The 45,743-nt window shown below is 45.0% G+C and carries 36 protein-coding genes, 2 tRNA genes and 2 pseudogenes; 25 read left to right on the top strand and 15 right to left on the bottom strand.

The window, feature by feature from the left end; all coding sequences use genetic code 11:
• The coding region (locus HKI82_RS05565) for an Ig-like domain-containing protein (RefSeq protein WP_171137412.1) at nucleotides 1-3,921 on the top strand (3,921 nt) is incomplete at its 5' end.
• Between the two features lie 63 nt (nucleotides 3,922-3,984).
• On the opposite strand, the gene HKI82_RS05560 is transcribed toward HKI82_RS05565, so the two are convergent.
• Together HKI82_RS05560 and HKI82_RS05555 are read right to left on the bottom strand one after the other, a co-directional pair.
• Nucleotides 3,985-4,542, bottom strand: a complete 558-nt coding sequence (locus HKI82_RS05560; protein WP_171137411.1) for a DUF1415 domain-containing protein — start codon at nucleotides 4,540-4,542, stop codon at nucleotides 3,985-3,987.
• A gap of 43 nt (nucleotides 4,543-4,585) precedes the next feature.
• A complete protein-coding gene (locus tag HKI82_RS05555; RefSeq protein ID WP_171137410.1) occupies nucleotides 4,586-5,803 on the bottom strand; it encodes an MFS transporter in 1,218 nt (405 codons plus the stop codon).
• A gap of 134 nt (nucleotides 5,804-5,937) precedes the next feature.
• On the opposite strand from HKI82_RS05555, the gene HKI82_RS05550 reads away from it, so the two are divergent.
• A complete protein-coding gene (locus HKI82_RS05550) occupies nucleotides 5,938-6,807 on the top strand; it encodes a LysR family transcriptional regulator (protein ID WP_102942350.1) in 870 nt (289 codons plus the stop codon).
• Nucleotides 6,808-6,827: 20 nt separating this feature from the next.
• On the opposite strand, the gene HKI82_RS05545 is transcribed toward HKI82_RS05550, so the two are convergent.
• Nucleotides 6,828-7,058 (bottom strand): glutaredoxin family protein, encoded by a 231-nt coding sequence (locus HKI82_RS05545; protein WP_102955196.1) that lies wholly within the window; start codon nucleotides 7,056-7,058, stop codon nucleotides 6,828-6,830.
• A 178-nt stretch (nucleotides 7,059-7,236) separates the two neighbouring features.
• Here HKI82_RS05545 and HKI82_RS05540 point away from each other — a divergent pair, with 178 nt between their 5' ends.
• Genes HKI82_RS05540 through HKI82_RS05530 form a run of 3 tightly spaced genes read left to right on the top strand, consistent with a single transcriptional unit; the run spans nucleotide 7,237 to nucleotide 9,172 of the window.
• Nucleotides 7,237-7,743 carry a M48 metallopeptidase family protein gene (locus HKI82_RS05540; protein WP_042488710.1) on the top strand — a complete coding sequence of 169 codons (507 nt, stop codon included), beginning with the start codon at nucleotides 7,237-7,239 and terminating at the stop codon, nucleotides 7,741-7,743.
• Nucleotides 7,740-8,909 carry a 23S rRNA (adenine(1618)-N(6))-methyltransferase RlmF gene (gene rlmF / locus HKI82_RS05535; RefSeq protein WP_171137409.1) on the top strand — a complete coding sequence of 390 codons (1,170 nt, stop codon included), beginning with the start codon at nucleotides 7,740-7,742 and terminating at the stop codon, nucleotides 8,907-8,909. Before HKI82_RS05540 ends, rlmF begins: the two co-directional genes overlap by 4 nt.
• 41 nt (nucleotides 8,910-8,950) lie before the next feature.
• Nucleotides 8,951-9,172 carry a hypothetical protein gene (locus tag HKI82_RS05530; protein WP_102942348.1) on the top strand — a complete coding sequence of 74 codons (222 nt, stop codon included), beginning with the start codon at nucleotides 8,951-8,953 and terminating at the stop codon, nucleotides 9,170-9,172.
• Between the two features lie 8 nt (nucleotides 9,173-9,180).
• On the opposite strand, the gene pilW is transcribed toward HKI82_RS05530, so the two are convergent.
• Together pilW and metA are read right to left on the bottom strand one after the other, a co-directional pair.
• Nucleotides 9,181-9,891: a type IV pilus biogenesis/stability protein PilW gene (pilW, locus tag HKI82_RS05525; protein WP_171137408.1), complete on the bottom strand. Its 711-nt coding sequence runs from the start codon at nucleotides 9,889-9,891 to the stop codon at nucleotides 9,181-9,183.
• Nucleotides 9,892-10,058: 167 nt separating this feature from the next.
• Nucleotides 10,059-11,000 (bottom strand): homoserine O-acetyltransferase MetA, encoded by a 942-nt coding sequence (metA, locus tag HKI82_RS05520; protein ID WP_102942346.1) that lies wholly within the window; start codon nucleotides 10,998-11,000, stop codon nucleotides 10,059-10,061.
• 161 nt (nucleotides 11,001-11,161) lie between these two features.
• Between metA and HKI82_RS05515 the strand changes: the two genes are divergently transcribed.
• The gene (locus HKI82_RS05515; RefSeq protein ID WP_171137407.1) at nucleotides 11,162-11,533 is read left to right on the top strand and encodes an ATP-binding protein; all 372 of its coding nucleotides are present in this window, start codon (nucleotides 11,162-11,164) and stop codon (nucleotides 11,531-11,533) included.
• 29 nt (nucleotides 11,534-11,562) lie between these two features.
• Here the strand turns inward: HKI82_RS05515 and HKI82_RS05510 are convergent, their stop codons facing one another.
• From HKI82_RS05510 to HKI82_RS05490, 5 genes are all read right to left on the bottom strand, one after another.
• The gene (locus HKI82_RS05510) at nucleotides 11,563-12,708 is read right to left on the bottom strand and encodes an ABC transporter permease (RefSeq protein WP_171137406.1); all 1,146 of its coding nucleotides are present in this window, start codon (nucleotides 12,706-12,708) and stop codon (nucleotides 11,563-11,565) included.
• Nucleotides 12,695-13,873 (bottom strand): ABC transporter permease, encoded by a 1,179-nt coding sequence (locus HKI82_RS05505; RefSeq protein WP_171137405.1) that lies wholly within the window; start codon nucleotides 13,871-13,873, stop codon nucleotides 12,695-12,697. The genes HKI82_RS05510 and HKI82_RS05505 overlap by 14 nt, the downstream gene beginning before the upstream one ends.
• Nucleotides 13,874-14,848 (bottom strand): HlyD family secretion protein, encoded by a 975-nt coding sequence (locus HKI82_RS05500; protein ID WP_171137404.1) that lies wholly within the window; start codon nucleotides 14,846-14,848, stop codon nucleotides 13,874-13,876. It lies immediately after the preceding gene.
• A complete protein-coding gene (locus HKI82_RS05495) occupies nucleotides 14,845-16,266 on the bottom strand; it encodes a TolC family protein (protein ID WP_171137403.1) in 1,422 nt (473 codons plus the stop codon). The genes HKI82_RS05500 and HKI82_RS05495 overlap by 4 nt, the downstream gene beginning before the upstream one ends.
• 180 nt (nucleotides 16,267-16,446) lie before the next feature.
• Nucleotides 16,447-16,680, bottom strand: coding sequence for a hypothetical protein (locus HKI82_RS05490; RefSeq protein WP_171137402.1), 234 nt, complete (start codon nucleotides 16,678-16,680; stop codon nucleotides 16,447-16,449).
• Between the two features lie 362 nt (nucleotides 16,681-17,042).
• Here HKI82_RS05490 and HKI82_RS05485 point away from each other — a divergent pair, with 362 nt between their 5' ends.
• The 4 genes from HKI82_RS05485 to HKI82_RS05470 all read left to right on the top strand — a co-directional run bounded on the left by HKI82_RS05485 (nucleotide 17,043) and on the right by HKI82_RS05470 (nucleotide 21,042).
• Nucleotides 17,043-18,662, top strand: a complete 1,620-nt coding sequence (locus HKI82_RS05485; protein ID WP_171137401.1) for an ATP-binding protein — start codon at nucleotides 17,043-17,045, stop codon at nucleotides 18,660-18,662.
• Nucleotides 18,659-19,339 carry a response regulator gene (locus tag HKI82_RS05480; RefSeq protein ID WP_171137400.1) on the top strand — a complete coding sequence of 227 codons (681 nt, stop codon included), beginning with the start codon at nucleotides 18,659-18,661 and terminating at the stop codon, nucleotides 19,337-19,339. The genes HKI82_RS05485 and HKI82_RS05480 overlap by 4 nt, the downstream gene beginning before the upstream one ends.
• Nucleotides 19,340-19,421: 82 nt before the next feature.
• Entirely contained in the window at nucleotides 19,422-20,189 is a 768-nt protein-coding gene (locus HKI82_RS05475) for a substrate-binding periplasmic protein (protein WP_171137399.1), read from the top strand.
• A 160-nt stretch (nucleotides 20,190-20,349) separates the two neighbouring features.
• Nucleotides 20,350-21,042 (top strand): DUF2726 domain-containing protein, encoded by a 693-nt coding sequence (locus tag HKI82_RS05470; protein ID WP_171137398.1) that lies wholly within the window; start codon nucleotides 20,350-20,352, stop codon nucleotides 21,040-21,042.
• Nucleotides 21,043-21,051: 9 nt separating this feature from the next.
• Here the strand turns inward: HKI82_RS05470 and HKI82_RS05465 are convergent, their stop codons facing one another.
• Nucleotides 21,052-22,104, bottom strand: a complete 1,053-nt coding sequence (locus HKI82_RS05465; RefSeq protein ID WP_171137397.1) for a GGDEF domain-containing protein — start codon at nucleotides 22,102-22,104, stop codon at nucleotides 21,052-21,054.
• A gap of 290 nt (nucleotides 22,105-22,394) precedes the next feature.
• Between HKI82_RS05465 and HKI82_RS05460 the strand changes: the two genes are divergently transcribed.
• From HKI82_RS05460 to HKI82_RS05450, 3 genes and pseudogenes are all read left to right on the top strand, one after another.
• Nucleotides 22,395-22,471: transfer RNA gene (locus tag HKI82_RS05460), tRNA-Val, on the top strand.
• Between the two features lie 36 nt (nucleotides 22,472-22,507).
• Nucleotides 22,508-22,584, top strand: a tRNA-Val gene (locus HKI82_RS05455).
• A gap of 389 nt (nucleotides 22,585-22,973) precedes the next feature.
• Nucleotides 22,974-24,085, top strand: a pseudogene (locus tag HKI82_RS05450) (IS3 family transposase).
• Nucleotides 24,086-24,137: 52 nt separating this feature from the next.
• Here the strand turns inward: HKI82_RS05450 and HKI82_RS05445 are convergent.
• Entirely contained in the window at nucleotides 24,138-24,896 is a 759-nt protein-coding gene (locus HKI82_RS05445; RefSeq protein ID WP_102942288.1) for a hypothetical protein, read from the bottom strand.
• A 303-nt stretch (nucleotides 24,897-25,199) separates the two neighbouring features.
• On the opposite strand from HKI82_RS05445, the gene HKI82_RS05440 reads away from it, so the two are divergent.
• The 6 genes from HKI82_RS05440 (at nucleotide 25,200) to HKI82_RS05415 (ending at nucleotide 34,340) form a co-directional block, all read left to right on the top strand.
• A complete protein-coding gene (locus HKI82_RS05440; RefSeq protein WP_102942287.1) occupies nucleotides 25,200-26,840 on the top strand; it encodes an ABC transporter substrate-binding protein in 1,641 nt (546 codons plus the stop codon).
• 65 nt (nucleotides 26,841-26,905) lie between these two features.
• A complete protein-coding gene (locus tag HKI82_RS05435; protein ID WP_102942286.1) occupies nucleotides 26,906-27,880 on the top strand; it encodes an ABC transporter permease in 975 nt (324 codons plus the stop codon).
• An 8-nt stretch (nucleotides 27,881-27,888) separates the two neighbouring features.
• Nucleotides 27,889-28,881, top strand: coding sequence for an ABC transporter permease (locus tag HKI82_RS05430; protein ID WP_102942285.1), 993 nt, complete (start codon nucleotides 27,889-27,891; stop codon nucleotides 28,879-28,881).
• Complete coding sequence (locus tag HKI82_RS05425; RefSeq protein ID WP_171137396.1) at nucleotides 28,878-29,831, top strand: ABC transporter ATP-binding protein; 954 nt, start codon at nucleotides 28,878-28,880, stop codon at nucleotides 29,829-29,831. The genes HKI82_RS05430 and HKI82_RS05425 overlap by 4 nt, the downstream gene beginning before the upstream one ends.
• An 11-nt stretch (nucleotides 29,832-29,842) precedes the next feature.
• Nucleotides 29,843-30,829 (top strand): ABC transporter ATP-binding protein, encoded by a 987-nt coding sequence (locus HKI82_RS05420; RefSeq protein WP_020480152.1) that lies wholly within the window; start codon nucleotides 29,843-29,845, stop codon nucleotides 30,827-30,829.
• Nucleotides 30,830-30,890: 61 nt separating this feature from the next.
• The gene (locus HKI82_RS05415; RefSeq protein ID WP_171137395.1) at nucleotides 30,891-34,340 is read left to right on the top strand and encodes a hypothetical protein; all 3,450 of its coding nucleotides are present in this window, start codon (nucleotides 30,891-30,893) and stop codon (nucleotides 34,338-34,340) included.
• Between the two features lie 235 nt (nucleotides 34,341-34,575).
• Here HKI82_RS05415 and HKI82_RS05410 read toward each other — a convergent pair whose 3' ends face one another.
• Nucleotides 34,576-35,586, bottom strand: coding sequence for a LacI family DNA-binding transcriptional regulator (locus HKI82_RS05410; RefSeq protein WP_102942281.1), 1,011 nt, complete (start codon nucleotides 35,584-35,586; stop codon nucleotides 34,576-34,578).
• 579 nt (nucleotides 35,587-36,165) lie between these two features.
• On the opposite strand from HKI82_RS05410, the gene HKI82_RS20470 reads away from it, so the two are divergent.
• The 4 genes from HKI82_RS20470 (at nucleotide 36,166) to HKI82_RS05395 (ending at nucleotide 40,159) form a co-directional block, all read left to right on the top strand.
• A complete protein-coding gene (locus tag HKI82_RS20470; RefSeq protein ID WP_240956652.1) occupies nucleotides 36,166-36,492 on the top strand; it encodes a hypothetical protein in 327 nt (108 codons plus the stop codon).
• Nucleotides 36,483-36,815, top strand: a complete 333-nt coding sequence (locus HKI82_RS20465; RefSeq protein WP_240956651.1) for a hypothetical protein — start codon at nucleotides 36,483-36,485, stop codon at nucleotides 36,813-36,815. Before HKI82_RS20470 ends, HKI82_RS20465 begins: the two co-directional genes overlap by 10 nt.
• Before the next feature lie 94 nt (nucleotides 36,816-36,909).
• On the top strand, nucleotides 36,910-38,511 hold the full coding sequence (locus tag HKI82_RS05400) for a glycoside hydrolase family 16 protein (protein WP_171137394.1): 1,602 nt from the start codon (nucleotides 36,910-36,912) through the stop codon (nucleotides 38,509-38,511).
• 364 nt (nucleotides 38,512-38,875) lie between these two features.
• On the top strand, nucleotides 38,876-40,159 hold the full coding sequence (locus HKI82_RS05395; RefSeq protein WP_042488640.1) for a carbohydrate porin: 1,284 nt from the start codon (nucleotides 38,876-38,878) through the stop codon (nucleotides 40,157-40,159).
• Between the two features lie 143 nt (nucleotides 40,160-40,302).
• Here the strand turns inward: HKI82_RS05395 and HKI82_RS05390 are convergent, their stop codons facing one another.
• Nucleotides 40,303-41,172 (bottom strand): helix-turn-helix domain-containing protein, encoded by an 870-nt coding sequence (locus HKI82_RS05390; protein WP_102942278.1) that lies wholly within the window; start codon nucleotides 41,170-41,172, stop codon nucleotides 40,303-40,305.
• A 111-nt stretch (nucleotides 41,173-41,283) separates the two neighbouring features.
• Here HKI82_RS05390 and HKI82_RS05385 point away from each other — a divergent pair, with 111 nt between their 5' ends.
• Nucleotides 41,284-44,100 (top strand): glycoside hydrolase family 3 protein, encoded by a 2,817-nt coding sequence (locus tag HKI82_RS05385; protein WP_102942277.1) that lies wholly within the window; start codon nucleotides 41,284-41,286, stop codon nucleotides 44,098-44,100.
• Between the two features lie 205 nt (nucleotides 44,101-44,305).
• Nucleotides 44,306-45,184, top strand: a complete 879-nt coding sequence (locus HKI82_RS05380; RefSeq protein ID WP_102942276.1) for a MalM family protein — start codon at nucleotides 44,306-44,308, stop codon at nucleotides 45,182-45,184.
• Nucleotides 45,185-45,432: 248 nt separating this feature from the next.
• Here the strand turns inward: HKI82_RS05380 and HKI82_RS05375 are convergent.
• Nucleotides 45,433-45,743 (bottom strand): annotated as a pseudogene (locus tag HKI82_RS05375) (IS5/IS1182 family transposase); the annotation flags it as partial.

Genomic DNA, 45,743 nt, shown 5'->3' with positions numbered 1-45,743 from the left:
ACGGTGACTGACGAGCACGAAGCGAGCGCGCAAACCACGTTAACGATCGTCGTGACGGGGACCAATGATGCTCCGATCGCTGTAGCCGACTCTGAAACGGTAAATGAAGGATCTACAATCGTAGTAACAAAAAGTGTACTAACAAACGATACAGATGCTGAAAGTGACTCACTTTCTGTTGTTGGTTTGGCGAACGGTTCAAAAGGTGAAGGCTCTGTTACGGCTAATGCTGACGGTAGTTTTACGATTGTTACTGCTCTTGGCGGTACGGTCGTTATGCAAGCAAATGGTACTTACACCTACACCGCAAATGTTCTAAACCACAGTTCGTCTGACACTATTCAAGATAGCTTTACTTATTTAGCGGGTGATGGAACTGATAGTTCAGCATGGACAACAGTTACGATTGATGTGATTGATACAGGAATTACAGCCAAAGATGATTTTGCTGAAATAGCTAAAGATTCTAACTCTGTTAGTGGCAACGTGATTACCAATGATCTTCAAGATGATACGGACCTAGCTGTAACAGTTACGTCTGTTGCATATGGTGGGGAAACTTATCTGATGCCTGTTTCGGGTGTGCTTACCATCAATGCGGCTACGGGGATCTTGGAGATAGATAGCGAGGGTCGCTATACATTCACCGCTGTTGAAAGCTTGCCAGCCACAGTTGTCACTGATGTAACTACAAATACCAACATTTCTGTATATGCTTCTACTAATGAATCAATTATCCGTAGTGGAGCTGTTGAAAATAACGGAAGTTCGGGACTTGGCGTTTCGAGTTTTCATGACAAGGGCAATCAAATTGATGGTAATGAGTCATTAGTTATCAAATTAGACAACGCAGCCAGTGTTGTAAGTGCAACACTAAATAGCAATGGAAATGGTAATGATGATGAAGTAGAGATTGCTGTCTATGACACTTCTGGCATGAACATATCTGAACAAGCCTCGATTTCGATTGTAAACCACGTAGTTACAGTGACGTCTACAAACGGCGACATTGGCTATGTTGTGTTTGGATTATCATCAGCAGCAAATAGTAATGATAAATACTATGTTGATGAAAAAATATCGGTTACTTACAGCAATACTAATACCCCTTCGTCCGAAGTATTCACTTATAACGTTAAAGATAGTGACGGTGACACATCAAGTGCGACCCTAACAATTAATGGTATTGATACGGTTAATGAAGCTCCAGAAATTACGTTCTCTTCAGGGGCGGATAATCTAGTTGTTTCTGAAGAGGGATTGGTGGAACTTAATGCTAACCCAGATTCTGAAGGCATTCCTGACACAACTAATGATGCTATTGCTCAAGGTACATTTTCTGTAAGTGATGTTGACACAGATAGTGACGATCTGTCGGTCTCTCTCACTGCTCCAGATGTGGCTTTATACTCCAACAATGTCGCCATTGAATGGTCAACTGAAAATGGAAATCTAGTCGGTAAAGCTGGTAATGAAACCATACTGGTAATCAGCCTATCTCAGGATTCTTCGAACCTTAGTTCATACAGCTACACTGTCACTTTGTTGGGTTCATTAGATCACGCAGATAAAACAGCAGAAGATACGTTGTCTTTTGATGTTGGTGTAGAAGTCTCTGATGGCACAAATACTGTCAAAGATTCTATTACAGTGACTGTAGAAGACGATTCTCCAGAGGTTCCAATAAATATCGTCGTCGATGCTGTTGAACATAACGAAACAACAACGATTTCGTTGGGAGACTTCAACTTTACTCAACGACCAAATGATTCCGGCTGTCACAACAATAATGCGTACACCTTTATTGATACAAACTCAGGGAACTCAGTCTTTGTATATGCAGTCGGCTTGCTTGGAACTCATCATGAAGAGTTAACCTTCTCCAATAATAGTGGTATGGGCGTCAAATCGTCATCATTCTTTGGACCGGTTAACGACAGAACTGATGGTGAAATCGATTATCAGTATGGTAATTCGGAAAAGATAGTCATGGAGTTAGGTGATAAAGTCGCCTATGGAATGCAAGTGAGTTTGGCTGAGTTCTACTCCAATGAGGGTGAGAAAGGTAAGATCATCTTCTTGTTAGATGGCAAAGTTGTACAGGAAGAAGACCTGATTGCCACTCATAGTAATGGCAATTATTCGGCTAGCTTTAATGTTGCATCTGGTTTCGATGAAGTACGATTTGAAGCGGTAACAAACGGTAATGGTTGGTGTTCAGACAACAGTGATTACTCAATTAAATCTGTGTCGTTTGAAAGTGTAATTGTCGATCCTGTAATTGCGACCGATGAAGGAACTATTACCGCTGATTTTGGTGCCGATGGCGCAGGTGTAATTACGTTAACAGGTGTAGCCGATACAAATATTAAAACGGCGGATGGTTTACCTGTAACCCTAGGGTCTACTGATGTTGTGGATGGGGTAAAAACTCAAGTCTGGGTAGATATCCATGGCGATAAGGTTTTTGAAATAGAACTTAATTCGAGCACAGGTGAGTGGTCTTATAGACAGTTTGCTGAACTGGCAAAGGGTGATTCCGTTGAGATAACCTATGATGTCGTTGATGCAGATGGAGATATCGTATCGTCTACTTCACCAAATACCGGAACAGACAACGATTTCACATCTGGATTAAAAGGTGAGTTCTATAACGTAGGTTATCAACTTGGCACTATTGCTCAAGCTGTCTACGTAACCGAACATCAGAACGCTAACGCTACGTTTACTTCTTCTGAAATCAGTTACATTGGGCAGGACTGGGATGATCTTGGCGATTACGATTGGAGAAACGAGTCCACGAATCTAGAATCATGGTTGGGTGATGATGCTCAATCAGTGGAGTTTAAGAACAAGACAGATTCAAATGATGCTGTGGTTCGCCTTATTGGTGGTGTCGCGCTAGATGCGGGAACATATTCAATAAAAGTAAATGCAGATGACGGCTATCGAATCATTATTGATGGGCGTACTGTTGCCTCTTTTGATTCGAACACGTCTGTGAGGTCTGAAGAATTTACTTTTAGTGTCGATGAAAATGGTATTCACCAAATTGAAGTTATCTATTGGGACCAAGGCGGCGCGTATGTCCTGGAGGTTTCCCTAAATGATGGTTCTGGTTATGAACTACTCGGTAGTGAGGCGTATCCAACTTATTCAAGCCACAACGTAGAAGTTACCGATTACGTTAACTTAGTAGGTACAAGCAACAACAATCATCTAGTGGGTACCGCAGCTAATGATCATATTCAAGGTTTAGGTGCTCAAGACCATTTGTCTGGTGGTGATGGTGATGATTGGCTGGAAGGCGGAGAAGGTGATGATCACTTGATCGGAGGCAGTGGCAAGGACATCTTAGATGGCGGCTCAGGTCAGGATTCACTGTCAGGCGGATCTGGTGATGACAAGCTATATGGTCAGCAAGGTGATGATTTATTGTCGGGAGAGTCAGGTCGTGATTATCTAGATGGTGGGCAAGGCCAAGATTACCTCTATGGTGGTTTGGGCAAAGACATTCTTGTTGGTGGTGACGGTGATGACAAGCTCTTTGGTGATGAGGGTGCTGATGTTCTCATTGGCGGCAGCGGGCATGACCAACTAACAGGTGGATCTGGTAGCGATGTATTTGTTATAGAAGGTTCAAATAGCTCAGATACGATTATGGACTTTAACGTCCAAGAAGATATTGTTGATATTTCAGAACTTCTTAATATTGATAGCTCTAGTGATCATGATGCAATCCAAGCCTATCTAGACTCAGAAAGTTCTTCATTATCCATTACCGCTAATGGAGATGGTTCCGCGACCATCAGTGTTGCTGACCACTCAGCAGGCAGTTTCGGTGCGGACTCACACATTGTGTCGGGTGATATCGTATCTGTTCTGTTTAACAATCAAGAGTATACTCTCAAAGTGGATTAGTCCTTTAGTTAAACAAAAAGACCGGAGTTATCTCCGGTCTTTTCACATCTATCAATTAAATAATCAAAACAAATAAGGAAACAGCTTCTTTCTTTCTTCGGGGCTGAGGTTACTTACTCGCTCAATATTGATATCCGGAATATCTTCTGGATTTGGGTAGTGCTTGAGAACCTTTTCCATGCTTTCTTCACGAATAAGGTGAAAGATTGGGTATGGCGAACGGTTAGTCAGGTTCTCAGCGTCTTCAGGATCGGTTCCTGCGAAATAGTAATCAGGATGGAAAGTGGCAACTTGGAAAACACCTTCCCAATCTTGCTGCTTGATCAGTGCTTCAACCCAATCAATGAAAAAATTGTAATCAACAAAGTCACTTAGCATATTCGGAACCACAACGAGAGTGGTTTCAAGCTTGCTGGGCTCTTTGGTATCTAATTCTAGTAACTGGTCTAGGATATCTTGCAGCAAGTTCTCTTCGCTAGCCGCTTCACTGACGAAAATTTTAATTTGCTTGTTGCGTTGTGGTTTGGCGGCAAAAGGGCAGAGGTTTAGCCCTATTACCACGTCATTCAACCATTGGTTAACTTGTTGAGTGATGGCTTGATTATCAGTTGCTGAGCTCATATTTCTGTGTCGGTGCTATTATTTGCCGCAAGCATAACACAGTTTAGTGGGTTGAATTGAGCACCACTGATTGCCCCGTTATTGGGGTGCGTACTGTCTGGCTTAGTTTCCAACATAAGGCAAACATCAAAGCATAGATAACCAAGCCTGCTGCGGCAACCATAGTCCATCCACCGTGTTGCCAAAAATAGAGTAAGTAGAAGCCACCCAAACTACCACCGATATAATAATGAGAAAGATATAAAGCGGTTGCTGTCGCTTTTGCTTCGGTCGCTTTTTGACTTACCCAAGCATAAGCCAGTGTATGAGTGAAGAACGCCCCAAAGCTAATCAACATCAAGCCAATAAGCATCATAGGAATTGAATCGATAATCGCCACGATCATGCCGCTAAGACTGATAAAACCGCCAGCGACCATACCTGAAATCGGAGAGAAGCGTCTGCTCCAGTTGGACGTTAATTTCGAGCTCAAGGTACCAGCCAAGTAACAAACGAAGATCAGTGATGCTAAACCAATAGGTAGGTTATAAGGTTCACTCACCAGTCTGAAACCCATAACCGAATAAAGATTGACGAACAAAGCGAAGTTAGCACCACCAATGAGCATCGCAAACCAAAGTATTTTGTTTGAGAGGTGTTTTACCAACGCTCGATTGTGGTGGAAGAAAAGGCCGCGCTGTGGTTTGAAATTCTGCTGAACAGGCAACAGAATTAAAACCAAAACCGCTCCCAGCAAAGTAAAGATAGCTGCAATAATAAGGGCTTGTTGCCAGCCCAAAGCATCGGTCAGCAAACCACCGAATATACGTCCGCTGATCCCACCTAATGAATTCGCCGCAATATACCCTCCAATAGCTTTGCTAAATGCTTGAGGTGAAAGTTCTTCCACCATATAGGCAACTGCGACAGAGGCAAAGGCCGCCAATGCGACGCCAAGCAGTGCTCTCGCTGCAACCATCACCCAAAATTCGCCGCTGATTAACATCACTAGGCTGATAAGAGGCATTGCGAATAAACCGAGCAGCATGACTCTTCGACGTCCTATCGCTTCTGAGGTAATAGCCCAAGGCACTAAACAGACGGAAAGTGCGAACGTGGAAGCAGCAAACAGCCAGTTGATCTGCGTTTCAGATACCGCAAAGTGCTTAGCCATATAAGGAAGCATGGGTTGAAACAGATAGAGATTGCAGAATACGAGGAATGAGCCAAATGCGAGAGCAAAAGTAACTTTCTTGTACTGCGGACTTTGTAATTCGATCATAGTGCTCTCAACAAACCATTAGGTGAGTAAAACTGGAAGACGATCACAAATTATCAGTGAAAAAGAAATTAATAAAATATATTAAAACTATAATCGCGATATAAATAATTTATAGATAACTACTCACTGATATTATGGAAACTCGTCACCTTAAATATTTCGTCGAAGTCGCACAGCATCAAAGCTTCACGCATGCTGCAAGTGCTTTGCACATTGCTCAACCGGCCTTAAGTATTGCGATTAAGAAGTTTGAACAACAATTGGGCGTCACTTTATTTAGGCGTGATGAAAGAAAGGTCAGCCTTACTCATGAAGGTGAAGTGCTGCTTGAACACGCGTTACGGATATTACGACAATTGGAAGACGCGCAACTGGCGGTAGATGAGCTAAAAGGTTTAGTGAAAGGTGAAGTTCGGCTTGGCACACCCAGTATGATGGGCTCGTACTTCTTTCCTGAAATCATCATGGCGTTTAAGAGTTACTTTCCCAACTTAAAGATGACTATGGTGGAAGCGGGTACTCAGTCGATTCGCAAAATGCTGCTCAATGGTGAACTCGACATTGGCGTTATCCTCAATCACGATCTTCCGCCAGATCTTGAAGTTGACCCTCTTTTGTCTTCTCAAATGGTTGCTGTGGTGGGTAAAGAACACGAGCTTGCCGAGAAGAAAGAAATTGAATTTAAAGAATTTTTTGACCATGAACTGGTGATGTTTAAGCCGGGCTATTTCCACCGTGACTTCATCGACAACACATGTAAAGAACACAAGTTAACAGCCAATATATCGTTTGAAACCAACTTATTGCCCATGATTCTTAGCATTGTGAAACATGAGTACGCGATTACCGCATTACTAGAGTTGGTGACTGACCACGAATCAGAAATTCGGGCGATACCTTTTAATCCGCCCGTCTATTTAGATTTGGCACTGGCTTGGAGAAAAGAAGGTTACTTGTCGAATGCGGACAGAACCTTTATAGAGTTCGTGAAAAAATACGTTTAGGCCATTAGGTGTGGTAGTTGTTAGCCTTTTCCATACATGCGGTCGAAATTACTCGGGTTCCAGCCAATCATTACCCGATCGCCAATTTTCAGCACAGGCACACTACGAGCTCCCATAGCGTCGAGTTCTTTGCGCCCACGTTCCATTTTTGCGTTACATAAGCGGTATTTTATCCCTTTAGAATCAAGGTATCGTTGTGCGTCTTTGCAATGTGGGCACTTGTCTTTAACGTATAAAACAACTCGCTTCATGGTATTCGCTCTGCTCGTAATGTGGCTAAGTTAAGGTGGCGTAGAAAAGCGGCAAAGTTTACCGATACACAGATAATGATGCAAACCTATCTCTGCATTTGCCAAAGCCTAATACGTGAATCATTATCGACTTTCCGCTACACTGTGCGGCTTCATTTTAAGGCTTTCAAAAATACGTATGAATTCAGTACTCAGATACATTCAAGGCTATCCTGCTCATATTGTCGAGTCAGTCCAAAAGTTGGTTGATAACGATAAACTCATTCCTTGGTTCGAGCAGCGTTACCCTGAACGTCATTCTATTCAAAGTGAGAAAGCACTGTTTGAATATACGATGGCGATTAAGAACCAGTATATGAAGAAAACTGCGCCGCTGAGCAAGGTGGTTTACGACAGCAAAATACACCTAATCAATAATGCTCTGGGCCTTCACACATACGTATCAAAAGTCCATGGCAATAAGATCAAATCAAAAAATGAAATACGTATTGCCAGTATGTTTAAAAACGCGCCTGAACCTTTATTAAGAATGCTGGTTGTTCACGAGCTTGCGCATCTGAGAGAAAAAGATCACAACAAATCCTTCTATCAACTTTGTTGTCATATGGAACCGAATTATCACCAATATGAACTGGATGCACGCATTTACATGATGGTTTTAGAATTAAGCCGAGGTAACGGATGAACAGTCGAGCTCCTGCGGGCAAGACCCGCGGAAAAACACGCAGTAAAAATACAGTGAAAGAGAAAGCTGCTAACGAAAAAAAGGTGAGCAGTAAGAAACCGTATTCTGCATCTAAGGCTTCAAAGTCCAAACCACTAGCACAACCGAAATCTAGTGGAGCGGCAAAACCAGCAGTTAAATCAAACCCAGCGACTAAGGGTAAAGAGGGGTTACACAGCAGAAATCGCCACAAAGGCAATTATGATTTTATGGCGTTGTGCAAAGTGTTACCGGAATTAAAACCCCACCTGATTAAAAACCCTAAAGGGGATTGGAGTATTTCCTTTTCAGACCCAACAGCCGTTAAGTTACTCAACAAAGCGTTGCTTGCATTACATTACGGTGTCACGTTCTGGGATATTCCGCAGGGTTACTTGTGTCCGCCAATTCCGGGACGTGCAGACTATATCCACCGCGTTGCTGATTTGCTGCAATCAGAGAATTCGTCGCTAAAACAAAGTGGCGTTCGTGCACTTGATATAGGAGTCGGTGCAAACTGCATTTATCCGATCATTGGTGTCACAGAATACGGTTGGAGCTATGTAGGTAGTGATGTTGACCCTGTGTCAGTGAAGCAAGCTAATAACATTGCTCAGTACAACGATAACCTGAAAGGTCGAATAGAGTGTCGTTTACAGACTGACAGTAAATCGATATTTGCTGGCATTATTCAGCCAAATGAAAAATACCATGTGACGACCTGTAATCCGCCGTTTCATGCATCTCTTGCCGAAGCAGAACAGGGGACTCAGCGAAAGCTGAAAAACCTTCAGGCGAACAAAAAGAAGAAAGGTTTAACAAGTCAGCCGCTGCTTGCAAAGCAAGATGAAAAGCCGACTCTCAACTTTGGTGGACAGAAAGCAGAGCTTTGGTGCCCCGGAGGCGAAGCTGAATTTATCAAGAACATGGCGTTTGAAAGCCAGCAGTTCGGTCAGCAGGTCTTGTGGTTCACAACCTTGATTTCAAAAAGTGATAATGTTCGTTGGATGAAAAAACAACTTCAGAAAGTTGGCGCCGAGTCGATAAAAGTAGTAGAGATGCAACAAGGGCAAAAGATAAGTCGTTTTATTGCATGGACTTTTCAAAATGCTGAACAGCGCAAGCTGTGGATTAAAGGTAGTTGCTAATATAACAGTAGTGGAATAACTCTATAGAGAAGGAGGTAAGTATGGACTTTGTGTTCTTTCAACCTTGCCAACCGGATTGGTTATGTAAGCCTTTCTTGAGTGTATTTTCACTATTGTTACTTGTTGGATTGGTTTTATTTATCCGCATTCTTTATCGCGAATATCAAAAAATCCAGAGAGCGAAAAAAGTACGCCGTATGCGCCGAGTGCATTATCGCGATAGAAAAGGCGGCAATAATGGCCGCCCGAAAAACGCTAAATGACAATGAGTCTACAGTTGTTTGAGCAACGATAAATACTTCTGTTCCAACCTCTTGTTTCCGGCTCGCCGTTCCAAATTTGCCAACAAGTGCAGTGATGCTTTTTGATAACCATGGTTTTGATGAAACTGCATAAGCCTCACTCGCGCTTGAGAAAACTCTCCTGAATCTATTTCTAACTTTGAAAGTTGTAAGATTGAGCGAAATCGTTGCGGGTCATGATCTATGGCGCGGCTAAAGTACTTTTTTGCTTTGCTCAAGTTGCCATATTTCGTTGCACACAAACCGGCATTCTCATAGCTTTCCGCCACTAAGTAATAGTTGGGTTGTTTTACGGCTTGATTGAAATAGTAATCAGCTTGTCGGTAATCGCCAATTTTGCACAGGAAAGCGCCATAGTTGTTGAGTACTTGGCCGTTGTCGTCATGCTCGCTCAGCGCATCATCGTAGGCTTCAAGTGCTTTATCTTTTTCGCCGACGACATCGTAATAATGGGCAATCGCAAGCATGGCTCTGTAGTATTTCGGCGCGTGTTCTAACGCCTTTTCAAGGTTTTCTCGTGCTTTGGGCATGTTGCCATTTTCCAGATATCCCAAACCTAATGTGATTCTAGATTCTGCTTTTTCAATCGGGTCACTGTGGTGCTGGAGGCTGTCTTGTTGTTCGACCATCATGCAGCCCCATAGGACAAATGGCAGTAGAATGCTGAGTATTGATTTCATTGACTTACTCCTTAAATGTTGCAGGTATGATAATGAAATCAATGAATTATCGAAGTTGTGGTGAAAAGTTATGCGACAGGTTCTGCATATTCAATGGAGTGAATAAAAAAGCCCGCTAGTGATAGCGGGCTTAGAAGTGGGTGTCGAAATACAGCTTTGCTCTTCGACTAGTCGTCTTTTGTGAACTTGTCTTCGCTAAAGTGTTCCAGATCAAACGGTGTTTGTTGGTAAACACAATAGTTAAGCCAATTCGCGAACAGCAGGTGTCCATGACTTCGCCAACTTGCTCTCGGCTGATTATCCGGATTGTCATTCGGGTAGTAGTTCACAGGAATCATTGGCTCCATACCTTCACCCAAATCGCGAATATACTCATTGTGCAGTGTATTGGCATCATACTCAGGGTGACCGGTAACGAACACGTTACGCTTGTCTTTCGTTGATGCTAAGTACACGCCCGCAACGTCAGAAGTCGCGAGAATATCTAAGTCGGTATGTTGATCTAAAAAGTCGGCTTCAAAATCTGCATAACGAGAATGAGGAGCCAAAAAGGTATCATCAAAACCACGCAAGATTGGGTGGAATGGCTGATGAATGTCGTGATGGTAAACTCCAGAGAGTTTTTCCTTACGTGTTCTCTTTGGCAAGTTATACAGCAGCTTCAAGCCAGCTTGAGCAGCCCAACATACATAAAGTGTTGAAGTAACATGGCTTTTTGCCCAAGTCATAATGGTCTGTAAATGATCCCAGTAAGCCACGTCTTCAAACTGAACTAAGCCCAGTGGGGCTCCGGTGATGATCAGGCCATCAAAGTTACGATCCTTAATTTTGTCAAACTGACGATAGAAAGCATTAAGGTGTTCTTCCGGTGTGTTTTTGCTTGGGCGATCATCAATGCGTAACAGTTCAATATCCAATTGCAAAGGTGAATTGGAGAGTAGACGTAAAAATTGAGTCTCGGTCTCAATCTTTTTCGGCATCAGATTCAAGATCAAAATTTTAAGTGGGCGTATTTCCTGCGTTGACGCACGAGATTCTGGCATTACGAAGATGTTCTCTTTACGTAATACATCACTTGCAGGCAGTTGATCGGGGATCCTAATTGGCACAGCTTTCTCCCTTAGCTAACATTTTGGACGTCTAAACATCTAGACTTATAGCCTAACTATTTACAGATGTCGATAGCAAAATGCAGACAACCTTAAATTAAGTTAATATTCACGCCCAACGCGGTTATTTCATAATTTTATATCTTATTAACGGGTTCAACATGCTGACTCTCACTCTTATCCGAGGTTTACCTGGTTCTGGTAAATCAACGCTGGCAAAAACAATACCAGCCGTTCATTTAGAAGCGGATATGTACTTTGTGAACGAGCAGGGAGAGTATCAATATCGTGCTGAAGAAATAGGGGATGCCCATCAATGGTGTCAACAACAGACAGACTACTGGCTTCAACAGGGCAAAAGCGTGGTGGTATCAAACACCTTTGTTAAGCAGTGGGAGATGTCCGTGTATAAAAAGTTAGCCAGAAAACATAAAGCTAAGCTGAATATCATTGTGTGCCGAGAGCGCTACGGCAATATCCACGGTGTTGATGATGAAGTCATCGAGCGGATGCGAAAAGACTGGCAAGAATAACTTGTTTGCCAGCCGTTTTTTCTACTTTTCTATTTTGGAGCAGATGCGTGGCGTTGAGCTTTGTTAAGTTGCCACCAAGCCAGTAAGAACCAAGCAACTGCTTGTCCCCACAGTAAGGTCCATTGAGATGCTATTTGACGCCATTCAGCACTCATCTGATTGAGAGCTAAGAAGCCTTGTATAGCCGGAGTGCTTGGAAACAGTTTCGATGCCCATACTATTGGTTGTGGAATCGCCTCGACAGGCCATATAAAACCTGCTGAAAAAATCAATGGCATTGAGCTAAGCAAAACCACCAAAGTTACCAGTTCCCGTCTTGGCGTAATAGAACCCAGCCAGATGCCGATAAAACACGAAGACAGCAAAAATGGCAGCAACAGTGTCAGCAGCTCGGATGCGTGTGCCAGTGTGTTGACACCGTGCAGACTAAAACTTGCGCCGAAATAATACATACTCAGCAGGTAGTAAATCGGGATGAGCACAACACTTCTTAAAGCGATGAGCTTGAAACTGGATATGTGGCTCCAATAACCAATACCGTGTTTCTGTGTGCCGACCATCATGCCTGAAGCAATCAGCATTGTTTGCTGCAAAATAAGAACAAACACGGCTGGTACTACGTAGTCTACATATCCCATACGTGCATTAAACGTGGGTTTCAGGTTTTGTCCGGTCGGCGAGTAGTGTTTAGCGGCAAGTGTAAGTGGCTCTCCGTCTACGACAAGACGAGCGACTTTGGTTTTCGCTGCTAATGTTCCGCCTGCCTGAGCCAGACCTTCAACCAATGTGCCGTAAACCAAAAAGTAAGAAGCATCACCTGCATAAGCAAGAGTGGTGCTTTTCCCTAGCATTAAGTCTTTGTAGAAATGTTCCGGAATGACCAAAATTCCGCTCACATGTTTATCAAGAAACGCCTGCTTTGCTTCTTCAATGGTCGCATTTCGTTGAACGACTTTGACCTGTGGCGTGGCATCAACCATGCGTTCGAGCTGATAGCTGGCTTGGCTCTTATCTAAATTTACAACGGTAAGTGTTTGTTCTCTTGGTGTTTGCTGACTGTAGGGAAGCGGGTAAAGAAACGAATAGAAAAAAACGCCACCAAACACGGTCAATACCACCACTGGGTTGGTAAACAGTGCTTTAATTTCCGCTTTCAGTAAGTTAAACCAGCTCATGGCCACTCCTCACTTTTTTTTCAGCTCGCAGGTGTTTTTTAATCAACAGAAGGGTTAATCCAAGTGGTAGAAGGTAGCCAAGCATAGGCCACAAAGATGCAAGAGCAGAATAAGCATCGAGTCCATAGCTGACTTGGCTTACCTGTACATCAATATAATGACTGACAGGTAGCAAGCTGCGCCATATCTGAGCCAAAGCACCCATATCCGTTGTCGGGAATGTTATTCCCATAAAAGCGAAGCTTGGTGCGGTATATGCAGCGGCGAAGCTCATCGCTCGTGCTGGGTCTAATGTAATAAAGAAAAAGAACGAGCCCATAACCATACAGGCCACAATCGTAAAGCACTGAGCAATGACCATGGTCGAGATAGAACCGTGCATAGGCCAATCCAGCCCGTGATAAAACCAGCTAAGAAAGCCGGCACCTTGCAAGACGAAGACAAGTGAATAGGGGGCAAGTGTTGCTATTAAACGAGAGAGCGTATTGGGTTGCGCCCAAATGCTTAAACCGTACGTTCGGTGATTGGCGGCCAGTATCATAATGGTGGTCACCACTATGGCAATTTGCCAAATGGCAGGAACAACCGCCGAAACCAAAAATTGCGCGTAGTTTGTGTTTTTATTAAATAGTGGTGTGATTTGAGTACGTATCGGTAACACGTGACTCATTGCACCCAGCGTGGTTTGCTGACCCTTGGCGAGCGTTTTTACCACTTCAACCTGCGCATTAAATGTGGATTGCGCTTGCACGACGGCAGAATTGATTAGCCTCCCAACCAGAATCATTTGGCTGTTATAGAAGGTGGTAACCTGTGGTTGCTCTCCACGATAAATAGCCTTATCGAACTGGTTCGGAATGACCACATAAGCGTAAATGTCAGTGCTCTTTAGAGCCTCTGTCGCTTCTACCACATTGGCGTAACTACGAATAACCGAAAGGGTAGAGGTTGCATCCAGTTCGCGGCTAAGCTGTCGTGAAAGGCGACTATTGGATAGATCTACGACGCCAATAGGTAAGTCGCGGACAATGGCTTGTGAGAATATCCACCAGATTATGACAACCAATACGATCGGAACCCATGTCAGACAGGAGAGCAACCAACGATCTCTCCTTAATATCTGCCATTGTGTCGCTAAAAAAGGTGAAGCCACAGCGTGATCCATTTAAAGTTCAACCACCACGCTCATGCCCATGCGCAAACCTTCAACCGGTTCAACGGGGCGAGCTTCAACTTCAAAAGTGCGCAAGTCGAAACCTTGTGTTGCATCGGTAGAGCGCCATGTTGCGAAGTCGCCCATTACTGCGATGTGAGTGACTTTAAACGCTAACGTTTTATCCAATGCGGGAACAAAAGCATTGAATTGTGAATCCTTAGCAAAATGGCTGAGTAGGTCTTCTCGAACATTGAGAACAGCCCAAGAATCTTGCGTATCGACTACCGTCACAACAGGGAACCCTTGAGGGGCGAGCTCGCCACTTTGCAATAATACTTGTGCGACTTCTCCGTCAAACCAGCTCGAAATTTCAGTGTCTGCGGCGTACGCTTCCACTTCAGCAACCGCACCTTCAGCCATGCGAACTTTTTCCGCAGCGGCCTGTTTGGTTTCTTCACGAGCCCCTTCTTGAGCCATGTTGTACATCTGTAGCGCTGAGCTTTCCGTGTACTTCGCTGCTTGCCATTGCGTTAAAGCTTCATCTTTTTTCTGCTCAGCAACGACACCATCTTTATATAGATTATTGACGCGCAGATAAGTCTTCTCAGCTAACTGAGAAGCGGCGCGGGCTTTTAACCATTGATCTTTTGCGGCTTGAATCTGTTGCTCACGAGCACCGTTTTCCGCTTCCTGAGCCAAGGCTCCAGCGGCTTTTTTCCCAGCAATCGCTTGTTCAAGCTTGGCTTCAATTTCTGGGCTGTGAATAGTGAAGATCAGCTGTCCTTTTTCGACCATATCACCTTTGCGAACATACACTTGGTCTATACGCCCCGGTACTTTTGAGGAGATGCTGTATTGCTGTGATTCTATCTGACCTTGCAAATGAATAGGCTTTGGCTGATAAGCTTGATAAAAGCCATAACCGATCCATGAAACCAAAGCTAGGGTGGATACAGCAACTAGTGTCGTTTTTACAGCCTTCATGATGGATCCTTTTCATTCACAAGTGTTTGAGTTTCAGCGCTTGTCAGAGGAATTGCTGACTTTTTGTAGTTATCAAATGTGTCCATTTCACTGGTCAGTGCGAGCAATTTATTAAGTGAAATTAGGTAATTAAAGCTGGCAACGTATTGCTGAGTTTTAACGCTCGCTAAATACAGTTCGGCATCTACCACATCAAGAGAGGTAGATAAGCCTTGGGTGAATGCTTTCTGACGCAGTTTAAGGTTTTCTTGAGCAAGATTGAGGCTGGAGTTTAGCCCTGTCACTTCTTCAAGTGCTTGCTCTGCCTCGAGATAGGTTTTCTTCACTAAGACTTGCAGATCTTGCCTTGCTTGTGCCTTCAAGTATTTGACTTGTGAGACTGCACTATGCGCTGCCTTAATCTGATCACTACGCCCTGTATTTTCAAGCAAAGGGACGTTGACACCAATACCAACCAGCCAATCAGGCTTCATCTGACTCGCTAATGAATCATCTTCATAGAGACTGTAGTCGCCGTATAGGTAAACCTCTGGGTAATATTTGCCTTTCTCCGCATTGATTAAGCTGCTGGCTTGTTTTTCTTTGGCGTCGAGCAGATCCAAACCCGGATAAGTATTGAGTGTCTGTTCGACAAAGGCACTCATTGAAGGAAGACTTTGGTTTACAAACAACTCACCATCAGGTTCTACGAGGGTGGTTTGTCCTAGAATTTCCGTTAAGGCATTTTGAGCAATATCGAGGTCTTTTTGTGCTTTCTTACGTTCAACCGCCGCTTTATCTAATGAAGCTTCCGCCTGAAGTCTCTCAACGTGGGCAATTTGCCCTTGTTGCTCCAGTTTTAGAGCGTTATCTCTGTGTTTAGTTAATCCTGCCTCAACAGAAGAGCGAGTTTCTAAAACTTGCTGAGCCAAAACTACACTGTAATAGTACTTTGCTAAGTCTTCGTAGCGAGCTTGAGTTTCCATCGCAAGCTGGCTTTGCGCTTCTTCTTTCTTTCCTATCGCGGCATCTTGGGCTGCTGAAATTCGGCCGCCAGTAAAAATAGGCCAGACAGCGCGAATTGAAGAGCTGAAGATATCTCTTTCAGTGACTGTTGAAGTAATTGAACCAATGGAACTTAGTAGCGCAGCAGGGAGAGGGACGGTTTGACCTGTGCTCTCCATAATTTGTTGGCCGGAGAGCGTCACGTCGTTATCTAAGCGAGTGAAGTTCGCTCCCACGCTAATGGAAGGTAAGTTGAGGTTACCTTTAGAATTTTTAAGATGTTCGTAACGCTCTACATTGGCACGTTCTGCAGCGAGGGAATTATTGTTCTGTTTCAGCAGTTCCCAAGCTTGTTGAAACGAAATTGGCGCAGAATAAGCAGTTTGAATACCAAGCAGAGAGCATACAAAAAGAGCGATAGTTTTTGTCTTCATGTTCAGCTCAGCAATAAAAAATAATTAGAGCATATGCTCTAATTATTTATGTGTTAAGTCAACGAGTTTTAAAAAAGCATACACTTTTAAAAAGAATAGTGCTTGTAAAAAGCACAGTGTAGTAAAAAGTATCGTTGCTTATGAGCAAATTGCTGTCTGTGACAATACAAACCGTGTTTGTTAGAAGTGATGATCCGCAGGGCAAAAATAATCTGCTCGCCAAACCAATTTTTTGCTGCTTTGCATTGTGCTCAGCAGTTCTCTTCCAGACATCTGAGGAAAAGAGAGAAGTACTAACATTTCGTCTGAGCAGCTATCTTTCGGATCATATGCTCTTACGTGGGTGAATGTAGAGCATAGTTGTCTCGATAACATGTCTTTGGAAAGACAAATCCCTAAGTCATCCCGTTTCATATAACTACTCCCTCATATAGTTGAGTTTTACTTCCTAAAAAACTCATTTCCGACAAACGATTCTCATTGAATCTCGCTAGCTGTAATGCTTCTGTTTGCTCATTAATTATACTGCTCAATTTTTAACTCTGTCGAAGTAAAGCACCACCGCACTCTGTGATTCCTGCCAAATTTAGGGGATGTAATAAAACTTTGTTACTAGCTCTTTAGAAGTAGTTGTCATTCGTATTTTCAGGTACAAAATTTTTGTCATTCTCGGGTGCATTTTTCAGAGCGTTTTATTGCGATAAGTTGTTCACACTATTCGATACCTATTTAGCGCTAATGTTAATTAAGTGTTACTTTCAGCGCGGAGGTAACACATGACTTGGAACAGCATCAGCTTTCGTAAACGCCTGCTCATTATTATGACCTTATCAGGCTTGATCGAACTGTTACTTTTGGTGGCAGCGGGTTTCGCTTATGTGAAACATAGCCAAGAGGAAGAGGTTGGGCTGAAAGCACTAGGGGTCGCTTCTTTTTTAGCGCAGTCACCGAGTGTGATTAATATGCTGCAACGAGGTGAGGCCACCGCTGAGCAACAAGAGCAGTTTCGAGATCTGACCCAATTGATTGGCGCCGCGTTTATCTCTATTGGTGATAAACAGGGTATCCGGCTGGTTCATCCGCTGGATGAGCGTATTGGTAAACCTATGGTTGGTGGCGACAACTATCGAGCTCTGATTTCCGGTGAGTCTTACGTTTCCTATGCCAAAGGTTCTCTTGGTAAATCGGTTCGAGGAAAGTCTGCAATACGCGATGCCAATGACCAAATTATCGGTGTGGTCTCTGTCGGTTATCTGATTGAGCGTTTACAAAATCGAATTGAACCGTTTCTTATCTATCTGACTGGCATGGCACTGCTTGTCGTTGCCGCGAACGTAGTCGTTTCCAGTTATGCCTCTCGTCGATTCCAAAGAGCAATTCTGGGCTTTGAGCCAGAAGAAATCGGGCGTCTTTATGTCGAACTTGATGTGACCATGAGTACCATAAAAGAAGGTATTTTGAGCATCGATTCAAAAGGTTATCTAAGGTCAATCAACAAAAGTGCCTGTGAAATTTTAGGTTTAGACAAAAAGAAAGCACTGAATCGATTATTAACCGATTCTCTGCCTGATAGTGACTTGTATACCGTACTGGAAACTGGCGAAACAGATAAAGATATTGAGCTGTTTTTGAATAACCAAAGGCTGATTGCAAACCGCAGCGCAATCATCGTCGACGGTGAAGTGGTCGGCGCCGTATCGAGTTTCCGTCTGAGGGATGAAATTAACGATCTTACTGAGCAGTTGTCGCAAACCAAAGAGTACGCAGAGATGCTCAGATCCCAGACTCATGAACACCGAAATAAACTCAATACGATAAGCGGATTGGTTCAGATGGGTGAACTTGAAGCGGTACAACAGATGATAGGCCAGGAAACGGCTCTATATCAAAACTTGATCGAGTTTCTTCGCGAGACAGTGAAAGACCCATTGATTGCCGGATTGCTTTTAGGCAAAACCGAAAGAGCTCGTGAGCTTGGACTTGAACTGTTTGTTGAACAAGGTTCGAAGCTAGAAAACTTGCCCGAGAAAATCAAAGCAGAAGACATTGTCACCATTCTGGGTAATTTGATTGATAACGCTTTTGATGCCTGTCTTTCATCTATCCGAACAGGGGCATACATCTCGCCAGAGCGTCGTACCATTCAAGTGTCCATTAGTGATTATGGGCATGAAGTGATTTTGGAAGTGGAAGACCAAGGCTGTGGTCTGCCAAAAGGGCTAAGCCAAGAACAATTGCTACAGAAAGGTGTTTCAAGCAAAGCTAAGCATAACAGGGGCGTTGGATTGTATTTAGTTAAGCAGCTTACCGATCGTTATTTAGGACATTTGGAAATGGTAGCGAATACCCCATTCGGTACCCGTATAACGGTTTATCTACCAAAGGAACAACAATGAATACTCGGGTTTTGATCGTAGAAGACGATGTAGCCATTGCTCAGCTTCATAATAAGTACTTAGATAAAATCGAAGGCTTTGAAGTGGTGGGAATCGCCACTAGCCAATCGGAAGCAGAGATGCAGCTTGATGTCCTTAAGCCGAATCTGGTTATTTTGGATGTCTACTTACCGGATGGCACAGGATTAGACCTTATTCAGCGTATGAGAGGGAAGAACGACAGTTGCGACGTTATCTTGATTACTGCGGCGAGAGAAGTCGAAACACTGCAACAAGCGATGAGGGGAGGTGTGGTGGATTATCTGTTGAAGCCAGTGATCTTCCCGCGTTTAGAAGCCGCTTTGAATAAATACCGTTTGAGACAGGCAGAGCTAGGACGCATGGCTGACTTAGACCAGAATCTTGTCGATAAAATGATGACGGCTAATCTGGGTGACGAACCTAAACTCTACCGGCTTCCTAAAGGGATAGATTCGGTCACTTTGGATAAAATTCGTTACTTATTTCAAACACCAGTCAGCTTAACGGCAGATGAAGCCGGAGAGAAAATTGGTGCAAGCCGAACGACCGCCCGAAGATATCTTGAGTACTTGATTAGCACAGGTGAATTACTGGCAGATCTTAAGTACGGAACGGTCGGAAGACCAGAACGTAGTTATAAAAAGCTAGTGCGATAATCAGCAAATGCGCTGCATTCTCGTCATAACCATCTAAAGTATAAGAAACCATTAGGCGAAATTTGCTTTGAGGGAGAGTCAAATGTTTCGAAACTTTTTGATGTCTTTGTGTCTAATGTTGGCAGCGAATGTCGCGGTAGTCGAAGCCCATCCTCTTGAGTCTTTGGTTTATTACACTGAAGACTATCCTCCTTTTAATTTTCGTGAAAATGGGGTAATCAAAGGTATTTCGGTCGATTTACTGCACGAAATGACTTCAGCTTCAGGAGTCGAGATCCCCGAAAACCACATCATATTGCTGCCATGGTCACGTTCATATCGATCTGCCCTGATTCAAAAAAATAGCGGGCTGTTTTCCACGACGAAAACAGAGCACAGAGAAGATCTCTTTCAATGGGTTGGGCCAATTGATGTTGCCAAGGTCACTGTCATGGCACGTAAAGGAAGCAACATAGTTATTAACTCTCCGATAGATATGGCGAAGTATCGTATAGGAGTGATGAGGGACGATGTTGGTGAGCAGATGTTGTTTTCATTGGGTGTTCCGAGAGAATCCATGCAAGAGGCCACGCATATTAGCCGCTTGATCGAACAACTTTATAAGAATCGAATAGACTTGATGGTGTACGATGAACGCTCGGCAGGGTGGCTGATTGAAAAAGCAGGTTATGGAGTGGACAGCTTCGAGAGCGTATACACGCTTGAACAAAGTGAAATCTATTACGCCTTCAACAAAGGCGTGGATAAAGCGGTGATTAAAGAGCTACAAAAGAATCTCGATAACATCAAAAATACGGTGGATTCTGAGGGCATTACTCGTTATCAGTCCATCGTCAAAAAATATCAGTAGCCTTTATTTTGCAAGTTCAAACCTCAAACGATAAACAACGGGTGTAACATAGCGGTATCAACATCTCTCAAAAGTAACCATCAGTGCTGGTTTTTCCACATAACTTCGGTTATGAATTAACGTGTTAGCGTCGTTTTAGCTTAGGAGTCGCCTTTTTATCATGACCAACATATTCATTGTTGTTGCCATTTTGGTTTTGTTTTTTTATGTCATTCAGAAAACCGTTACTCGTCGTGACGAAACAAAAGATTTTGCATATAAGTCAAAGGGTGCAGCCCTGAATATGACAGAAAGCGCGTTCTATAACGCGCTGAAGACGGCGGTAGGTGATCATGGTGTAGTGCTGGCAAAAGTGAATATGGCTAATCTTGTTGCTCCTACCAAAACCAACAATAAGAAAGAGTGGTTTATCGCTTACAACCGAATTGCGAAAAGTTATTTTGACTTTGTTGTTTGTGATGCTCGTACATTAGAGCCAAGAGTAATCATTGAGCTTGATGACGGTAAGGAACTGAAAAAAGGAAAAGTTGAACGTGAAAAGTTACTCATTCACGTATGTAAGTCCGCCAACATTCCGCTGATTGGCTCCAATGTGAAACTGAGTTACCAGGTAAGCAAACTGAGACGCCTGCTTGCAGCACATATCGACCTTATTGAATCAGATAAAGAAGTAAGATTCTGCAAACGCTGTGGCAGCCCTATGGTGATAAAAACCGCTAGCCAAGGTGATTTTAAAGGGCGTCGATTCTTTACTTGCAGCCGTCAGCCCCACTGTACATACACGGAAAATTACAACGTAGTGTTTGAGCTGGACAACTTCGATGAAGACCCGAGTATAGATCGTTTGAACTAAGTTAAACGGTTAACAGGTACTGATATCTTCTGTAAGATCTTTTGAAGTGCGACTTAAACGGACTTGGTTACGTCCGTTTTCTTTTGCTTTATAAAGCTGAAGATCTGCGAGCTTCAATAGATCACTGAGTTTGTCCCCATCACTATATTCGCAGATGCCGACACTGAGCGTAATGTGTATTCTTTTATCACCAAAAGCGAACAAGTGCTGGCTCATCATTGAGCGCACTCGTTCTCCAACTTGTTCTGCTTGTTCAATAGGGTGATCAAAAAGGGTAACGCAGAACTCTTCTCCGCCAATGCGATAAAGATTATCGTCACCGACCACTTGGCTAAGCAGGCGAGTGGTTTCCATCAATACTTTGTCGCCAGCATCATGACCATATTGGTCATTCACTTTCTTGAAATAATCTAAATCAATAAAAAGCAGACAAAGTGTCGTTTCATCGTCTTTATGAGTTTCAAAGTGCTTAAACGTCGAAGTTAGAGATAAGCGGTTGTGTGCGCCGGTTAATGAGTCACGAGATGCTAAATAGGTGAGTGAATTTTCTATGTTTCTGCGGTTGAACTCGTAGATGTGAGCTATGATCCAAATGCACACATAGCAAGCAACAAGGTTGATAAAAGTCGGTAGCGATTCAAAAGCATCGTTTGCGTCTACTTTGTGGTAAATGCTGGCAAGGTGGACAAGAAGTACTGCGAAGCAGTAAGTGCGACCTTGTTTTATTCCTAAAAGAGAATAAAAGAAAATAGGGAACAGCATTGTCCAGACATAAGTACCATGCTCAATCGGTTGGATATAAATAGAGGTAGATGCGGCGAGTGTAAACAAGTAGACGAATATTTGAATATGATGCTTTTTATGCTTGTTTTTCTTAGCTAATTGATAGGAATAGAAAGAGTATCCACTCAAAATAAGATCTAATACAGCGTTAAAATATTTACCAGCCACATGGAAGTGAAAAACCGCAAAACAAAGTGCAATAACTGACATGAAAAGGCTGACTCCCGTTAAGACGGAAGCTCGTAGAGTGTGTGAGTTATCGAAAATATGAACGTCCATTCACTACTTTGATATCGGTTGTTGTGGGTTAATTTTAGGTAAATTCAATATTACGGTTTTAGAGTAATCAATCAATCAATATTTTGGCTCAGCGTCACAAAACTAAAGAGAAGTGGTTTACGGGCGTCTTATTAATAAGAAGGTATTTAAAGAGTATTAAGAACGGTTTTATTAGCTCGGATAAAAAAACACCAAACTGTCTATAGAAGAGCCAATTAGTTCAAAAACATAGAAATTGCACTTGCATGCCTCAGGTTCAGTCGCTAATATCGCTTTCGTTCTAAAGCAGTGCGTCCGTAGCTCAGTTGGTTAGAGTATCGCCTTGACATGGCGGGGGTCGGTGGTTCGAGTCCACTCGGACGCACCATTCTTAAATCATTAAGAAAAATAGAACACAGAATTTGGGTCTATAGCTCAGTTGGTTAGAGTACTACCTTGACATGGTAGGGGTCGGCAGTTCGAGTCTGCCTAGACCCACCAAATTTTCGATGAAGCCCGCATCTCTGCGGGCTTTGTTGTATCTAGGGTATATCTAGCTTCTCACAAGTTTCCTCATTTTAATTTTTCATATTTATGCGTTCAAATTTCATTGAACTATACCTGATTGGTCACCAGATGGTCACAATGGTGACCATGCGATGTGCGGTTCTATATATTTTCTAGTTATATTTGGCGCCATCTACTTAGCCAATAGATTTTCATTTTCTTTTTAAAATCAGGTCGATTATTAAACCATCCTCTGTCCTAAATAATTTATTAAATAAGTTGTATTTGTAAATGATTTAGGGAGTGGAGGAACTGACCTGCTCACCATAATCTAGTCCAGTCTACACATTAGTAATGTTCATCCAACCAAGGAGATGATGAACATGAAAAAGCAATTCAATGAACAGCAAATCATTACTATTTTAAGGGAAGTGGATGCGGGTATTCCCGCCCGAGAGCTTTGCCGCAAATATGGGATCTCAGATACAACGTTCTACACATGGCGCAAAAAAAAACGTAGGGGTGGATGTCTCTGAAGTCCGTCGGCTAAAAGCGCTGGAAGACGAAAATGCTCGATTCAAAACGTTGTTGGCTGAAACGCTACTGGATGCATCAGCCCAGAAAATTGCTCTCAGCCAAAGCTAATGACCGTCTAGGACAAGCGCAAGGCTATTAAAGTGATTCAGGAAGGCACACAGTTTTCAGAACGGAGAGCCTGTTTACTCGTTGATGTTCAACGCGCATCGATTCGATATCAACCTCTGATTAACCGTGAAGATAATAAGCTTCAGCCTCGGATAAAGGAGTTGGCACTGGAGCGGCGTCGATTTTGTTATCGTCGTATTCATCGTCTTTTGAGACGAGAAGGATTTGATGTTAACCATAAGCGAGTTTATCGCTTGTACTGTGAGTTGGGCTTAATGGTCAGCAAGCAGAGACGCAGAAAATCACGGTGGGCGGAGCGCGAACCTCTCTTGCTTGCTTCCTTTCGTACCGAATCACAAGTGGTCTATGGACTTTGTGATAGATGCTCTGAATAACGACCGACGGATTAAATGCCTGACGATTGTGGATGATTACACAAAAGAGTGCCTGGATATTACTGTTGTTACGGGGATCTAGGGTGATGAAGTCGTGATCTCGCTAGAGTCTATCGCTGAGTTTCGAGGTTATCCTTCTGCGATACGAATGGATCAACGGCCAGAATTTACAGGAAAAACCCTAGACCAATGGGTTTATCAGCAAGGTGTGATTTAAAATTAATCCAAGCAGGGAGACCGAAGCCGAATGTTTGTATCGACATTTTTAACGGAAAATTCCGCGATGAATGCTTAAACGAACATTGGTTTAGCGAGCTAAATCATGCCCGTGACTTATCAGTGGCTGGCGAATGGATTGCAATGAAAACCGCTCCCACTCAGCATTGGGTTGCTTGACCCCACTTGAGTTTGCAGAAACCACAATAACAGTAACCAATACTTCATTAGTAATTTAATCAGAATTACTAATGAAGTATTGGATTAGTTACTGGGAGCAAGTCAAGTGAGTCATTTGCGACGTAATGCAAATGCGTCCGGATGGTAGGGCAAAAATGGATTAACTAAGCTTATGATTTTTTCATTACATTTCACATTGGTATAAAACATATGTTTATACTTACATAACTCATCGTTATTCTTTAGGTTTTCACATTCTTTTTTAAACGTTGTGTAAATGTCGTATCTTTTAGGGTTTATATAGTATACGACTGGTAGGTCGTAATAAATTGCTGTTGATTCTACTATATGAAAATTATTTATTTTAAGTTCATTTTCAGATATCAACTCAGAAATCTCAAATTTTCCTAGAGGTATATAATCTATTTCTCTTGTTTTAAGCAAGGTGACACAATGCTCAATGCTTTCACATTCTTTAACGTTATATCCATTAAATTTAAAAATTTCTTTATCCAACCAACATGAGGGTAAGCCTGCTCTAAGCTGTTGTAGTTTCTTTTCCTCAATAAAATGGAACGCTGAAGAATCATTTTCATTTATCAGCAAATTTCTAAACCCTAGATAATCACCGCATAGCGATATAGGTATTTCTAAGAAAGAGTTTGGTGTGAACTTAGTATTTCCAGAAATTGTGGTTGTTATATCAAATCCAAATTTGAAAATTTGTCCTTCAGAACTTTTAGTAGAGTAATTACTTTTGTTCTCAATGAGTTCATTGCCCGGAAATGCATTTTCTATGATCTTTTCGGTGATAAATAGCTCATGCTTTTGCCTAATAAGTGATTTATTTCCGTTCCAGTACTTTATCATTACCAACTCTCCTTTGGATTCATCCCCAGTTAATGAATGTTAGCCAATTCATATTTGTAAAGAAAGCGATTTCTCAGTGATCGAGGCTGAAAAATTACTTCTAATAGCAGACTCTAGTTTATAAAATATTAAGCTATGGTTTTAAGTGGTTGATATATATGGATAAAATTGTTGTTTTATCATTTTTGTGTGATCGTTAGTTTGTTTTGGGGATAAATTGATTGCAGTATCTTATCAAGATGACAAAATCTCAGAAAGAAAGCGCTTTCTTGTTTTGAAGTGACAATAATTCAAGGACAATATATGAAACAGAAGATGACAATGCTAACGGCTTTACTAGCTTCTTCTCTAGTAGCTGCGGGCTCTGCTAATGCCAACGAAATAAAGCATGGAGGAACACTTACAGTACCTATTATAAACACAGGTTTTGTAGAGAACTTCAATCCTTACACCACCAAAGATCTTTTGCACGGAGTGATGTATGAACCTCTTTTAGTATTTAACAATATGACGGGTAAAACCGATTTCCGTTTGGCTCAATCGTTCTCTTATTCTGATGATCTAAAGACTCTAACTCTAAAGCTGCGAGATGGTCTGAAGTGGTCAGATGGCACTTCTCTTACTGCAGATGACGTAGTGTACAGTTTTATGTTAACCAAAGACTTCCCTGCGTTCGACCAGAAAGGAATTTGGACCGGAAACAACTTACAAACCATTTCTGCGAAAGACAATACAACGGTTGTGTTTACGCTGAATGATGCAGACTCCACGTTTGTGTGGAACTTGGAGCGCTACCACATAGTACCTAAGCATGTTTGGTCAACAGTGAAAGATTTGACTACTTTTACAAACCCAAACCCTGTCGGCAGCGGCCCGATGACTGTTGTTAAATACCTAAAACCACAACAAATGGAACTATGTCGTAACCCTAACTATTACCTAGAAGGGCGCCCATATCTGGATTGTATCAATTTCCGTTCCTACAACGATAACTCGCAAATTCAACCTGCGTTGATTAAGGGGGAAATTGACTGGGGTTCAAACTTCATTGCTGATGTTGAATCAACGTTCGTTGAGCAAGATAAAGCCAATAACCATTTCTGGTACCCGGCGAACGATGCAATTCACCTTTATGTAAATACTAAGAAGGCGCCGTTTGACGATCTGCGTGTACGCCAAGCTCTTTCTATGGCGCTTGATCGCCAAGAGATTGTTGACATTGGTGCTTATGGTTATCCAACACCTAATTACAACGTGGGCGGTATTGGTGAGTTGTACAAAACATATATTGATCCAAAAATTGAGCAAAAATATAGTTATGTAACACAATACAACGTCGAAAAAGCAAAACAGCTGCTTGAAAAGGCAGGTATCGTCGACCGCAATGGTGATGGTTTCCGCGATAATCAAGATGGTTCAACCCTAGAATTTGACATCGAAGTGGTCAATGGCTGGACAGATTGGATTCAAGTGGTACAGATGGTCACTGAATACTTTGAAGATGTTGGCATCAAAGCCAACGTAAAAACAGTTGACTGGGCCGTGTATGACGCCAACTTGAAAGAAAGCAAGTACACAATGTCGATTAACTGGTCGATGGTAGCTACGAACCCAATTCTAGCTTACCAAGAATATTTCTTAACATCACGTATCGGCAAGACCTGGCATGCGGGACACGGTATTCACTCTCCGGAGATCGACAAACTGATTGAAAGCTTCGGTAAGACTGGTGATGCGCAGGAACAACAAGCGATTATTTCGAAGTTGCAGGAGTACACTGCAGAAAACCTACCATTTATTCCACTGTTTTCCAACCCAACCTGGTTCCAATACAGCACCAAAAAAATTGTTGGTTGGCCGAACGCAGAAAACCCATATGTTCAGCCAGTGTGGTACGACGGTGGTAAACGTGTGATTATTATCAACAATTTACACCTGAAATAAGTAGTTTGTTTTTTTGTTTTCAGGAGCTATCACTACGTTGATAGCTCCTAAGTTAAAGGTGTGTTATGTCGTTTTTAGTTCGCCGTTTTGGCTTTTATTTTACTGCTTTCCTGATTGCGATTTCATTCAACTTTATGTTGCCACGTTTAATGCCAGGGGATCCGGTGGATGCTTTGTTTGCTGCAGCACAAGGTCGTATGGATCCGGCTCAGATGGATGCCGTTCGTGAGATGTATGGCTTTGTCGATGGAAACCTGTTTGAACAGTATCTGGCTTACATGAAGAGTGTGTTTACAATGGAGTTAGGCCCGTCGGTGCTTATGTTTCCTGTTAGTGTATTGGATGTGATTGCTATGGCTTTGCCTTGGACCATGTTCCTCGCTCTGGGATCTTTAATTGTAGCGCTAATCATCGGGGTGAGTATTGGGACTTACTCATCGTATCATCGTCAGGGTTTGTTTGGTCAAGTGGTACCACCAGTGTTGGCTTTCATCAGTAACTTTCCTTATGTCGTTACTGCACTGTTACTGTTCTACTTCTTTGGTTTGAAGCTGGAGCTGCTGCCACTGGCGTACACCTACGATCCCTCGCTAGAGCCAGGTTTCAACCTAGAGTTTATTGGTAGTGTTGCCAAGCACGCCATATTGCCAGTGGGTTCAATGGTTGTCGTCGGAATTTCGACGTGGGTGTTTAACATGCGAAACGCGATGATAAACGTGTTGGGTGAAGATTACGTCACCATGGCAGAAGCGAAAGGACTCAGCAGTTTCCGTGTGATGTATCGCTATGCAGGCCGCAACGCCATTCTTCCTGTGGCTACCGCAATAGCGATGGCGATTGGTTTCTCATTCGCAGGCTCGATCATGACGGAAGTGGTTTTCAACTATCAAGGTTTGGGCAACATCTTACTTAAAGGCATTGTTGCACGTGATTACCCGTTAATCCAAGCCATCCTGTTGATTCTCGTCACAGCAGTACTGACGGCGAACTTCATTGCTGATTTGCTCTACGTCTGGCTTGACCCCCGCATTTCAAACTAAGGTGTACCATGGACAAGACAATCAATACTAATAATGCGTCCGAACCCAGTGAAATGATCGCTCGTGAGCCTCGTTTCTCTTGGAAAAAGACCAAAAAAACACTGGGTAAAATTTACGCATTTTTCTATGGCAACCCGCCAGCCATTATCGGTGGCTTGTTGCTGAGCGTCATTCTCTGCGGTGCGTTGTTTGCGCCAGTATTGGCGACGCACAACCCAGAAAAGCGCGTTGCTCGCCCGCACGTTGCGCCAAATGCAGAATACGTACTTGGTACCACGCGCAGTGGCCGTGATGTTTACAGCCAAGTGCTGCATGGTGCGCGCAAATCACTGACAGTGGCCATTGCCGCAGGTGTAATTGCCATGAGCCTCGCCGTGATCATCGGTGTTTCGTCCGGCTACTTTGGCGGCAAAATCGATGAGCGCCTTAACTTTCTGACTAACGTTTTTCTGGTATTCCCACAACTGCCCTTGCTGATTGTTCTCGCGGCTTTTCTCGGCCAGGTCGGATCCTTAGTCATTACGGTTCTGCTCGGCATTACCTCCTGGCCTTGGGGGGCGCGCGTAATACGTTCGCAAACCATGGCGATTCGAAACAAAGAATTCATCATCTCGGCAGAAGTGATGGGCGAGTCAAAAATTCGCATCATCTTGGTCGAAATTCTGCCGAACCTCGTTTCCATCGTATTCGGTGGCTTCTTAGGCACCGTGATTTACGCCATGGGCGCGGAAGCAGGCCTAGGCATTCTTGGTTTAGGTGATGCAACCGAAGTGAGCTGGGGCTCCATGCTTTACTGGGCGCAAACTTCCTCGTCGCTCTACACGGGGGCATGGTGGGAGATGCTGGTTCCGGCGTCGGCACTGGCGATTACTGGTGGCGCGTTGGCACTGATCAACATGTCGATTGACCAAGTGAGTAACCCGAAACTGCGCACCGGTCCACACATCAAACTGTGGCATCAATTGAAAAAGCAAGCCGATAAACGTCGAGGTCTACTATGAGTCATTTACTTGAAATCAATAACTTGTGTGTAGATTACGTCTCACCAAACGGCGTTGCGCGTGCAGTGAACAACGTTAGCCTAACCATTTCACCGGGTGAAACCGTGGGTTTAGCGGGCGAGTCGGGTTGCGGCAAAAGTACCTTGGCTTTCGCGATTTCGCGTCTGCATAAAGCGCCAGCGCTGATCTCGGAGGGGGAGATCCTCTACAAAGGGCAAGATGTGCTGAAGATGAACGATCGCCAATTACGCGATTTCCGCTGGAACGATGTTTCGGTGGTGTTCCAAAGTGCGATGAACTCACTCAACCCAGTCATTACAATTGGTGAGCAACTGACGGATGTGATTTTGGCGCACCGTAAAGTGCAGTACAAACAAGCCCATGAGCGAGCGGTTGAGTTACTGAAAATTGTCGGGATTCATGGCGATCGTATGAGCAGCTTTCCGCATCAACTTAGTGGCGGCATGAGGCAGCGTGTGGTGATTGCGGTTGCATTGGCACTTGAGCCAAAACTGATCATCATGGACGAACCAACCACGGCGCTCGATGTGGTGGTTGAGCGAGAGATTCTCAACGAGCTGTATGAACTCAAGAACAAGTTTGGTTTTTCAATCTTGTTCATCAGCCACGATTTGAGCTTGATGGGTGAAATCGCCGACCGCATCGGCGTGATGTACGCCGGCAACCTGATTGAGTTGGGCGAAGCGAAGCAAGTGTTTGGCAATCCGCAACATCCTTATACCAAAGGGCTTATCTCATCGTTCCCTACCATTCACGGGCCGAAAGAGCGCCTTTACGGTATTCCGGGCAACCCGGTGAACCTGCTCAATATCCCAACAGGGTGTAATTTCCAAGAGCGTTGCGGTGTTTGCACATCGGTTTGTAAGCAGCAAGACCCCCATTTAATGCGTGCCGATAACGGCAGCCTTGTCTCGTGTCATTTGGTGTAGGGAGCGGAAACATGCAACAAGTAAACACACCTGAAGTAATTCTTTCGATTAAGAATTTGGTGAAAGATTTCCCGCTTGGCCAGTCGGTCAAAAGCAATCTCATGCGCGCGGTGAACGACGTATCGTTTGATCTGCGCAAAGGCGAAGCGCTGGCGATTGTGGGCGAATCCGGCTCGGGCAAAAGCACGGGGGCGCGTATTTTAACCCGCATCTACGATAAAACCGCTGGGGAAGTGACCTTTAAAGGCCAGCCGCTGGCTGATTACATTAAAGAAAATGGCGAGTTGGAATACGCGCGTCAGGTGCAGATGATTTTCCAAGATCCTTTTGGCTCACTCAACCCGGTTCACACCATTTACCACCACATTGCGCGCCCATTGCAGATTCATAAGCGTGCCGATAACGCCGCGATTCCTAAGTTGGTGTACGAGCTGTTGGAACTGGTGGGTTTGTCGCCAGCGAAAGAGACGGCGGAAAAATACCCGCACGAACTCAGTGGTGGCCAGCGTCAGCGCGTTGCGATTGCCCGTGCTATCGCAGTTGACCCTGAAGTGATTTTGGCCGATGAGCCTATCTCTATGCTGGATGTGTCTGTACGCCTAGGTATTTTGAACCTGATGGCGGATCTAAAAGATAAGCACGGCATCTCATTTATGTACATCACTCACGACATTGCAACGGCACGTTACTTCGCTGAAAAAACCGCAGTGATGTATGTTGGTCACATGGTGGAGTGGGGTGACAGCGACAGCGTGACGCAAAACCCGCAGCACCCGTATTCGCAACTGCTGCTCTCTGCCGTGCCAGAAGTCGGCAACTCTGGTAAACGCGAACTGCAGGCGAAAAAAGGTGAAATCCCACTGTGGAAGCCAAGCAGTGTGGGTTGCCCCTTTGCCGCCCGTTGTCTTAAAGCCACCGAGTTGTGCACGCGTTCTCTGCCTGAGCCGACACAAATTGCGGAAAACCACTTTGCGCGCTGCCATCACCTTGCTGGGTGATGGCCAGTTAACTTTTTAAAAAAGCGATAAAGAAAGCGCTTTCTTTTGTTGGAATGAAATTATGAAGCTAGAACATCAAAAAAATCAGAACGTTGAAGGTTCATTTGTCGATTTGCTCGGTGAGCGTTACTACAAAATTGCCCATGTTGACAAAATGGCCCCATTTTTCATTAGCGTGGTGTCCTCCAGCGACCATTGGCTGTTTATCTCATCAACAGGCAGTTTATCGGCGGGCCGCATTCGCCCTGAAAATGCTCTTTTCCCGTACAAGTCGGTGGATCATATTCATGAAAGCGCGGAAAACACCGGCTCGAAAACCATTGTTCGTATGCAGCAAGATGGCCGATGGGTACTGTGGGAACCGTTCAACCGTTTCCACGATGGCTTGTACCAAGTAGAGCGCAATCTCTACAAAAACAGCATCGGTGACAAAATCGTTTTTGAAGAGATTAACCACACGTTAAAACTGAAGTTCCAATACGCTTGGGCCAGCAGCGACGATTTTGGCTTTGTTCGCCGTGCGCAAATCAGTGATCTCTCTGACCAAGACCGTGAGCTGGATATTCTCGACGGATTGCAAAACCTGTTGCCATCGGGCGCGCCATTGGCAGCGTTACAAACGCGCAGTGCCTTAGTGGATGCATATAAGTGGAATGAACAAGTGGAAGGCACGTCACTGGCGCTCTACACCATGTACGCTAAGTTGAGTGATCGCGCAGAGCCTGCCGAATCACTGTTGGCGACCACGGTGTTTAGCATTGACAATGACAACGGTCAAATTCTTCTCAGCAGTGAACAGCTAGGTGCGTTCCGCAGTGGTGAGCCGATTGCCAACGAGCCACTGACACGTGGTGTGCGCGGTAGTTACTTGATCAACAAAACAATCAAGCTCCCTGCGGGGCAGAGTAAGCACTGGTTGATCGTTGCCGATATCGACAAAAACCATTGTGATGTGCATGCCTTAGAGCAGCAGTTGGCGACGCCGGTCAAAGTGGAACAGCAGATCGAGGCGAGTATCGCGCGAAATCAGCAAGAGCTGATTGTTCTGATGTCGGGCGGGGATGCTTGGCAAGTGACCGCAGAGGAAACCACGTTTGTGCACCACTACGCTAACGTGCTGTTCAACAGCATGCGTGGCGGCGTGATTGAAAACAACTACCAACTTGACAAGCAAGACGTGCTGAAAACCATGCGCAAAACCAACCAACAAGTGGTGGCGCGTCAGCAAACCTTCTTTGCCGATCTTCCGGCGAGCTTTACCCATGCTGAACTGGTTCGCCTGGCGAAGCTCACGGGTGACGCGCAGTTGGTACGTTTAAGCTATGAGTACTTGCCACTAACGTTTGGTCGTCGACATGGCGATCCAAGCCGCCCTTGGAACCACTACGAAATCAAACTGAAAGATGAAAAAGGTGATCGTTTACTCTCTTACCAAGGTAACTGGCGCGACATTTTCCAAAACTGGGAAGCGCTGGCGTTGAGCTATCCGGGTTTCATCTCTTCATTCATGGCGAAGTTTGTTAACGCCTCGACCATGGATGGTTACAACCCATATCGTATCACCAAAGAGGGCATCGATTGGGAACTGCTGGAAGCGGATGATCCATGGAGCAACATCGGTTACTGGGGCGATCACCAGATCATCTACTTGTTGAAGTTCCTTGAGTTGTCGAAGAAATATCAACGTGAAGAGTTTAGCGAGTTGCTCACCAGTGATCTATATAGCTACGCCAATGTGCCTTATGAGCTGTGTGGCGTGGACAATTTGTTCGCCAATCCAAAAGACACGGTGTCGTTTAACCACGAACTGCAAAAGCGTATCGAAGAAAGAGTGGCGAAGCTGGGCAGTGATGGCCGTTTGATCCTCGAAGGCGAAGACAGCGTTTACATGGTGAACTTGTGCGAAAAAGTGCTGGTGCCTTTGTTGTCGAAACTGAGCAATTTGGTGCTGGATGGCGGTATTTGGCTCAACACTCAACGTCCGGAATGGAACGATGCCAACAACGCGATTGTCGGTAATGGTCTCTCTATGGTTACTTTGTACTACATGCGTCGTTATGTGGCCTTCTTGCAGGGATTGATGAGCGAACTGCCATCATCTGTCTCGATGTCGAAAGAAGTGTTTGATTGGATGCTCTCCATCACCCGCATTCTGCAAGACGCGACCAAAGAGATCCGCCAAGGCACGGTGAATCGTCAAACACGCAAAGCGATGTTGACGCTGCTTGAAAAATCCGCCGACGAGTTCAGACAACGTGTTTACCGCATGAACGGTTTCTCTGGTAAAACCAAAGTGGAGAAAAGTGCGCTCGAGAAACTACTGGAAGCCAGCCTTGTGGTGCTCGATTCCAGCATCGAAAACAACTTGCGTGAAGATGGTTTGTACAACGCCTACAACATCCTGACTTACTCGGGTGAAAGCTTAAATATCGAAAATCTCTACCCAATGCTAGAAGGGCAAGTGGCGGTATTGAGCGCGGGTGTGCTCACACCAAAACAAGCCGTTAAGTTGTTGGATAAGCTGTTTAACAGCGATATGTACCGTGACGATCAGCAAAGCTTCATGCTCTACCCAGATCGCGAATTGCCAGCGTTTGTTGCGCGCAACCGCATTGCGCCTGCACAAGTGGAAACCAACCGTGTGATCAGTGAAATGCTGGCCAAGGGCGATCAACGCATTGTGCAACGTGACATTCAAGGCGACTGCCATTTCCACGCGACGTTTGAAAACGTCGATGGACTGCGCAAAGCGGTCGCGCAAGTGAAAATGGACTACCCAGAGCTTAGCAAAGAACAATGGGACGAGCTCGATGCTCTTTATGAGCAGGTGTTTAACCACCGTGCGTTTACTGGCCGTTCTGGCACCATGTTTGGTTACGAAGGTTTGGGTTGTATCTACTGGCACATGGTCTCCAAACTGCTGCTGGCAGTACAAGAAAACTACCAGTTTGCGTTGGAACAAGATGCAAACAGCGAAGAAACCAAGCAGTTGGCACACTACTACTACCGCGTTCGTCAGGGCATTGGCTTTAACAAGACGCCGCAAAATTACGGTGCGTTTCCAACCGACCCGTACTCGCATACGCCAAAACACGCTGGCGCGCAGCAGCCAGGCATGACAGGCCAAGTCAAAGAAGAAGTGCTGACGCGTTTTGCCGAGCTGGGTATCAAAGTGAACGCGCAGCGCATTCGTATTGAGCCAACGCTATTGAGAAAGCAAGAGTTCCTCACTCAAGCAACCACCTTTAGCTGCTTAGATGTGTCTGGTGAGAAATGCATCTACGTAGTGGATGCCGGTGAGTTAGCTTTCACTTACTGTCAAGTTCCGTTTATCTATGAGCTCAGCGAGCAAGCACAAGGCCACATTGAAGTGATGATGCGTGACGACAGCGTGCAGTTGTTTGAGCAACTTGAGCTCGATGAACGCATCAGCCAAGCGATTTTCGCTCGCACAGGCGAGGTGGAGAAAGTGGTGGTGAGCTTGCCGGAATCGATGCTGTATAGCGGTTAATCACTAAGTACTAATGGCTAATCGTAAGCTTTAAGCGCTTAACCAACTAGCCACTCAAACAGAAACATGGCCTCGTGGTTGAGGCCATATGAGAGAAATAAAGAACCCCACCTTTTGGTGGGGTTCTTTATTTCCGTGTGTTAGCCACGAAAGTCAGCGCAAAAAACAGCGAGCAGAGTCAAGGCTTGGGGAGCTCACTACGGACTTCGCTGACAGAAAGGAAGGCGAGCTTGCTCTACTTGGCCTTCGACTGGTGTGGTTTTACCGAATCTCGTATAACCAGCTCTGGCGTTAGCTTGTGCTTTAATGGGTAACACTGCTTGTTGACCAAGGCCAATACCCCTTTGGCAGCTTCGCAGCCCATTTCCATCACAGGGAAGTTCACCGTGGTTAAGCGTGGGCGAATGTGCTGGCTGTGGGTATCATTATCAAAACCGACCACAGAAAGATCGTCGCCAATCGCCAATCCGCGTTCTGCGGCCACATCGTAAACCGCCAGAGCAATGTTGTCGTTTTGGCAGAAAATAGCGCTGATTTGTGGATCGCGATCGAGCAGACGACGCGCCGCCTCGTGGTTGCCTTGATGGTCAAAACGTCCTTCGACGATCAAACTCGCGTCATACGCAATACCAAATTCAGCCAAAGCGTTGCGATAACCTTGTAAGCGATCGCGGCTATCGACTTTGCTCAGTTGACCGGTGATGCACGCCACTTTCTTGTGGCCATGTTCCAACAGGTGCTTGGTGGCTAGATACCCACCAAGTTCGTTATCGATAAAAATGCAGTGATCGGCAATTTCTGGAATGTAGCGGTTCAACACAATCGTGGCATTTTGACGCTTAACCACGTCAATCAGTTCATCGTCAGAAAGGGTATCGGAATGGACAATCAAACCGTCAACCAGCTTTGAGCGCAGGAAGTTGATCGAATCTTGCTCTTTGGTGTGAGATTCCTGACCACTGGTGACGATCAAGTGAATGTTGTTTTGTCTTACTGTGTTTTCGGCATGGTGCATCAGTGGGCCATAAAACGGGCCGTCTAGCGAGCCTACCAACATGCCAATGCTGTTAGAACGACTGGATGCCAGCGCCTGTGCAAAAGCGTTCGGTTTGTAGCCTAGCTTTTCGATCGCTTCTAAGACTTTCTTTCGATTGGCTTCTTTCACCGTTGGGTGGCCGTTCAGGGCACGTGATACGGTGGATTGAGAGACATTCGCCAACTCGGATACTTCTTTAATGGTGATCAATGGAACTCTCCTTATATTGCCTTTTGAGTTCAATAGGACAGTGTACCTGTGTTCTGTTCCCTCACCTAGAACTCTGATGGCGAAGATAACAAAACTCTGAACTACATAGCGTCCTGTGAAAAGGGATGTTCACGCTTTGAGCAATTTAACCGTGTTGGAGGGGATTATAATGTGATCCACGCACAAAGAAAGCGCTTGCATGTTGGTGGTGCTCACGTTTTTCATCCTTATTTGTTTCTAGAATGGTTTCATCGACTGAGAACATTGCAAGCTATGGGGTTGTCAACTTTCTTGCCGTCGTTTAGCGAGAGCGCTCTGTCTTCTTGACCCGTTTTCTCGCTCTATTTTTAAAACAAAAGAAAGCGCTATCTTTTACTTTTGTTCTAAGGACACTAAGAGTGAATCTGATCAAAACATCATCAAGTACGCGTTACTGCTCGGTTTCTCTGGCTTGTTGGTCGCGTGTGGAAGTAACAGCAAAACAGAAGCATCCAGTGATAGTGGAACGCCAAATGAGGTGATGCTTGCGCCTCAGCCAGTGCGTGAGGGCAACTACCCAACGGAGCACCATGCTGATTATTGGGTAACGCCAATTGTCTAGCCATTTCTTATGGCGCATTCGACGGCATCACTCGTGCTTGCTTAAACATTGTGAAAAGCCACGGAGGTGTGGAACAAAACGTATTGGACAACTCGCTCGCACCCAAAGCCAAACCATTGGTTGATCAACAGTTTGACGCCTATCAATTCATTGTGCTTGACAGTACCTTTTTTCTTGGTGGCGAAGCGATTGCATGGGAAGGCACGGCCTGCCTTGCTGAGAAGTCGTGTGTGCTGACGCTTACTACGCCACAAACGGTGGGTACCGAGAAAGATAGGGCTGGGTTGCAGGCGTTGTGCTGGTAGGTCAAGCAGGTGTGAACCTAAAAGGCTTTGAAAACGGTAGCCTATCGTTTGAGCTCAAAGGCACGACAGGTCCGGCTCTTAACATCGGTTTTCAAACGGGTTTATGGGGTAACAACGATTGCCCTCAAACCATTAACTTTGTACCGTTTGGTCCAATATGCAGCGCCATTAGCACCGAATGGACGGCTTACACCATCCCAATGAGCGAGATGATCAAGTGTAACCCCGATTTTAGCGACGTTACCTCACTGTGCTACTTCAGTGGCACTGCCGACATTCATGGCGGTGTTGCGGAAATGCGCAATGTGGCCTTCAACAAATAATCGTTAATCCGCGACAAAAATGGCATAGCTTGTTTATCGTTCAGCGGATTTCACACTGACAACGCAGTCACGGGGTACCCCGTGCGGAGGAATCATGACATCGAACAACCGTAATAGTATTAACCAGCTTGCTTTGGCCGTTTCTCTTGGCTTATTAGCGGGTTGTAGCCAAACGGGTGACAGCTCATCCGGAACCGACTCAGTTCAAACCAAAAAGCCAGTGATGCTGCTAGATCAACCTACACCACGGAGTGCACAGTGGCAATTGGTGTGGGCCGATGAGTTTGATGGCGACAAAATCAACAAACGTAACTGGAGCCTAGAAGAAAACTGTTGGGGCGGTGGCAATAACGAGCAGCAGTGCTACACCAAACGGGCGCGTAATGCCTATGTAAAAGATGGCTATTTGCACATTGTGGCGCACAATGAGAGCTACAGTGGGCCAGATAATCCAGAAGGCAAAGTTGGCGCCGGGGCGAATAAAACCCTGCCATTTACTTCGGCACGTCTGCGCTCTAAAGACAAGCGTGACCACAAATATGGCCGCTTTGAAATCCGCGCCAAATTACCATCTGGGCAGGGAACGTGGCCAGCAATTTGGATGCTACCGACCGATAACAAATATGGCACTTGGGCGGCCTCTGGTGAAATCGACATCATGGAAGCGGTCAACCTGAAAGCGCAATCTGATGCGCCAGGAGCACAAGCTGGCGATGGTGAAAACCGCATATACGGCAGTCTGCACTATGGCAAAGCATGGCCAGATAACGTCTACAGTGGTCAAGGTGCTTCGCTGCCCAACAACATCAACCCAGCGGATGACTTCCACACCTATGCGATTGAGTGGGAAGAAGGGGAAATTCGTTGGTATGTCGACAACATTCACTACGCGACACAAACGCAAGATGAGTGGTACAGCCAATATAAAGTCGATGGCGCTTTGGTCAACGCCAAAGGCGCAGCACCGTTTGACGAACGTTTCCACCTGCTGCTCAACCTTGCTGTGGGCGGCTCTTGGTCGGCCAATGCCAACCAAAAAGGAATCGATAAATCGGACTTTCCAAAAACCATGCTGGTGGATTACGTGAAAGTGTATCGCTGCTCGGCGGATCGCTGGAAAGGCAAAGGCTGTGCGACTATCGGTGAGCAAGCGGTGAAGGTCAAAGGGCATCAAGCGCCTGCGATTTTGCCGCAAGATGACCGCTACGCCGATGGCCCAAACTTAGATATTTTCTCTGAAAGCCTCAACAGTAACTTGGCGTACGGCAGTTACGATCCAATGGACATCGTCTCGCACCAAGAAGTGGCCGATGGTGATCACGGCCAAGTGCTGAAAATCAGCAAGAAAAACGGCGCGGGTAACCTTTATTTCCGTTCACCCACGACTGACGTGAGCCATTGGTTAGAGAGTGGCGAGCTGATCTTTGATATCAAAGTGGAGTCGATGACTGACGGCAGTGAACTGATGGTGAAAATCGATAGTGGTTGGCCAAAAACCAGTGACATGACTGTGGCGTTGCCAGCGATGGGGCAATGGGGCGAAGTGCGCATCAAGCTGGCGGATTTACTCGCTCAGTCAAACCGCTTTGTTGCTGGCAATCAAGCGGATCCAACCATGATCAACAACTTATTGGTGTTTGAACCTACGGCTGCGATGACATTCAGTTTGGATAACATTCGTTTCGAAAAACGCTGATCAGTACGCACTCGATCGAGCTCGTGGTGAACATCACGGGCTTTTTCGTTTTTAGGCACTTTTCGTTTTTAAGGTACAAAACGGCTTGAAAGTGTTTCTTCCATTCATTGATCAGTGAAATATCAAATTGTGATGAATATCCGAGAAAGCGCTTTCTTTAATGAGGGTGATCACGGTTTTATCTTAGAAGATCCTTTTATACTTCTCTTGCACTGAACAAGGCAGTTGAGGCTGATATTTTATTAGCTTCATCGCATAGTTGAACGTGAATTATTGGTTTGCGTTCGCCATTGATGTTCAGTTTTTTATAAATAACAAAGAAAGCGCTTTCTTTTAAGGGCTAATGATGGAACATGGAGTTAATATGAAACTTTCTAAGCTTACCCTCGCTTGTCTAGTTGCGACTGCGGGTTTATCCGCCACGCCAGTTGTTCATGCTGAAAAATCTGATGGTTTTGAGTTCCACGGTTACTTCCGTGCGGGGGCTCTCTACAGCAAAAACGACGATTTCAAACGTTCAAAATTCCCAGCATCTAAAGAGCGCCTAGGTCGCTTGGGTATTGAATCGGACAACCATTTTGAGCTTGCGCTGCAAAAAAACTTTGAGAATGATGACGGTCAAAAAATCCGTATCAAGACGCGTGCCGGAGCAGACAACGCACAGTCTGAAGGTAAAAACCAGCTCAGTACGAGCGCAGATGCAGCAAACGGTAGTATTGGTATGGTGGAAACCTTTGTTGAGTTTGATGGTGTTAGCGATACGGGTACTATTTGGGGAGGGAAACGTTTTTACGGTAAAGACAACTATATCTTTATGACAGACTTCTTCTATACCGATATGTCCGGCACTGGTGTGGGTATTGAAGGTATTGAACTTGGCGGAAACAAATGGGATTTTGCGTATATCGCCAGTGATAACGCAGAAGATTCATTCTGGGCAACCAACTCGAACAACCCAATGCACTCGGTACACGTAGGCGTTGATTTTGATGGTGTTGAACTGCACGCCATGGGTAAATATCTGCCAGACAACTTCGTCGATGGTACAGAGTACGCTAGCAACGGTGTTGAGATGACCGCGATTGTTCATTCAGACAAAGTGTTTGGTCTATCTGACAAAGGTTTTACCAAGTACATCGCTCAGGCAGGTAAAGGCCTTGGCTCCGGTCAACTACTTGGCGGCACGCTGACTACTTACAACGCATGGAAACCTGGCAATGGTTCGTTGGAAGGCCCTGCAAAAATGAAGAAAGTCGAAAGCGGTGATGTCTCTGCGCGTGCGTTGGTATGGGGGGGATACTTCTTTGAAAATGGCGTGAGCATCTTCCACTCTATCCAAGGTCAATACAACGATCTCGATAACGGTGGCAAAGACAGCTGGGCATCGGCGATGATCCGTCCATCTTTCCCAGTAACACAAAACTTCGTTATCGCGACAGAAGCGGGCTTCCAGTACAACAAATGGGAAGATTCAAACGGTGTGGGTGACGATGCAACCAACTACAAACTGACGGTTGCGCCAACCATTATAGTCCCAACTGGTTTTGGCCCAGCACCTGAAATTCGTTTCCTAGCGACTTACCTAGATGGATCAATGCGTGACAAAGCAGACGTCCTTGTGGGTATCCAAGCAGACATGTGGTGGTAATCCACCTGTAGGGAGTGGTTCTTTAGGGGGATCGCCACTCCTGATTTTGCAACTGGCAAGTCGGGCTACACGGGAGAACTTGTTTTTGTTGCATGAATGCACACCACTGCCATTCATTATGCCGCTGACAACAGCGGCTTTTTTTATTTTTGTTGAGTCATGTATTGGCGTGGGCTTTGGCCAAATTTCTGCTTAAAGCACTTTGAAAAATAGTTGCTGTCATTGAATCCGCACCGTTCCGCTATTTGCTGAATCGAAACACTAGGGTCATTACTTAATAGATCACGTCCATAGTTGAGCTGCATTTCACGCAAGTAAAGATTCGGTGAGGTGTTGAGAAACTGCTTAAACAGCCGCTCGAGTTGTCGCTGGCTGACAAACGCCGCTTGGGCAATTTCTCCGCTGTGAAGGCAGGCATCGGTAAAGTGCTGTTCAATAAAAATTAACGCTCGGCTAAGTGCCAGTGTGGTTTTCGGCAGATCGTGCGTTTGTTGCTGGTACATGCGTGCTAGGGTAATGACCAATTGCTGCATCAAACTGGTGAGCATGGTTTCAAAGCCGTTTTCCCCTTGTTGGTATTCAATCCGAATCGCGTCAATCAACCGCACTATTTGCGGCAGTTGCCCGCTATCAAGCGTGAGCTTAGCCCGATATTCACCGGTTTGGCGGGCAATCGGCTCGACCTTAAACATCGCCTGATAGCCCGACAACATCCTCAATGAGGGCGTTTCGAAAAAGGGCGTGCCTGCTTCAAACATCAAGTTAATGATTTCCAACTGCTCAACATCTTGAAAGGCGTGCTCAATGTCACCGTTAATCACAAACACATCCCCCGTGCTGAGGGGATAAACGTGCGATGCCACGACATGATTGCCTTTGCCACTGACGACCAAAAACAGCTCAGAAAAGTCGTGTTTGTGCAGGCCAAAATCACTGTGATGGTGGCCATCAACATAAGCAAATTTTAAATGCGGATATCGCAGATGCTCCTGCAGTTGATAGGTGACGTTCATGTCGTTATTTTCCCTTTATTGGTCGGTATGTTGGTAGAAATGCGCACTTGGCAAGCATACACTGAAGCTCATTCAATGAGAATGCCAAAAGCAAAATAAAGCGATAGAGCGATGAGAAATCCAGCGATAGACAAAGCGCAGCAAGAACTGTTGTCGGTGAGCCGTAAAGCGGCGACAGAAGGCATCGTCTTGCTAAAAAATGACGACCAAGCCCTTCCTATTCAACCATCAGAGGTGGTTTCTCTGTTTGGCCGCTGTCAAGTGGATACCTATCGCAGTGGCACAGGGTCTGGCGGGGCGGTCAATGTGCCGTATGCCGTTAATGCACTGCAAGGGCTGCAATCCAATGCATCATTTACGCTGAATCAGGCGCTGATCGCGACCTATCAAGCTTGGCTGGCGCATCATCCATTTGATGACGGCGGCGGTGGTTGGGCGGCTGAGCCGTGGTTTCAACATGAAATGCCATTGACCGATGAGGTGGTGGCACAGGCTGCGTTTCAGTCTGACAAAGCGATCGTGTTTATTGGTCGCACTGCCGGTGAAGATAAAGATTACGCCGATGAAGCAGGCAGCTACCGCTTAACCGAGCTGGAATCGGACATGCTAACCAAAGTGTGCCGTCACTTTACGGCGGTGATCGTGGTGATGAACGTGACCAATATTATCGATATGTCGTGGTTAACTGACCTTGAAAACCATCAAGCGATCAAAGCAGTGCTCTACAGCTGGGCGGCGGGGATGGAAGGGGGCCACGCGCTGGCCGATGTGCTCTCTGGCGCTGTTTCTCCCAGTGGTCGTTTGACCGACACCATCGCCTATCGTTTGCAAGATTACCCTTCATCTGCCCATTTTGGCCGCAAAGACTTCAACCCCTATGCTGAAGATATATACGTCGGCTATCGATACTTTGAAACCTTTGCCCCAGAGGAGGTGCAGTTTGAGTTTGGTGCCGGGTTATCTTATACCCAATTTGAACGCCGTTTGGTTCAGTGCTCTGTTGACGTGGCAGATGCTGGCGGCGATCTCACCAATGCCAACGCGCTGACGTTTGATATTGAGGTTCGTAATGTAGGCCAACAATTTAGCAGCAAAGAAGTAGTGCAAGTCTATGTGGAAGCGCCGCAAGGAAAACTCGGTAAACCCGCACGTGTGCTGTGTGGTTTTGATAAAAGCGGTGAAATTGCACCGAATGGCCGTGAAAGAGTGCAAATTACCGTGCCTTTATGGGCTTTGGCTTCCTTTGACGACAGCGGTGTGACAGGGCACAAAAACAGTTATGTGTTGGAAGCGGGTGAATACCGTTTCTACCTTGGGGGGAGCGTACGCCAAGCCGAGCTGGTTGATGCCGTGTGGCAACTCGACCAACTGCGGGTGCTAGAAACCCTTTCAGAAGCCTGTGCCCCAACGCGTGAGTTTGAACGCCTAGTGCCAGCAGAGCGCCAAGCCAATGGCGTCTATCAAACTAGGTATCAGCCTGTGCCACTGCGTACGGTGGAACTGGCGCAACGAATTGAAGCCAACTTGCCGCCAACCTATGCTTTTACGGGCGATCAAGGGATTAAGTTGGTCGATGTTGCAAAAGGACACGCTGATTTAGAAGCCTTCATTGCCCAACTGACGCCAGCGCAATTGGCGACTCTTGTTCGTGGAGAAGGTATGTGCAGCCCGAAAGTGACACCGGGCACTGCGGCTGCATTTGGCGGGGTGTGTGATTCGCTATTTGAGCTGGGCATTCCGGTGGCCGCGGCGGCCGATGGTCCGTCGGGGATTCGCATGGACAGCGGTCATCAAGCGACGCAAGTACCGATTGGAACGCTGCTTGCCTGCACGTGGAACTCGGCGCTCAATCAGCTATTGTATTATCTGGTTGGCCAAGAATTGCAAGCGTACCAAATCGATACGTTACTTGGCCCAGGTATCAATATTCATCGCCATCCACTCAATGGCCGTAATTTCGAATATTTCTCCGAAGATCCGTTATTAACGGGTTGGATCGCGGCTGCGCAAACCACAGGTTTAAAACAAGCGGGCGTTTCTGGCACCATCAAACACTTCGCAGCGAACGATCAAGAAACCGCGCGAATGGATGTAGATAGCGTGATGTCACAGCGCGCGCTGCGTGAAATCCACATCAAACCGTTTGAAATGGCGGTGAAGTATGGTCAGGCGTCTACCATCATGACCGCTTACAATCCGGTCAACGGTCATTGGGCGGCTTCCAACTATGATCTGAATACCACCATCTTGCGTGGTGAATGGGGTTACACTGGCATTGTGATGACCGACTGGTGGGCCAAAATGAATCACCCCGTTGACGGAGGTGAAGAGAGTAAGCGCTTCACTGGCTACATGCTACGAGCGCAAAATGATCTCTACATGGTAGTGGAAAACGAAGCCGCCGAGCGTAACCCAATGGAAGACGACTCCTTGCAGGCGCTCGCGCAAGGTGAGTTAACGTTGGGCGAATTGCAGCGCAGTGCGATGAACATCTGCCGTTTTATTTTGAATGCACCAGTTATGCAAAGACCGTTGCAGGCGTATCAAGCGGTGAAAGCTTTTGCGCCACTTTCGGCTCAGGCGCTCCACGCAGTGCCTGAAACGGCACCAATCTGCTTTGCGGATCAAACCATTGAACTCAACAGCCAAGAATCCAGCCAATGTTTGTTGCAGGTAGAAAACAGCGGTACTTACCTTTGTTTTGCTCAGATGGCCTATGATCGAGAAGCTCTGGCGCAATCTTCTTGCAGTTTGAGCATCAATGGTGAATTTGCTATGTCACTGCCCATCAACGGTAACAACGGCAAGACTACCATGGTTCAAGGGCGAGCTATCTATCTGCCATCTGGTGTTTATTGGTTAGAATGCCAGTTCGTGAAAAAAGGCGCAGAGTTACAAACCTTATGTTTTGAGAAACAAGTGGAATAGGTGCGAACAATTTTCATCAAATTTAGCTATGAATTTTGTGTGTCCTTTTTGGGGTATAAGTATGTATGGAGCATTAGTAGTATGTACCCTTAGTGAATTCGGTTAAGTATTAGTTCATTTAAAATTAATAATTAAAGACTCGCGTCACGTTAAGAGAAAGCGCTTTCTTGTATGGTTTTGGGTAATAGATTCTGAGGAAAACAATATGAAGTTGTTAACTATTATATTACTTGCAGTTCTGAGTGTAGCTTGTTCGAATTCAACATTGGTTGAAAATAAGCTGTATAAGGAAATCCCTGACAGGCTAGCACTAAAAGAGCATCGTTATGTGACTCTAAATGAAATTCGATATAAACAGCTGCCTGAGGTCGGTGATATAGAACTTAATGTTTCTAGTTCCAATGACATTATTAGACTCGACTCCAATTATTCTTATGTAGAAGGTATTAAACTTCCTGTAAGCTCAAGTGATATTGGAGTTAGTGTTTATTCACCAATTGATGACAACGGTGTATTTTTGCCTTCTGTCTTGGTACTAGATGAAAACTTCAAACTTTTAGATTTTCTTGGAACTAGTAATAATTTTTATACACCAAAGAGTTTATTTAAAGCAGAAGGATATTATAGCGAATATAGACTTCCTCAAGTTTATCCTAATGGCAAAAATCCTAGCTACTTAGTATTTTTTACGGATGTGGAAAAACTGAATTTAGATTCTCCTAAACCGTTAAGAGTGATCAATGATATGGCGATCCGTGCTGGTGATATTGAAGCAAATATACTGGATGCTTCAAATAGTAATATCCAATATAGAAAAACTGGTAGGATATACCTAGAAATAGAATTAGAACACTTTAGTAATCCTTATGAGAGAGTAAAAGATCAGAAGGTTATTAGTAATATTCCTTCATCTTTTAAGTGGAGTGAATCCAAAGATGATGAATCTAAATACTACTATGAGATGATTAAAAATTTCGTTCGTAAAGGGTATTTTTCAAAAGCTGCTACGTATATGGAAGAAGCAGAGAACAAGGGAGTTGAAGGTGTTAGAGAGTTATTTGTTCTTGAGGTAAATAATTACTGATATGTAATAGTTCCGACACTTTGATTTGAAATCAAGAGAGTTACCCACTTTGATTTAAGGTGCTTAATCCGAAATCGAAGAAAATAAGAGGTAACTCTGATTCTTCATGTTAGCAATGGGGAAATGAACTTGTTTTGCTTGATTCAAGCAAAGGATTATTGAAAACAGATTCGGAAGGTAATGTAATCGGCAATAGGTTTTTTTTCCTAATTTGCGTTCAGTTAAAAACGCCCTAACATGGCTAATTGTTAGGCGATCACCATCGTTTCAGGCATACCTAGCCCTGTGAGCTTGTTTAACGCTTTTATCATGGCGTAAGTCTCACCAACCTGAGCATTGTAATTTCTCAAGCTTAATGTCCCACTGAGCAGTTTCTTCACACGGAACATCGCCGTCTCCGAGAGCGAACGTTTCTGGCACCCGACAGCTAGATTACGAGGATAGCCCTGCTCCCAGAAGGCTGCGCCTTCCATCGGCGGAATGAGCGCAATAGCTTGCTTGAGGTGAATCGCTTCGTAGCACAACCTTGTGTCATAAGCTCCATCGCCAGATATCTCAA

It is taken from the genome of Vibrio plantisponsor, from assembly GCF_013041605.1.
Lineage (GTDB): Bacteria > Pseudomonadota > Gammaproteobacteria > Enterobacterales > Vibrionaceae > Vibrio > Vibrio plantisponsor.
Note: the sequence above shows the minus strand (reverse complement) of the source record. Positions and strands in the feature narration are given on the sequence as shown.

Excerpts from the sequence above, each read along its gene's own strand:
- HKI82_RS05425 (WP_171137396.1), top strand. The coding sequence starts at position 28,878 with ATGAGTCATTTACTTGAAATCAATAACTTGTGTGTAGATTACGTCTCA.
- HKI82_RS05555 (WP_171137410.1), bottom strand. The coding sequence starts at position 5,803 with ATGATCGAATTACAAAGTCCGCAGTACAAGAAAGTTACTTTTGCTCTC.
- HKI82_RS05490 (WP_171137402.1), bottom strand. The coding sequence starts at position 16,680 with ATGAAACGGGATGACTTAGGGATTTGTCTTTCCAAAGACATGTTATCG.
- HKI82_RS05495 (WP_171137403.1), bottom strand. The coding sequence starts at position 16,266 with ATGAAGACAAAAACTATCGCTCTTTTTGTATGCTCTCTGCTTGGTATT.
- rlmF (WP_171137409.1), top strand. The coding sequence starts at position 7,740 with ATGAACAGTCGAGCTCCTGCGGGCAAGACCCGCGGAAAAACACGCAGT.
- HKI82_RS05545 (WP_102955196.1), bottom strand. The coding sequence starts at position 7,058 with ATGAAGCGAGTTGTTTTATACGTTAAAGACAAGTGCCCACATTGCAAA.
- HKI82_RS05540 (WP_042488710.1), top strand. The coding sequence starts at position 7,237 with ATGAATTCAGTACTCAGATACATTCAAGGCTATCCTGCTCATATTGTC.
- HKI82_RS05500 (WP_171137404.1), bottom strand. The coding sequence starts at position 14,848 with ATGAAGGCTGTAAAAACGACACTAGTTGCTGTATCCACCCTAGCTTTG.
- HKI82_RS05475 (WP_171137399.1), top strand. The coding sequence starts at position 19,422 with ATGTTTCGAAACTTTTTGATGTCTTTGTGTCTAATGTTGGCAGCGAAT.
- HKI82_RS05470 (WP_171137398.1), top strand. The coding sequence starts at position 20,350 with ATGACCAACATATTCATTGTTGTTGCCATTTTGGTTTTGTTTTTTTAT.
- HKI82_RS05420 (WP_020480152.1), top strand. The coding sequence starts at position 29,843 with ATGCAACAAGTAAACACACCTGAAGTAATTCTTTCGATTAAGAATTTG.
- HKI82_RS05465 (WP_171137397.1), bottom strand. The coding sequence starts at position 22,104 with ATGGACGTTCATATTTTCGATAACTCACACACTCTACGAGCTTCCGTC.
- HKI82_RS05385 (WP_102942277.1), top strand. The coding sequence starts at position 41,284 with ATGAGAAATCCAGCGATAGACAAAGCGCAGCAAGAACTGTTGTCGGTG.
- HKI82_RS05485 (WP_171137401.1), top strand. The coding sequence starts at position 17,043 with ATGACTTGGAACAGCATCAGCTTTCGTAAACGCCTGCTCATTATTATG.
- HKI82_RS05395 (WP_042488640.1), top strand. The coding sequence starts at position 38,876 with ATGAAACTTTCTAAGCTTACCCTCGCTTGTCTAGTTGCGACTGCGGGT.
- HKI82_RS05415 (WP_171137395.1), top strand. The coding sequence starts at position 30,891 with ATGAAGCTAGAACATCAAAAAAATCAGAACGTTGAAGGTTCATTTGTC.
- HKI82_RS05445 (WP_102942288.1), bottom strand. The coding sequence starts at position 24,896 with ATGATAAAGTACTGGAACGGAAATAAATCACTTATTAGGCAAAAGCAT.
- HKI82_RS05510 (WP_171137406.1), bottom strand. The coding sequence starts at position 12,708 with ATGAGCTGGTTTAACTTACTGAAAGCGGAAATTAAAGCACTGTTTACC.
- HKI82_RS05550 (WP_102942350.1), top strand. The coding sequence starts at position 5,938 with ATGGAAACTCGTCACCTTAAATATTTCGTCGAAGTCGCACAGCATCAA.
- HKI82_RS05480 (WP_171137400.1), top strand. The coding sequence starts at position 18,659 with ATGAATACTCGGGTTTTGATCGTAGAAGACGATGTAGCCATTGCTCAG.
- HKI82_RS05530 (WP_102942348.1), top strand. The coding sequence starts at position 8,951 with ATGGACTTTGTGTTCTTTCAACCTTGCCAACCGGATTGGTTATGTAAG.
- HKI82_RS05505 (WP_171137405.1), bottom strand. The coding sequence starts at position 13,873 with ATGGATCACGCTGTGGCTTCACCTTTTTTAGCGACACAATGGCAGATA.
- HKI82_RS05390 (WP_102942278.1), bottom strand. The coding sequence starts at position 41,172 with ATGAACGTCACCTATCAACTGCAGGAGCATCTGCGATATCCGCATTTA.
- HKI82_RS05430 (WP_102942285.1), top strand. The coding sequence starts at position 27,889 with ATGGACAAGACAATCAATACTAATAATGCGTCCGAACCCAGTGAAATG.
- pilW (WP_171137408.1), bottom strand. The coding sequence starts at position 9,891 with ATGAAATCAATACTCAGCATTCTACTGCCATTTGTCCTATGGGGCTGC.
- HKI82_RS05515 (WP_171137407.1), top strand. The coding sequence starts at position 11,162 with ATGCTGACTCTCACTCTTATCCGAGGTTTACCTGGTTCTGGTAAATCA.
- HKI82_RS05560 (WP_171137411.1), bottom strand. The coding sequence starts at position 4,542 with ATGAGCTCAGCAACTGATAATCAAGCCATCACTCAACAAGTTAACCAA.
- HKI82_RS05440 (WP_102942287.1), top strand. The coding sequence starts at position 25,200 with ATGAAACAGAAGATGACAATGCTAACGGCTTTACTAGCTTCTTCTCTA.
- HKI82_RS05435 (WP_102942286.1), top strand. The coding sequence starts at position 26,906 with ATGTCGTTTTTAGTTCGCCGTTTTGGCTTTTATTTTACTGCTTTCCTG.
- HKI82_RS05380 (WP_102942276.1), top strand. The coding sequence starts at position 44,306 with ATGAAGTTGTTAACTATTATATTACTTGCAGTTCTGAGTGTAGCTTGT.
- HKI82_RS05400 (WP_171137394.1), top strand. The coding sequence starts at position 36,910 with ATGACATCGAACAACCGTAATAGTATTAACCAGCTTGCTTTGGCCGTT.